Consider the following 56,710-nt stretch of genomic DNA (forward strand, 5'->3'; position numbering starts at 1 on the left):
ACGGCGGAATCAACACGGCCACCAAGGCGCGCTCCGGGCCGGGATGGCTGTCGAAGATCCGAACCGGTGGCTGGTCACCCTCGACCTGCCAATGGCTGACCCGCAGCAGCGACAACTGCGCAGTCTGGTGCTCGGCGGCGATCCGGTTGGCCACCCCGAACAAGTCCGTCAAGCCATGTACCGCCGCCATCTGCGCGCCGGGATAGATCAGCACACCGAGTTCGGCGATCGCCCTTTCTGTGTCCATTGTCAGTTTTCCCCCTCTTATTGTCGGTGCGGCCAATCCCCTGGCCGCCTGCCAGCGCCAATACTGCATTCCACACCCAACACACACTTCGAGGAAACAGTCATGGCCAAGCAAGCGCTCATCGTAGTCGATATCCAGAACGACTACTTCCCCCAAGGCAAGTGGCCGCTGGTCGGTGCCGATGCCGCCGCAGACAACGCCGCCCACCTGATCAAGGCCTTCCGCGACGCCGGTGATCCAGTGGTGCATATCCGCCACGAATTCACCTCCGAAGAGGCACCGTTTTTCACCCCGAACTCCGAAGGCGCGAAGCTGCACCCGAAAGTGCTCAACCGCGCCGACGAACCAGTGGTACTCAAGCACTTCGTCAACTCGTTCCGCGAAACCGGGCTGAAGTCGATCCTCGACGAGCAAGACATCAAGGAACTGGTGGTCGTGGGCAGCATGAGCCACATGTGTGTGGACGGCATCACCCGTGCGGCGGCGGACTTTGGCTATAAGGTGACCGTGATCCACGACGCCTGCGCCACCCTCGACCTGGAGTTCAATGGCGTGACGGTTCCGGCGGCGCAGGTTCATGCGGCGTTCATGGCGGCCCTGGCGTTTGCGTATGCCAGCGTGGTGTCGACCAACGATTTTCTCGCGGCCTGAGTCTGCGATTAAAATCCACCGCCCATAAAAAACCCGCACTTCCAGGGAAGTGCGGGTTTTGTATTTCAGCTTGCCGCTTGTAGCTTGAGACTTGCAGCTGCTTTAGAACGGTTATGAATACCAGAAAACCAACATTAAGAACGGGTGAGTGAGTGAACCCATTTATTTTATTAGGCGAAAGATAACTGCTAGTCACAAAAACATGAAATCGTCGTAAGGTTTTTCGTAAATTTATGGCTCATGCTGCCCTAAAAACTTTACAAAACCCAATCGGCCGTACTGTCGAAGGAGGATCGTCTAAGCCACGTAAAAATCCAGACGAACGGTACCCACCGCTGAAGTACAGAACGCAAATCAAATAGGGTCGACGACCTAGCAGTAGCGCCCTCCAATGCCTCAAGAACGCCCAACGAGGTCGAATTGCAGAAGTCGGCCTTGACCGGTATTCATCCAACCCCAGCAACAACCGCTCAAAAAATGATCAGGCAATGAAATTATTGGCTGGCCATAATTATTCCCCAGCCATAATTTCGAATAATTTAACTCGCACCCAACGATTAAGACGTGAAAGCCAAGCCCCTCCTGGTTCTCGCTCCTCGCTAGTGTCCCGATCGCTTAATTCATTAGCTTATTTTTCATCGCGCTCAGCTTTGCCATATGTACCGAGCTGATGATGGCCTCTGCCGTCTTGTTCCATTTGAACGGCTTGGCCGAATGCTCGTTGTGAGCCGTTATGAATTGGCGGATCGCAGCTTTCAGGTCAGTAACGCTGGAGAAGACACCTCGATACAACGCCCGTCTCTCCAACTGCGAAAACCAGCCTTCCACTGCGTTCAGCCAAGACGCGCTGGTCGGTGTGAAGTGCAACTTGAAGCGCGGATGTTTTTCCAGCCAGGCCTTGATCGCAGCGGTTTTATGGGTCGAACTGTTGTCCAGAATCACATGGAGATCCAGCTCGGCAGGCGTGTTGCTGTCAATCTGTCGCAGAAAATCCAAGAACTCTTTGGCCCGGTGCCGCTGGGTGATCCGGCCCATAACTTCACCCGTCATGATGTCAAACGCGGCGTACAGGCTTGCCGTGCCATGGCGCTTGTAATCATGGGTTCGCCGCTCGATCTGCCCGGGCCGAAGTTGCAGCATCGGCTGAGTACGGTCCAGCGCCTGGATCTGGGTTTTCTCGTCAACCGAGAGCACCATGGCGTTGTCCGGAGGGCTCAGATAGAGCCCGACCACATCAATGACCTTTTCGGCGAAGTGCGGATCATTGCTGATCTTGAATGTCTTCAGCCGGTGCGGTTTGAGATCGGACGCAGCCCAGATTTGTCGAACTTGCCAGGTGGTAACGCGCGCGTATTTGGCCATCAACCGAACGCTCCAATGCGTTGCTTCCTTGGGAACCCGCTGAGTTGTCAGGGTCAGGATTTCTTTGACTTTCTCAGCACCCAGCTTCAGGGGCTGACCGCTACGCGGCAGGTCGCTCAGGCCCTCGATGCCGGACTCAAGGTAGCGCTTTCGCCACTTGAACACCGTCGGTGAAGTGATCTGTAACTGCCCACAGATGGCCATGGGCGTCACCCCTTCAGCGAGTAAAGGAGTATCCGCGCCCGCTGGCCGAGGCTTTGCTCCAGCGTACTCATGCGCAACCAACCTTGAAGCGTAATGACGTCGGCGGCTTGCAGTGCAAAAGGAGCAATTGGTCGAGGCATGCGTGGAACCATCTCGGGGCGAGGGGGCACACAGTATATCTTTACACGTTAGTAAATGAACTAGCCGCTCGAGACACTAGTAAGATTTCCAAGAAAAAAACCACCGAAAGAGGTGGTTTGGTCTTCCTTCTGCAGTATTTGCCCGCGACCATCACGAGGTGATGGCACTGCACAACTCTATAAACGCCTAAGCAAGGTGTTTTCAACGCTTATCGCAAGCGATCTCCCTGCCGCTTGGACGGCATGGGGGACTGATTTAAGCCGGGCCGCAACGCCCGGTGGCATCTTTAAAACACCGACGTCAGAAAGCTCACCACATGGCGACTGAAATCCAGCATCGCAACCTCTGCAGGTTTGCTGAGACGTAACTCAACACCCCTCAATCTCCCATGAACCCGGTTGGGAAGTCATGGTTCGAGGGAACAAGGCCAATCTGTCAAGCCAGTGAGGATTACGCTGCTGAATCCTTATCTACCGCCAGGAACGGGCTATTGTCGAGAGCAGCGAACGAAGCCTCGTTATTGAGCAAGCGGATGAAACTCCGTTTTTGCTCTTTAGTAGTTAGATTCACCAAGCCACCAGTGAGATCGATCGTACGGGAAAAAATCGGAAAGTTCGCCATCACGCCTTGGATTTGAGTAACGTTCAATCCAGATTTCACGATATTGCCTTTCGAGACCATCGCCAACCGGCGCATGAATGCTCGATCGTGATGCATATCCTTAAAAATGTCGCCTGGAGATGCAACCCCCTGGATATTTATTACATTTAAGGCTAGAACAAGCGGTGTTGCGGCATGCGCAAGATTATTGATAACTTGCTCAAGGCCATAGAACCGCTCCAGCAGAGCAACATTCAGCGTATAGAACTTACCAGCAAAATAAAATACGTCGACCGTGTCATTGATATCAATGGCATCGTAATCAACTTTCCCTAAAGTGCGGCCGTTGAAACTGCAAAATGAGCTTTTGGTTTTTTTATGCAGTGACACGGGGTATTTGTGCTGGTAAATAACCACACTGTTACCTTGCCCATCGGACAGATGATATATCACACCCTTAACCGCCGACAGACCTTGCTGCTTGAAGTCGAAGGCTGGAGCGCTAGCGTTCACCCCAAAGGTCAGTACACGCTGAATTTCGGCAAATTCACTAGGTACGTGGCCGATTGCAGCTTGGTCGTACTCCATCACTTGTCGATCCCGCTCTAGGATAGTAGAAACCATAGGAACACCGGCTTTACCCACGTTAGGCTCGACGGCGACCTTTCTAAGTTTATCGGCGAACGCCTTTGTTAGTTCTTTCTCAACTGTAGGCTCCAATAAAACTGACCAGATCACTGGGCCAGATGCCGTACTTGTTAAAAAGAACGCCTCTCCAGAGAGATGCTTTGAGCTTATGATAGCGTCGATGCCAGTAAACATAATTACTTATCCAATTTAGCCAAACAGGTATTGTTATCAATCCGGATATAGCGGATTACGCTCTGCTCTGTGAGCTGCCCCCGACAAATGACTACAAACTGCTTTTCGCCTCTGTCGTGTATTTTTGCCTTGTAAATCTTAAACCCCAAAATAGCCAATGATGGATTTGAGTAAAACTTATTAGTTTTTACGTAAATCGCTCCAATAGCAATAATCATCAGCACCAAGTTCAGCACAGTTCTCTTGCTATTTACATCGGTAAAGACAAGCGGCATTACATAGGTCGCGAGAAATTCCAAGTGCTCATGATTTTCATCGGTAACGTCTGATATTTTGCAGTTGATTGACCAGCCACCTCGATAGCTGTTCGCAAGAAGCCAAAGTATGAGCATGCCCAAAATTATGAAGAATATGCTCACAATAAAAACCAAGTTTCTGACTTTCAACTCCGAAGTCAGCTTCGCAACGTCATGCTCGGTTAAGGCGGCCCAAAAATTGGACAGCAGTGCTTGGTCGAAGGACATGATCAACAGCGAAACGAACAGCAACCATAGTGAAAGGACGTAAAGCATGACCTTTATCAGCCAATGATCCTTCATAAGTGCTCTCCATTTGCTGTGCTTGAGGGGATGTAGGGTGTAAGGAGGGATGCTCATGCTAACTGCCCCTTACCATTCCCCCTATTTTTGCCAGTTCTCGGCTAGGGCCGCCGGTTACATCGCGACTTCTTGATCCATTAGGCGCTTGGCGCCGTGCTAGACAATAGCATTTAGCCATAACAGTGTGTACGAAGCGAAGCCAGAGGATGCGGAATGAGGCGACTAGGGCCTTGCCACGTAACCGCTGAGGCTACGAAAGGGGACTTGCAATGCCTTCTATCCGCGATCGATTCATCCGAAGTCCCGAAACCGGGGCTTCAGCTTTTGAAGCGCATCCAGGTAAGCCGCAATAGCATTACCAATCTGGCTCTCGCTCTGAACCCAAATGAATCGACATGATCAGCGCACGCCGGTAATGCAACGGGGTGGCATTCAACTCTAAGGACAGAAGTCGGTCGGCCACGCCAGCTAAGGCATCCATCCGCTCGCGGGGGACAGCTATGTACGCAACCAGTCGTGTCCCGCTTGCTGTCATTGATCCTATTCCTTTGGGAGGGTCAGTGTCTTGCGTCAGTCGCGGATCTGCGTAGAGCTGGCACTCGACATCTGGGTATTTGAATTTCTCTGGATAGAGCATTTCGCCCTTCAGCGTGAGGATCATGTGTTCATTATAATGGCCTTCGTTCGCCCTCGAATTGTTCGGCAACGCTAGACTGAACGACCATGTGAAATCCCACCCGGACAGCTTAATTTGATAAAGGGCCCGTTGCGTTTCGAGCCGGGGCCGGCCTCGTCGGGCTTTAGGTTTGTGCTTGGCTGTAAGAGGCATAGCGACCTCCATCAGAGACTGCCAGACGGTGGATAGGATTAGTCAACCCGGCGGCTGACCTCAAAGACGCAGTCGCACTGAATTTGGCCTGCCGCTCTTATCTCTAGATGGAGGTATACAACTGGGGCATCGCGATATCCCCTAAACCTGCTCAACTCGTCCTGTAAAAAGCTGGCCGAGGTCGCACCGGACTGCTAGTCGCGCTTTTCGAGCAAACGTCAGGCGGCGCTTCGCTGGAACAACTGCGCGTTGATGAATTCGGTGACGCGGCAGCAAAATCCATGATCGCTGTACCACTCCGTATCTGGCAATTGTCCTCCAGCCCAAACCCTTCCAATAGAAATACCCAATTTCAGGCATGGCCACCTGCTTACGTTGCAGCATAATGCCGCCTAGCTTTGTTCATAATCGTGCTTCGCACCGCGTCAGCAACCGCTAAGCACCGCAGGGAATTTCTAATAATGTCGCAAGCTTCCAATAACCTGGCCGCCTACATCTGGTCTTTAGCCGACTTACTACGTGGTGACTTTAGGCAAAGCCAGTACGGTCGTATCATTCTGCCATTCACCTTGTTGCGTCGCCTCGAGTGCGTGTTAGAGGCAAGCAAGGCAGCTGTGCTGGCAGAGCATGCACGCGTCCAGCAACTCAAAATCTCAGAAGAAGCACAGGAAAAACTGCTCCTGCGTGCCAGCGGTGGGCTTTCGTTTTTCAATACCTCGAAAATGGATCTGTCCAAGCTCGGTGAATCCGGCATCAAGGCAAACCTGGAGTCATACCTGCAGAGCTTTTCCAAGGATGCACGGGAGATTTTCGAGCACTTCAAATTCACCGAGTTTCTCGGACAGCTGAACGATGCCAACCTGCTTTACAAGGTTGTACAGAAGGTACGGAGCACGGACTTAAGCCCTGCGGCTGTTTCCAACCACGACATGGGCTTGGTATTTGAAGAGTTGATTCGCCGATTTGCGGAAAGTTCTAATGACACCGCAGGGGAACACTTTACCCCGCGCGATATCGTGCGGCTCACCACGTCCCTGGTGTTTATGGAAGACGATGATGCGCTGACCAGGCCCGGCATCATCCGAACCATATATGATCCAACAGCGGGTACTGGAGGTTTTCTATCTTCAGGCATGGAATACGTACATGAGCTCAACCCACATGCGGTGATGCGCGCCTATGGCCAGGAACTCAATCCTGAGAGTTACGCCATCTGCAAGGCGGACATGCTTATCAAGGGGCAGGATGTCAGCAACATCAAGCTAGGCAACACCCTCTCGAATGACCAGCTTTATGCTACTGAATTTGACTACATGCTCTCCAACCCGCCCTTTGGCGTGGACTGGAAAAAGATCGAGCAAGAGATCAGTGAAGAGCACACGCAAAAAGGTTTCAGTGGCCGTTTCGGTGCAGGCTTGCCACGGGTAGGCGATGGATCGTTGTTATTCCTAATGCACCTGCTCAGCAAGCTACGCGACGGCTCTCAAGGTGGCGGGCGGATTGGAATCATCCTCAATGGCTCGCCGTTGTTTACCGGAGGCGCCGGCTCTGGCGAATCAGAAATCCGCCGCTACATTCTCGAAGCCGATTTGCTCGAAGCCATCGTAGCCCTGCCCACAGACATGTTCTACAACACAGGTATTTCGACCTACGTGTGGGTGCTATCGAACAAAAAAGCCGAGGAACGTAAGGGCAAGGTACAGCTTATCAATGGCGCGAACCTTTGCGGAAAAATGCGCAAATCCCTCGGTTCCAAACGCAACGAAATGGACGAACGCGACATCGCCACTGTGATCCGCGCCTTCGGCAGCTTTGCCGCAGTCGACGCCTACGAACTTGACAAACAAACTGCACAAAAAAGCAATCGAGGCCGCCAGGCTGCCAACCCGAAAGCCGAGACTGCCAAGACCTTCGCCAGCAAGATTTTCAACAGCTATGAGTTCGGCTATCGCCGCATCAGCATTGAGCGTCCGTTGCGCCTGTCCTACCAGTTCAGTAACGAGCGAGTGTCTATCTGTCGCTTCGCTCCCGGCGCCATCAACAACGCCATGCGCTGGGTTTACCAAGAGTTCAGTGCGGTAGAGGGCGAAAACTGGAGCGACGACGACAACTGCAAGCGTTACGGCGACCTAAGCGCCCATGAGGACACCATTCGCCGTTACTGCAAGTTGCACTTCGCCGACTTGAAAGAGAAGCACATCAAAGACCTGCTAAGCAGAACAACCTGGATGGATCAAAAGCGGCTTCTGCTCAAGGCTCAACATTTACAGGCCAGCATTGGTACCGTCCAACATGACGACTTCAACTTCTTGGATGACGCCCTCAAAACTGCCTGCAAGCAACAAGGTATCACCCTGGATGCCAAAGACAAAAAACAGATCACCGATGCCGTGAGCTGGAAGAACCCAGCCGCAGCCAAGGTCATCAAGAAGATTCACAAATCCAAAGCCAACCCATTGTATGGCTTGTTTTCCGTAAATGGCGAGGTGATCGAATACCAGACTAACAGCGAGTTGCGCGACTACGAAAACGTCGCGCTCGACCCGAACCAAAGCGTCAACGCCATTAACGAGGCTTACTTCCTTAAAGAAGTGCAACCCCACGTGCCCGATGCTTGGATTGATGCTAGCAAGAAAGACACTAAGGATCAGCAAGTCGGCATTGTCGGTTACGAAATCCCATTTAACCGGCATTTCTACCAGTACCAACCACCGAGAGATTTGCTAGAGATAGATGCCGACCTGGATGCCGTGTCAGCCGAGATTATGCAGCTGCTGCAAGAGGTACATTCGTAATGGCGGGGCGATATAAGCCGTATCCTGATTATAAGGATTCTGGAGTTGAGTGGCTGGGAGAGATCCCTAAAAGCTGGGAAATTAAAAAGCTTAAATACATTTGCTCTGTAGGAACGGGAACTAAAGACACAGTAAACGCTGTGGAGGACGGACTCTATCCTTTTTTTGTTCGCTCTCAAACAATAGAGAGAATTAATTCATTCGGGGCAGATTGCGAAGCCGTATTAACAGCCGGCGATGGAGTTGGAGTCGGGAAGGTTTTTCATTACTACAATGGGAAATTCGACTATCATCAGCGTGTTTATATGTTGAACAATTTTAATTTGGCGTTAGGTAAATTTGTTTACTACTACCTATCTAATAATTTCTATAAAGTTGCATTGGAGGGAAATGCCAAGTCAACCGTAGACTCTTTACGAATGCCACAGTTTTTAAACTTCGAATTTTCATTGCCTGAACAAGAACTGCAAGAGAAAATTGTTTTATTTCTTGATCACGAAACCGGAAAAATCGATACCTTAGTCGAAAAGCAAGAACAATTAATACAGCTGCTAAAAGAAAAGCGCCAAGCCTTGATTAGCCATGCCGTCACCAAAGGTTTGAACCCGACTGCCAAAATGCGCGATTCGGGCGCTGAGTGGTTTGGGCAAGTGCCGGAGCAGTGGGATGTTTGTTTAATCAAGTATAGGTGCGAAGAAATTACTGATGGCGCGCATGTTTCACCAGTAACCGAAGGTGGAGAGCGATACTTCATATCCACAAAAGATATAAAAAACGGCGTCATAAATTTTAATCATGCATTGTTAACTACTCCGGCCAGTTTCGATTACATGGTTAAAACTGGATGCCTCCCATTTGCAGGGGATATTTTATTTAGCAAAGATGGAACTATAGGCCAAACCGCTATAGCCCCAGAGGGAGTTGAATTTGTAGTTGCTTCTTCCTTGATCATAATTCGACCTGATAGACGCCGCGTCATATCGCAGTATTTTGATTTCCTGCTTCAGAGTGATGCTGTAGCCGAACAGGTAAAGAGCTTGGTAAAAGGAGCAGGATTACCTCGATTATCCATTCAAAATTTATTGAAAATCGGCGGTGCTTTTCCCCCTATCCAAGAGCAAGTTGAAATCGTTGCATATTTAAGCAGCAAGCTTGTACGGTACGATGAGCTAGAATCTAGAGCCAGCCTCAAAGTTAAACTGCTACAAGAACGCCGAGCGGCCCTTATCTGCGCAGCCGTTACTGGTAAAATCGACGTAAGAACCTGGGTCGCGCCGCAAGTCGGTCAAATAGACAAGGAAGTAGCCGCATGAGTGCATTGGGTGGCGGTAAGGCCAACGAGCTGACATTCCAGAACGATATGCTCAAGCATCTCGTTACCAAGGGCTGGCTGCTAGGAAAAACGGAAAATTACAACCGTGAGCTGGCCTTGTACCCTGACGACTTGCTGGGTTTTGTCAAAGAAACCCAAGATGGACAGTGGCAAAAATTCTGCGCTCTCTACCCAAACAACCCAGAGCACCACTTTCTTGAACGTGTCGCCACCCAACTGAATAAAACTGATCCCCATGCCGCCAGCAAAGAAATGCGCACCTTCGGCACGCTGGGTGTGTTGCGCCATGAGCTGCGCCACCGTGGCACGCGCTTCAGCTTGTGTCAGTTCAAGCCTGAACATGATCTAAACCCAGACACTCTGGCTCGTTATGCCAAGAACCGCTGCCGTGTCGTACCTGAGGTGGCTTACTCACCATGGGCAAACAAAGAACATCTCGAACAATCCGGCAGCATGGCCAAAGCCTGGCGAATTGACTTGGTGCTGTTTGTGAATGGCTTGCCGGTCGCTACTCTGGAGCTCAAATCCGAATTCAAGCAGGCTGTGCACCAAGCTATTAAGCAGTACAAAACCACGCGCTTTGCAACAGACCCGGCCACCAAAAAACCAGAGCCGTTACTGACCTTCAAGCGCGGTGCACTGGTACATTTTGCAGTCAGCCAGTACGAGGTCTATATGGCCACACGACTGGAAGGTGCAGATACCTTCTTCCTACCATTCAATAAGGGTACTAAGGCAGGCGGCGCCGGCAATGATGTGCCGGAGGACATCAACCAGTACGCCACCGATTATTTGTGGAACGAAGTCCTACTGCCCAAGAACTTGCTGGCGATTCTCGGGCGCTTTGTGCATCTACAGATTGAAGAGAAAGAAGACTGGGAAGGCCGCAAATACAAAAAAGAAAGCCTAATTTTTCCACGTTATCACCAGTGGGATGTGGTGAATAAGCTGGTCATGGCAGCCCGTACCGAGGGCCCCGGCCATAAGTATCTGATTCAGCACAGCGCCGGTTCCGGTAAATCCAACTCGATTGCCTGGGTAGCGCATCAGCTGACGGCACTTTATGACGACGAGGGCTGCAAGCAATTCAACTCCGTAATTGTGGTGACGGATCGCACCGTACTTGATGATCAGCTGCAAGACACCATAAACCAGTTTGAACACGTCGACGGCGTAGTTGGCCGCATCAATAATCAGGAAGGCGACGGCTCAAAATCAGAGAAGCTGGCAGCCGCGCTAGAGAACTCACAGCCGATTATTATTGTAACCATCCAGACCTTCCCTTACGTGCTGCGCGCAATCGAAAATAGCGTCAGCTTGAAGGAACGCTGCTACGCGATCATTGCCGACGAAGCTCACTCCTCGCAAACCGGCTCCACAGCACGGCAGCTGAAAGAAGTACTGATGATTGAGGCCAAGACTGATGGTGAAGACGAACTCAGCTCTGAAGACATTCTCGATGCCGCCGTTGCGTCACGCAGGGCGTCAAAGAACCTGAGTTACTTTGCCTTCACCGCCACGCCGAAAACCAAGACGCTGGAGCTGTTTGGCCGATTGCCCAAACCCTCTGAGCAACCCTCTAAAACCAACAAGCCCGAGGCCTACCATGTGTACAGCATGCGTCAGGCCATTGAAGAGGGCTTTATTCTGGATGTGCTGAAGAACTATACAAACTACAAAGTGGCCTACAACCTGGCGCAAAAGATCGATAAGGCCGATCAGGAAGTTGAGAGCAAAAAAGCCAAGGTCAAGCTCAACCAGTGGGTGCGCCTGCACGAGTACAACATCGCGCAAAAGGTGCAGGTGATCGTTGAACACTTTCGCAGCAACGTCATGGGCCTACTGGGTGGGCAAGCCAAAGCCATGGTGGTCACCAGCTCGCGCAAAGAAGCTGTGCGCTACAAACTGTGCTTTGACAAATACATCATCGATAAGGGCTACCAAAAAATCCATGCCATGGTGGCGTTCTCCGGTGAAGTGGAATTCACCGAGAAAGACCCTAACGCCGTCGCGCTTCTCGGCAACAAATATACCGAGAGCAACACGAACCCCAACCTCAAAGGCCGCGACATGCGCAAAGCCTTTGATAGCGATGATTATCAGGTGATGATTGTTGCCAACAAATTTCAGACCGGTTTTGACCAACCCAAGCTCTGCGCTATGTACGTGGACAAAAAGCTCGGTGGCGTCGAGTGCGTGCAAACCCTGTCGCGCTTGAATCGCACTTATCCTGGAAAAGCTGACGTCGGCACGTTTATCTTGGACTTCTTCAACGAGCCGCAGGACATACTGGACTCATTCCAACCGTATTTTCAGACGGCGGAGCTGGCAGATGTTTCCAATCCAGACCTGATCTTCGATTTATTTGAGAAGCTGAATGCTGCAGGCATTTACAAGTCGAGTGAAGTTGAGCAGTTCTGTGTAGCATTTTTCGTCAAAAACAAAAGCAATGCGGCAATTGCGAACATTTGCAAACCGGCAGTCGAACGCTGGACGAAGCGCTACAAATTGGCAGTTGACGCTTACGCTCACTCGAAAGAAATATTTGAGCGGATCAAAAAAACTAAAGATGCAGTGTTGATCGCTAATGCTGAAAACGACCTGAAGGAATGCAAGCAAGCCAAGGACGCCTTGGATATCTTCAAAAAGGATCTGGGTACCTATGTACGCTTCTATGAATTCATGTCGCAGATCGTCGATTATGATGACAAGCAGCTCGAAAAGCTTAGCCTGTACGCGCGCAATTTAGGCCCAATGCTGCGTGAAACCGCTGTAAATGAGGATGATATCGATCTGGAGGGTATCGTGCTCAGCCATTACCGGGTTTCAAAAATACGCCAGCAGGATCTGAAGCTAATAGAAGACTCACCTGATCATAAGCTAGTGCCTGGTGAGGGGCTTGGCTCAGCAAAAGCTAAGGACAAAAAGGAAGAACTGCTTTCACAGATCTTGGAACGGCTCAACGAAATATTTGTAGCTGATCAACTTACCGATAAAGACATGGTTAATTACGCCTATACGATCCGCGACAAAGTCAGTGAAAACAAATTGGTCATGCAACAGCTGATCAACAATACCCCAGAGCAAGCACTGCTAGGTAACTTTGCCAGCGCGGTAGATGACGCAATTATGGAAAGTGGAGATGCTCACCAAAATCAGATGATGCAATTGTTATCTGACCCAGCTAAAGCCAGTAAATTTGCGAAAGTTGTTTTTGATCTACTTAATATGGCGACGAATGACTAGCTGAAGGGCCTAACACTCGCCCGCCTTGCCAACGTTGTGGGCGAATGCAAATACTTTGACAAAAGGCCTTCCTCTCCAGCTGAGGAAGGTTTTGTAAGAGAGCTGTGCCTAGCGCCTCAACATGGTTCTTCCAACTCCAGAATGGATTACGTCGAGCCGGGCCTTGCGGGCCCGAATGAGCGATAGCAACAATCAACGTTACCCCACACTACCGACATCCTTCAGGGTGTTGGAGTAGACGAGCTCGCCCAGCGCGTCACGCCAAACATCTGGATAATTTTCGAGTGACCGTAGCGCCACTGCCTTGGCATTCACAGGTTGGACAGGAGGGGTTAGGGCTTGTATCGCATTACCCAGTGCAACGTACGCCTTACGATGCCGCACCCCACCATTAGCCAGCAGAACGCCAAAAACCGAGGGTGCGCCAAATTTCAGATGCTCGACGAATGCCAGTACACCCTCGTTCACCGCAATGCCACGTTCGAGCAAAAGTCGAGCAAGAAGGGAGACACCCTGCTCGACCAGTGTTTGCAATGAATACGTGACGGCACGCGCGTGAACCCCCAGGATCTCGTCGACTTCCATCCGCGCTGATTGGGCGATCTCGGCGAACGTTGCACCACTTATCCACTGCCGGATAATCCCGAAGAACGTGGGTCTGACGGTTTCAAGATCCTGACCATTGTCCAGCCTGAATGCCACGCGCACGTCTGATTGGAGCTCTGTATCCTGCCAGGCCCAACCCAGAATCGCTGAAAGAAGGTCGTCTGATGCAGGATCGACAGGGCTCGCCCAGTCCGCCCTGCTCGCCAATAGAACCTGTTCAACGAACTCCAGAAGACGCACCTTGGCTCCAGTATCCTGAAGCCAAGCGATCTTGCCTTGGGCCCTGAGCGAAATCAGACGCTGAGCGCGCAACTCAAAGACCCTCCGCAGCGTAACGGCAGAGCCGGCAGGCAGCTGGTGGGCAGCAAACGTATGGTCGGACAGGTCGATAGCCACCCTTAGAAACTCAGCGTCCCCGATCTCTTCCGCGATCAGCTCAATGAGCGTTGCATCCACTCCATCAATAAGCGGATGACTGTAAGGCTGGCTCTCCAGGAACTGATTGTCGAGCGCGATACGGTGGGTGCTCAGGAACACCTCAAGCTCTCCAATCAAGGTACGCAGCGAGCCCCTGACAGGCTCCCCAGCCCCGGCAGTAGCGACGGGAAGCACCAACCACCACTGATCGGGATTCGCACAGATCACCAGCCCCTTGGTATTGGCGCCGGCACGACCGGCTCGACCGACCAGGTTCTTGATGTCGCGGGCGAGCATGTTCTCAGGTCGCCCGCTACCAACACGGCGCTGCACCGAATACAGCACAAGCGAGCGGATCGGCAAGTTCACTCCTTCTGCGAGCGTGCTGGTACAGATGACCAGCTGGACTCGCCGATCGCGCAGGAGCCCCTCCAAAACCTCTCGTGTCTCCTGGGGGATGTCACCGTGGTGCAGCACAGCCCCATTGCTCAGCGACCTCGCGCCTATCCAACCGGCACCAAATTCAACTTCGAGGTAGTCGACGCGCGTACGCAGCGCTTCAAGATCCGCATGATCAATGGGCTTGGGTAACGGTAATGGGCACTCCAACTGCTTGATGAGCTCTTCCGCCAAACCGATCGCACCCTGATCGCCACGCTTGTTTGCGGCGAATATCGCCGTGGTTCCCATCGGCAAAACCTTCCGGGCAGCGGCAACTGCCAGGGTCTTGGTTGACGAAAAGCCATAAGTCTTCGTGCGCCCTGTACCGGGGTTCACGTACTGGAAAGTGTTTCGATCCAGGAAGCCATGGATCGAGTATTGCCGTTGCTGAGCATGGGGATGCATGTCCAGGCGAACAGACCTACCCACTCCGCTACCAGCGGATCGAAGGACGGAAAATTCGGCGATCGCCGGTCGGTAGCTGCTACGGATGACGGTGTCCTCGCTGCCGCCAAGCCACGCATTGATTTCCTCAATGTTCGGGATGATGGCAGACATGAACACGAAGCGGATCGGATTGACCTGGCGGGCCTTCATCCGCGCGAGTAACAGCTCCAGACCAATACCCCTGCCGGAGCTGTCGAGCAAATGCCCTTCATCGCAAATGACCAGTGATATCCGTTGGGCGAACGCTGGGTCAGCACTGAGGATTCCGGACAGCGACTCAGGGGTCGCGATAAGCGCGTTGATGTGATCAAGACCATGTACCTCGTCTCCCGACGGAATTGTCCCGCCATATGCGCAGCGTGCCGCGATACCCAAGCCGTTGAGCTGACGCACCAGAGAGTGGCGGAGCTCCGAGGCCAGCGACCGGTAAGGCACGATCATGATCGCGACCTGAGTGGGATTGCGCTTCAGGTGCCAGTACAGCAACGTTTCGCAGAGCGTGGTTTTGCCAGCTCCCGTTGGCATCTGCAAGGAATAGCTCTCGGCGTTGCCGAGCAGCCCCCTACCGATAGCCTGTATCTGGGAGGGGAAAAATTCCCAGGTCGATGGTTTGCGATCAATGAAGGAATTGATTAGAGGCGTCCAGAACGCATTACCGCCCTCTGGCAGGACGGCCCGGATGTTCGATGCTTCGAAACGAGCCAACAGCCGACTAAGCAAGGCCGCCGCCACCCACGTGCCCGGCCCATCCGCCAACGCGCTTTGTGCCTCGGAGGCACTCGCCTCAACGTTGCGGCCAAGCCCGAGCAGGTCGCCGTTGCGCAGTTGCTCCCGCACCTCGATGGCAGTCTGAGACCCCAGGTTGCTCGGGCGGGCCAGAAAGTCGTAGCACGCTGCCCATGGGCTTTCAGGATCAGCGGGCCGAGCCGACTGCCGCATGGCGAGGCAGGCCGACGCTGGAAAATCGCCAAAGTAAAACGCTGCAGCGGCGAACAGCGCTGCTTCGTCTTTCGAGATACCAAGCGCTTCTACCTGCTCAGCAGGGATCTCTTTCGAAAACTGAAGGAAGGCGTTACCCAGCTGTGCCCAGTCGTCACTGGGGGTGTTCGCGGAGTTGACCCTGTCGAACAGCTCCCCTACGAGCGAGATGTAGTAGTCGGCAAGACGACTCCCGATCCGAGCAAGTTCAATGGGTAATGCGGCTACGGAAAACTGACCCAGATGCCGGGCCATGTCTGCGTCATTGATCCAAGTCTGGAGAGAGGCCCTCATGTCAAAGCACCGACGCCCTGGCAGCTTCAAAAGCTGCGTTGTAGGTGGTGTGCAGATTCGGTACTGAGATCACCACGAGCGTGTACTCGTCGCTGGCCGTGGCGGGTGCATTGCTGAGTTCAGCAGTCACAAAGTTCTCACAGATGACGGCGACGGCCCTGTACCGTAGGGCAACGGGCGGATGATCAACCGCGTTGATAAACCGGGTGAGAAGCGGAATGTCGACGTCACCGAGATCCTCAGTCATCGCGCGCTCACGCAACCACACCAGCGTACTCGCGAGCCGGCTGGTACGATCCTTTGCGCAGTCTGTGATAGCTGAGCCGATTGGGTCTGATGAGGCGGCAGTGGATTTGACCTTCACCTCAGCACAGAGCACCTGATCTTCAGCACTGGCGGCTGGACGTTGGGGCATGATGAAGTGAATGACATCCGACTTGGGCGCTGGTTTGGTTCTGTCCTGCTTGAGCCGCCACTTCTTGGGGCCAATGGCGGTACCCGGATACTCCATGGCGGACTGATAGAAGTAACCGAGCACCTCGCCGAAGTCTCCAGCCATGGTCGCGCCGGCATCCGGAAGCTTGCTCGCCAGCACGTCTGAAAGCGTAAGTCCATGGCGATCCGCCGCAGCGTGAAGCACCTCATCGGTGATGTAGCAACGACGCAATGGCTCGGCCATCGCGGCCTCTAAAAGGGCCACCTGCTGGGGTGTCATCCTGACCAGCACGTACGGCTGCTCTTGCTCCTGCGGGAACCACTGAACAGCATTACCGAAGTCGAAACCGAGATCATCCATGAGTGATGGTCATCCTAAAAGAAAGCCCGGGAGCCGGCCCCATAGTCACCCTAGCGCCGAGTTACCGAGTAGTAGTGGATGGCCATTACGGTACGCTAAAAAATGGGGCTGGTGTCAACTGGTCAGGTGATAGCGCGTTGTTTCCCGGCTCAGCGTACTCCGCAAGATGCCGCTCAAGGTAGTTAACGGCCCAAGGTCGCGGGAGCACAGATCGAGGCGTACATCAGTCCAGTGAGGCTCAGGATCGCCATGTTTGGAACGTTTCCGAACCGATCTCATTGACAGCACTGAGCATCTTGGGGAGCGGAATCGTGAAGCAGCGTGACGCCGAAAAGGCGACAGATTGATTTTCTCGCATCACTGTCTATTGGGTCGACTTCTGTCGGTCAATGACACCCAGTGTGCTGAAGTCCGATGCAAACGACTGGTCAAGTCGAATGCAAAGGGTGGTCAAGTCCATGCAATTACGCATCAGGTGCGAGAAGACCAGAAAGGCATGCGGTCTTCATCACAATCATGTGCGCTTTCCAGAATGGAAGTCGGAAATGCTCGGCCTGAAGCCGACCGACACCAGTGCTTAGTATTCAAGATAATGCCCTTACCCAACACAAGCTTTCAGCCGTCCAAAGGCGTCCAATTGCCTGAACGTCGACCTACCCATCTGACGCTTGAAGCTGGCCACGACGTACAAACTGTTCAGGGTGGTCAACACCCAGAACCTTCCTTCCTTACGCACAGATAAGATGTGCGAGGTTCGAATCATATGCCCATCCTGAAACCACTCACGCGGCCCTTTTCGTGCGTGATCAAAAACTATGGCGATGCACGTATTGCCTACGAATAGCGCGTCACTTAGGTATCCAGTAATTGGTGAATCGTAGGGCCACTGTTGGGCGCAAATAATTCTTTGTAATTGGAAGTTGGTTAAGTGGCGGACAAGGCGACCTGCGTCGTTCGTTTCGAGCATGGTTGAGTTCTCTCCGCTTTAAAGGTTAGTGCGTCAGGGGATTCAGAGGCGTTCGCCTGAGCGAAGCAACGCAAGAAAACTTCGCCGCCCGGCATCGCGCATGAAGCTGCAGATGACGTAATTGCCCTCTCGCGTTTCAAGTAACCAGAACCTCCCCTCCTTCCAAGTCCTCTGGATTTTTCCTGTTCGAAGAATCGCGCCATCTGCAGGGCGATAGACGTCGTCAAGCTCAATGTGATCGAACGAGACACCTAAGCATGTGTCCTCAGCAATCGTCGCATCACTGATAAACGCGGTGATCGGCACGCTGAATTTTCGAAGATTCGCCCTCACTAAGCGTCTCATTTGGAAGTCGCTCAGTTCTTTGCTGTGAAACTCTATTTCGATTACTTCTGGCATCCGGCTTCAACTCCGAAACGATTCAATAGGCACCCGCGATGATCATCGGAATGGGCTATTCATTCCGACTCCATCAATGCTCTCAGCTTGACCTGTAACTCCTCTTGGGTCGGCACTGAGCTAAGACCCAGGTCAGGATCAGTGCGAATCAGCCGTCGATCGTGAACTGGCCAGCTTTCAAAAGGATCATCATCCAAGGCAATCCAACTCGTCAGGCCTGCTCTAGTTACTGCCGCACGAATCTGCTGATAGCGGCTGTACATGTCATAGCCCTCAAGCGGGGCCTTGGGCATCCTTGAGTGCCATGTACTACTCACGGTGAGAGCCTGCAAATCGGGTGGCAAAGCAGCACGTGCACGGCGGTAACCGAGGATGCGCACCCAGCTTGTCGATAAGCTGATTTTGACTCGAGGAAACTCCTTCAGTATCTCTACCAGGATTTTGGCATGCATCATCAGTTGCCCTGGTGCACGCAACACCAACCCACTCCGGGTACGGTAAACGTCGTCTGGGTGTAGTACCCCATCAAAATCGAGAAATAGAACTCGATCATTCGGCGTCAGCCGGCTGCTTGTCGTGCAGTTCCAATCAAACATGGTAAAGAACTCTCAAAGCCGGCCCTCCTGGAAGTTATCTGCTCACCCTGGAGAGCACTGTCGTATGCGCTCAATCAACTCCGTCCGGAGCTCGTCAAGACTGACTAGGCCATCCACATATCGCTGCAGCTCAGCCAGTTGCGTAGAGGAAGGCCTCACACCTTCGAGTGCCTGACAGCCAAGCACCTCCGCCACTGCTTTGCGACGTCGTTCGCGCTCGAGCTCATCGATCTGCACGTGCCAACTCCCCTTCGCTTAGCCAAAGCCTCCACCAAAGGGGAAGCCTGGCTATGAAGTGCTTACTTAAACGCCTTACTGAAGCGCTGTGAAAGTGTCACAGCATCGATCACTGCCCAGCTTTCCGGTTGGCTACTTTTCCGAATAAAGTTGATCGCACATCCAACCATGAACACGCCCGCAGCGACTCCTTCCCAAGCCGCTGCCTTAAACGTCGCTGGAACGAGATAACTAGGGTTGACGCTACCCGTTACGAGGTGGATCGGATAAGGCGAAATGAAGCAACCAGCAACGGCCACCGCAATCATCAAGGGTACCGCTGCAACAATCATTAGAATCGGTACTTTGATCTGGTACTGCTTCGCCGCGACAAGCTTGCCGCTCGAGCCCTTTACTGCGTAGATGATGGCTTTGTTCTCAGTCTTGTCTTTTTTCTTTGTGAAGATGCCGTAGAGAGTTACTCGCTCCCCCGCCTCGATCTCTTCAAAAATCTTTCCTGGCAGCAAAACGCTCGGCAACACCTGCCCATCGATAACGATGCGCGCGGTCACAGTCCCCTGCTCGGTGGCAATCACTCGTGGCTTCTCGATCACTCCAGTGACCTGCCGGCAATCAAATCGAATCAAAACGTGCTCCTGCAATTTTTTAAAGGCGTAGCCAATCGCACTGCCTGAATGGCAGCGTGAGTGAAAGTGTTAAGTCAGTTACGCGCGAAACGAGAAAACGGTACTCAGTGCTGCTGGCTTTCTCACACCATCACCAAGCAATAGGTAGACGGTGCTTTTGGTTTCAAACATGCACGGGTGGTCATGCGATATTCCGAAATTGGTGCGCACCCAATGCCCTGGCGGGAATCGATGCCGGCTGTCACTGACTACTTCATGTGCATAGACAACTAGGGGCAAAATTCCCATGGATGACAGCTTTTGGTGCTCGTCCTGGGTGAGTTGCAAGTCGGCGATGATCCATTGCTTCACCAGGCAGAACGGTTTTCCGGGGAAGGCCTGCTCAGCGAGGTTTTTCAGTTCGTCCTGAGTGCCGTGCCAACCGGGAGCCTTTTCCTCTGAGGCATGAAGAAATTGGGTGACTTCATCTAGAGTTGCAGCCATGGATCCTCCAGAGCTCTATCCCTCATGAGCGTGCACTCGTGTAGATTCGTCCGGCATCAGTGACGAACTCATACACGGGGTGCGCTTCAGTACCAGGTTGCAAGCGAATCTCGGCCAACACTTCCATCACGTAGCCAGTCTGCGCATTCATCATTGGTGAGGTGATCAGATGGACTTTGTTCACATGCATGAACACCGAGCTGTCGCAGTTATAAGCTGCCTTGACGATTTCCACATCGCTGACCAGTCGTGCGATCGGGCCTATGCAGTCTTCATCAAACCCCATGCCCTCGATCAAGAAGCTGAAGTTGCAGCGACTGAGGTTGACTGTGTCCCAGAAGAGCAACGCATCGGGGCGCTTCACAAAGGTACCCCTAAGCTCGCTGCGGTTAGTTAAAAACACTTTCAGTCCTAATATCCGAAGACAGCAAAATTGGCGGCACCCTAAGACACTCCCCTATGAAGCGTTACTCAGCCTTCAGCTAGCCAATTCATGGTGATCGTTCAGCCAATATAATCGACCAGCAACGAAGACCATGCCGAGCACCGTGAAAGTGGCACCACCATTGTTTTCACATCATATTCTATATCCGATGGCGTGAAAATGACCAATGTGGCTCTATCCTCGCTTTTGAGGGTTCGTCATGGTCACGAGGCAGTCGCTAGCGGCAGTCCTCCGCGCAGCCCGTTCAATTGCGGGCTCGTCGAGAGAGGACTTGGTCTCCAGAATACATCCGACCTATCTCCACGATCTCGAGAACGCAAAAAGCGGAACCACGCTGGAAAAGCTGGGAGCCCTGTCAACGGCGCTCGGGTGCGACCCGCTTGCGCTTTTAGTGATCGCATCAGCGCAAGACATGCAACTAACCAATGCGAATCGTTTGCGGATGCTCGCTGATGAACTTGATCGCCTCACTGAGCTTGGGCTTTTAAAGGGGGCGGCTGAGCAACTGGAAGGGGGATCCCTCAAATCTCTGCGAAGCGGGCGAAGCCTGCCAGAAGATAAGCACAGGGCTGTTCTGCGATGCAGAGAAGAAGGCCTATCCCAAAAAGAAACGGTTGCAGCGACAGGTGTTTCCGCTTCGACCGTCAGCAGAATATGGCGCAGGGATTTAAATCAAAACTAGCGGCTCAGGCCGTTACTCAGCCGCTGTTATTCAGCTTTCCGTTCGACGCGTTGGGATTTACGAAGTCTCGCTATCACTCGTTTGAAGTTCGGCCTCAAGAAGCGCCTTCAAACCAACCTGCCTTGAAAAGGCCTTGGGTGGCAACCTGATAGCGTCTCGCACCGCATCGATGTCGCCCACCAGGATGACCTGCACCTGAGCTCTGGTGACTGCGGTGTAGACGAATGTTCTGTCTAGGATGCGTGATTTGCGGACAGGGATGATAACCCTCTTGAATTGTGACCCCTGTGCCTTGTGCACCGTGATGGAGTAAGCGAGCTCTATTGAATCGACGTCGGTGTCCAGAATGTAATGTTGAACACCATCAAAGGTCGCCATTCCCAGCGCTATGGCGATACGAGGTTTGTTCTCATCCCCTAGGTCTACTGATTGCGGTTTATCAAACACCTCATCAATCTGGCCAAGCGATCCGTTTTGCAGGTTCCGCACCCAGTCGTTTGCGGTGTACATAACCAGATCCCCGACACACAAGCCTGTTGCCTCGATCTCACCTGTTTCAGGGTTCTCCGCAAGTAACGGGCTGCTGTGGTCAGCGTATTTGATATGGCACGTTCGATTGATCGTCTCGCCCCAGCAAAGGCACAGGATCTGGTGGCTGAAAGAATCTGTGTATTTACCGAATCTTGCTCATAGAGCCGGATAACAGTCGAAATGATTTGATCATCGGAGCAAGGCAAAAACACGACGTCATCTGCCTCGTTAGAGCTGAATGTCGGCTGTATTCCATCGCGAATCTGGCGGGATGCCAAAGGTATGGCGGACTCTTTCGACTGACGCTTAACCTCGGTTAGTTCAGTGGTCGGCACTCCGGGCATGCTGCACAGCACGTGCAGGATAAGTCCGGCTCCAATGGGTGGTAGTTGGTAAGGGTCGCCAACCAGGATCACCTGACTTTCGGGTGGTAGTTTCTGAACCAGACGGTAGAACGTGACAAGATCAAGCATCGACGCTTCATCAATGACGATGATTGGCGCTGGCCCCATTTCTTTATCGGTCACCTTCGTCAGAAAGCCTGCAATAGTCCGCGCTTCCTCACCCGTAGCTTCAATCATACGAGCGGTGGCTCGGCCAGATAGCGCCATTTGGAATCGAGGTCGACCTGTCGTATCGAGGGCTTTGTACAGAGCCTTGAGTACAGTGGTTTTTCCTACTCCGGCACCGCCAGTGATGATGCTGAAGCGTTTGGCAAACGAGGTAGCTACTGCGAGCTTCTGAGCTTGGTTCAAACCAAATGCAGGAAGCCCCAGATGCACCCTCTCCCCCGCCTCAAACTGCGTGATGACCTCGCTTACATCCACAGCGAACAGCTGTGGCTGCAACGACGGGGTAACGATCAGGTCTCGGATGAACTGAGCACAACGTCGCTCCATCAACCATGAACCAGGTGCAAATAGCATCACACCCAGGTGATCGAGCTCCTTGCATACAAACTGACCGGCTGACGAGCCCGCCAACAAGGCCTTTGCCAGCGCCGCGCTTGGAGCTGAATGGGGTTTGATCAGTTGCCCGACGGTGGCCTGAAGATCTCTAAGTGAGCTGCATGTGTGGCCTTTCTCAGAAACTCGATACAGAGCCTCCTCCAATGCCGCAGCAATCCTTCGATGATCATCAATGCTCACGCCAAAGCTATCTCTGGCGATGCCATCCACCAGCCCCCATACCCCTTCGAAACTGAGAAGCCGATACGGATCACTGGTCAGCGCGGAGATCGTGTTCTTCTTGTGGAACCGAATTGCTTTCCTGGCTAGGCCTAGTGGAATTTGCTTGTCCTGAACGAAGCGGAGTGTTTTAGCATCTCCGTCTTCAGCCCAACGCTTGAACATGCCCTCTCGAACATCTTCAGTCGGGATGATCAGCATTATGGCATCGTGATCAGCATGATCGAGCACTTCATAAAGCCGCTCTCCCAGAGTATCCCAAAGCCGAGTAGCCTTAACCTCACCAACCCCTTTGATGTTGTCACCTAACCACTGGATTACTTGAGAGCCGCTCGGGCGAACAAGACGAATATCCTGGGCATCAACAGTCATTTCATTGATCGCAAACGCGCCATGAGTCCTCAGGATAGTGGTGACTTCGCCATAGACCTCAAAGATAGCGCCTACAGCGATGTCGGAGAGCTTGGCGATAGCGTCCGCCACCTTGATGACCACAGGTCTCGACCGGTCATTGATGCCCCGAACAACATCCATGCGATGACCGAATGCGATGCACCCCTTGCGGTTAGCAGAACGGATGCTGGTGATGCGTACACTGATGTTGATCAGCGTAGGGGCAATGGCATTCATCTGGGCATCCTTCCGGTTTCTTCGAGAAACTCGCTCATGAGCGTGTGGCGATCTAGCATTTGCTTGGCGGCTTGGAGCTCAGCGCGCAACGCGGCGTTCTCTTGCTCCAGCGAGTTCAGTCGCTGACCGTCCTGCCTCCGCTGCTTCGCATCAGTGTCTCTCAGCGCAGGCTCCACTTTCTGTCCCGATGGCAGAGAAGCCACCAAGGGAGGCAATACCCCTGCCACCCTGAGTTCAGCCTCAAGACTCTCCAGCGCCGAACGGATGGCCGGATTCTGCACGAGAGCACTCTTCCCGAACCCGCACTCAGTTGCGATTTCGGAACGCTTCAGCTTGCCCCGGTGAACGTATTCTCTGAAGTCACCGTCAGACTTCGAGGTTGCCCAGGCAAGAAAAGCAGCGTGGTTTTGTTCAGCAATCTGCTGCCCGTTAGCCATCAGGATTTCGCCTCTGAGGAGTCACGGTCAACAAACGGCAGCGGAGCATCAAGCTTGTCCGCCGACACGTTGAATTTATGGGCGTTGTACTGCCAACGCATGAACCGCTCCAACAACCGTTCGTTCTCACGCTCTAGTCGGTGATTTTCAGCCTCCAGCCGACGAATTCTCTGCTCAGCGATACTGAGGCTTGCAGGTCGTTTGGTTGAAACAAAACCGGACTTCAGCCTGGCTTTTTTGTGAGTAAAAGCGCTCTTAATCTTCTCGTGTGAATTCAGGGTTTGCCGAGTAGGCCGTGATCCTATCAACGGCTCAATGGCATCGCAAAGCGCCTCCCAGGAGAGCTTTCCTTCCCAACCGTCAACCAAGCCGACAATCATATCCAGGTCTTTCGGACTCAAGTGCTTTGCCATACCTTACATCCCCATCAGTGCACGGAGCTCGTCCATGTCCGGCTCGTCGTTTTCGGGTGCAGGTAGGCTCGGGGTAGTTGATCGGGCAGCAATAGCACGCTTCAGCGGACTGAATTCCTGATCATTGCTCAAACGAATGATCGTGCCGTCGGGAGTATCCTTCGACTCCAGAATTTCGATCAGTTGATCAGCTCGTTCGAGGGTTTTGATCTGATGCTGACTCCACCGATCTGCACCGTAGATACCGTCCTCGTTGGCAGCCTGCGCCTTTGCAAGCTGAACACGAATTCCATCACGGTGGTTCTTGAGTCGTTCGAGCTTGCCGTCATCCCCTTTCACGCAGACCTGCTCAGTGCAATTCAGACAGTCACGGTGCTTCTGGCACGGCAGCATCGAATAGTCATGCACGCAGAAGCCGAAGATTGTGATGTGAGCAATCCCCTCACCCAAGGCATCGAGGTCAGCCAATGTTACTGGCGTGTTCTCTTTGATCTTGGTTAGAGCGACGCCAATTCCCGCCTCCCTGGCCATCTCGACATGCTCATCAGCTGTCATGTGGTTATAGGTAGCGTTCTGGTGGATGTTGGCTCGCCCTGACCATTTGGCGATGTCCAACTGGCCCAGGCTGCCGCGTTGAGCCAGCGTATTCAGGTAGTGGCGAACTTGGTGAGATGTCATGGAGATGGGAGTACCGTCAGGGTTCTTGTAGCCATTCCGTTCCCAAATGCTGCGCTCTTGGCCATCGATGTAGTTGATGTCAGTGGTGAACGTACTCTTCCCTGGAGCCCAGACAATGATAGGTCGAGGCGGCATATCCACCCTCAGTTCATTCTGACGAAAGCAGCAAAGGGCTTCGGAATACTTGATGTGCCGTTCTTTATTGAGCCATGGCCACCCCTTTGGCAGCTTGCTGTGCATAAAGTCATTGAGAAATGACAGCGTCACAAACCCTTTACGGGCATATATTTCGCCGTATGGCTCGTACCCCGAAACGCGGTTTTGAGGGCGTCTCTAGCATTTCCGCTCGCCGAGACACCTAAAGCTTTGCATGCTTGCTCATTCGTTAGCTGCTGATTCTCCCCTACATTCGGGCAATCTTCGTGGCGGTAAAACTTGTCTGGATGGCTTTCAAGCCACTTCGCTAGCTTGCGGCCTGGCTCAGACATTTCGTTGAGACGACGGACTGCTTCCTCGGCGATTTGCACCATCGGTGTGGGTATCCACTTGATGTCGGATTCATATCCCTTGCCGGCGTAGAACCTCAGCCCCGTGCGCTCGATGCCCTTTGCGTCTATCTCCCGATACAAGCAGTTCACTGGAAGATCCTGAACTTCTGTAATCCTGGACGGTGCACACATGCACAGCGCAAAGATCGACGTAGTGAAGCGATCACGCGCGCCTTGCAGGTCGTTGTTGAACATCTCAGCCATGGCTTCAAGCATGTAGTCGTGAGGCATTTTTTCCTCGCGCCGCAGCTTGGCAACATCATCCGTACGATGAATCTCTTTTGGCTTTTTGATGGGATTTTTCCAAGCGATTGGCGCTGGAATGATTCGGCTTTCATTCAAAAATTCGACTAGCTTCACCAGGCTGATGCCAGCTTGATATGACGAGGCATCATAAGTGCGCGCTACTTTCGCGGCCTCATCCAAGACACTAATGTCGGTTAGCGTTATGTCAGCGGAGCCTTTGATTTCAAGCAAAGCAGCTTCAATGCAACGGATCGCCTTGAACTCGTTTTTGAGTTTGTTCGGGTTATGCCCCTGCTGGTAACGAACGTAGGCTTTAGCGAAAGGAATGATGCCAGCGTTGAGGATCTGATCCTCGGTATATCCACGGGATGATGCCCCTTTCTTTGTGAAGTTACCCACACCTGGCCACGAATTACTGTACCAGTCGAGATCGGAGCCAAAAACTGTGAGCCTGTCCCGGCACATGAGGATGAACTCTTCCAGGTTTTGCTGGCTGGTCAGCTGAGGCTTGGGAACGAACTGAAAAATATTACTCATCGGCGGAGTCGCCCTTCATGGCATTGCAACGGGTAACTACATCACTGACGGCGAGGATGAGCCGGTCATTCACGGACGCTATCTTCAGATCACCTGTGTTCGCTAGGACACCGTCACGCTCAGCAATCAGCTCCTCCAGGACAAATTCATGAGGCCCATCCAGCCAGGGCTGGAAGTGAGAACAGGTGTAGCAAGCGATAGGAGCCAGAGCACCACAAAAACCGTAGCTGCCACAGGTACCAACATTTCCTCCGGCGCTGCAGATCCGGCTGCTACGGTCATCACCCCGCCGAGCTTTCGACTCATTCACCACAAGGACACCTTGGAACGCCTGAGCCAGTGGGGCCAGCTGCAGAGCCACAGCCTTGTCAATCCGCTCAACTATGTCAGGAATGTTCTTTACATAAACGCCAGCATTCTGAAGATCCGAATGATCGAGAGCCTCCGCAATGACGTATTCACCCTTCCCCTCCCTGGCCAAGTTAGTGCCAAGGGTATACCTGAAGCGGTATGCATTAAGATGAGTAACGGCCCCGGTTCGCTCGCTAACTACACCAATGATTTCTTTGACACTCCGCATGACCTCAGCAACTTCCTGCGACCGCGCGTGGAGGAAGTCACCGTCCAATTGGTCTTTCAAACTCCCCTTGGGGTCGTAATTGCCCAAGGCAGGGAATAGAGGCAATTCTAGAATGAGATCACGCTCGAGCGCCTTACCGTAAGCGTCCTCGAAGGCCAATCGTACTGCTTCCGCTTGAGACTGCAGCAGAACCCACAGATCCTCCACAATTTCAAACTTGGAAAAAGAACTCCGCCAGTCCGCATGCCGCTGTTTGGCGCGAGGGAAATTTACATAATATTTTTGACCTCGCTTAATCAGATCCTTAATTTTCAGCGCAGTAATCTGAATTGGCCTACGCCCTGTCAGGGACAGGATCATCGCATAGCATGTATCCCGGAGCTTTATCCTACCCTCCGCAAATCCTTCGATCACACTTGAAACAATCCCATCCATTTCAATATCAGTAAGCGGGCCGCTCTCAGGACACATTGACTGAACTGCGTATCCTTTTTCGTTTCCTTTGATCTTCCACTTTTCGATCATGCTCAACGCTTGGGGAGGAACACCGGGATAGCCAAGCGCAGTCCATGTACGCATGAAAACTCGAATCGAACTCAGCATCCAGTCGTTCTTGCCTAAGCTAGCCCGATATGAAATCAGAGAATCCGAACTAAAAGGTTCGAAACCTACACAGAACTCCAAATAAGGTTTCAACCATGTAAAAAGATTTTTCGCGTAGTTAGGAGAGCAAGTTTCGGCATACACTGCCAATACTTGGCGAAAGCTCACGCCCAATTCGCTACCGATCAACTCATCAATGTCACTTGGATAAAAAGCGATATCTTTACTCAAGCGCCAATGATCAGACAAAATGATAACTTCATACCCGTCCCTTGACAGAAAATCAGTACGCAGATAGCGAGACGACAGAGCACCATTATTAACGATCACTAGAAGACTTCCTCAAATACTTCTCTTGCAAACCAATCACTGCCTTACCGGCTTGTTCTTTGATATGACGCTTATTGTATGTGCGAGCAGTACCTGAGGTTTCGTTCCATCCCATCAGGTATGAGCGGAGTTTTTCTTCGCGCTCAGGGCTCGTCCCCCTCTCATCGCAACTCTGAGAGAAAATGTAATTCCAATGATGACGAAGAGAGTGGGCGTGAAGTCCAGAAAATTCGTTAGCGAGACTAGACAAAGTTTCAATGAAGCGCCCAAATCCGGAGTTAGATAATGGCCATCCCAAAGTATCACCGGGTTTATGAGTTACGAATAGGTAACCATGCTTTCGTGCACCTGGAACCTTGTTGCGATAACGAGAAATGTAATCACGGATTTTGTCCATGAACTCTTGAATCAGGGGAAAGGTGCGTTCACGGGTCTTGGCCAAGGGTTGATAAGTCCTTGGATCATCTGGTGAGTCCGCACGTCGGACAACTTTGACGGTGTTTTTAGCAAAGTCGAAATCCGCTATCTTGAGATTCAATACCTCTCCTCGCCGCATCCCAGTGATACGGAGGAGCCCGAACAACAGCGCATTCCTGAATTGAATGCCGATGTCTATGACAGGGTTGGCTTCATGGCCAGGAGTGAGGATCTCTTCAAGCTTGTCTAGCAGAGTGTCATCGAGATGGGTCTCCGACCGGTCTGACTCGGTCTTACCGGGAGTCTTAGGACGGTTCGCTTTGATCTGCGCGACCATGGCCGCAATTGAACTCGCACTGCTCTCCGTCATGGGGTGCAATCTGCCTGCCAGAAAACCCACGAAGCATGCAATGTCAGTCATGCGGTTGTACTGGCTGTCTCTGCTAACTCGCTTACGACGCCCTTTGATGGACACCACCTTGCCGTCCTTCGGTCGCGTGTCCGCCAGCCGTTTCTGAGCGAAGTCTCGAAGGGAATGGATCTCATGAGGCAGGAGCAGCTCGCTTCGCCTAAACCGCGACTCCAACTCCAGGTTGTAGTAGTCCTGCCAGGCGAACAGCAACTTGAGCGATGACAACACACTGTTGATCGTGTTGATCGAGAGGGAGGCACCGCGCAGCTCGGCTGTCACATAGAGCGCCGGGTAGTAGAGGGGCATCCCAGTATCGTCGACAAGGATCGAAAACCTCTCCCCCGACTCACCCTGAAATCTTCTGATCGATTGCATACACACCTCGAATTCCTTACGTAAACTCAAGGTAGGAGCGTGGAAATAAATCGTCAACCTATTTTTTACACCCCGAAAACGAGAAAGCCCCCGCAGTGCGGGGGCTTTCTTATGAAACTTTACAAAAAAGTCTCAGGTGGACTCTAGAACGGAATATCGTCATCAAAGCTGTCGAAATCCGGAGCCGGTTGCGGCGCAGCCTGTTGAGGGGCCGGACGCTGTGGCTGTTGTTGCGGCGCAGGGCGCTGGGCCTGCTGGCGCGGAGCGGATTGCTGGTAGTTGTTACCGCCGCCCTGACCTTGCTGGTCGCCCTGTGGACGGCCGCCCAGCAGTTGCATGGTGCCTTGCATGTCGACCACGATTTCGGTGGTGTAACGCTTGATACCGTCTTTTTCCCACTCGCGGGTCTGCAGCTTGCCTTCGATGTACACCTGCGAACCTTTACGCAGGTATTCACCGGCGATTTCCGCAACCTTGCCGAACATCGAAACACGGTGCCACTCGGTCTTTTCGACTTTCTGACCGGTTTGCTTGTCGGTCCACTGTTCGCTGGTCGCCAGACTCAGGTTGGTCACGGCATTACCGTTAGGCAAGTAGCGAACTTCGGGATCCTGGCCGCAAGTGCCGACCAATATGACTTTGTTAACCCCACGGGCCATAACGTTCTCCTAGGCTACGCACGCTGCCCCGGCCGGGTTGTTCACCAGGCGCTCAAGGGTGGTGCGATCCAATAGTTCGGTGTCCAGTTTGATGTAAATCGCCGCCTCATCTGCGACGATGACTGCATCTGTTACCCCTACGACCGCCTTCAGGCGCTCGACCAGACCCGCTTCGCGGATCGCCTCGGGCGACAACGGCAAGCGCAGGCTTGTGACGTAGGGAGGTTCACGCATGGTAACAGCAAAGGCCAGCCAGAGGGCAGCCAGACCGGCGCATCCGAGGAACACAACCGACAGACCGCCATGCTGGAACAGCCAGCCACCGAGGATTCCCCCCAGTGCCGAGCCCAGGAACTGACTGGTGGAATAAACCCCCATCGCCGTGCCCTTGCCGCCTGCCGGTGAAACCTTGCTGATCAGCGACGGCAACGAAGCCTCCAGCAGATTGAACGCGGTGAAGAACACCACCGTACCGATCACCAGAGCCCGCAAGCTGTCGCCGAACTGCCAGAAGAATAGCTCAGTGAGCATCAGCGTCAGCACTGCGCCCAATAAAACTCGTTTCATTTTGCGTTTCTTCTCGCCGTAGATAATGAACGGGATCATGGCGAAGAAGGAAATCAGCAACGCGGTCAGGTACACCCACCAGTGCTGCTCCTTGGGCAGCCCGGCCTTCTCGACCAGTGCCAGCGGCAAGGCGACGAAGCTGGACATCAACATCGCGTGCAACACAGAAATGCCCAGGTCCAGACGCAGCAGGTCCGGATGCTTGAGCGTCGGGATCAGCGCCTGGCGCGCGACACCGGACTCTCGATGCTGCAACGGGCCGGTGGAGCGCGGCACCATGAACATCACGATCACAATGCCGAACAGCGCCATGCCACCAGTGGCAAGGAACAGCCCGGACAGCCCGAAGGCGCGGGTCAGCAGCGGGCCGACCACCATGGCCACGGCAAACGACAGGCCGATGGTCATGCCGATCATGGCCATGGCCTTGGTCCGGTGCTGCTCGCGGGTCAGGTCGGACAGCAAGGCCATGACCGCCGCGGAAATCGCCCCGGCGCCCTGCAGGATTCGCCCGGCGATCACGCCCCAGATCGAATCGGCATTGGCCGCCAGCAGACTGCCGAGGGCAAAGACGATCAACCCCAGGTAAATCACCGGGCGTCGACCGATGCGGTCGGAAATGAAACCGAACGGAATCTGGAAAATGGCCTGGGTCAGGCCATAAGCGCCAATCGCCAGACCGATCAGGGCCGGCGTGGCCCCGGCCAGATCCATTCCATAGGTCGCCAGTACCGGCAACACCATGAACATGCCAAGCATACGGAAGGCGAACACCAGGGCCAGACCGCTCGCTGCGCGGGTCTCGCCGCCACTCATGCGCTCGCTGTGGGGATCGTGCATGGAAAAACCTCATGTGAACCGGCGGCGATTCTACCAGTCCCATCGATTGGCAGGGTATATCGCGACGCTTTGACGCGCATTGCTGACACAGTCTTCATGTAAGACAGTAGCCCACTCGTTTGATAGTGTGCATCCATCCAGTATTTGGCCGTATACTCCTACGTTTTCGACGCCCGCCGAGCGAGGCCACCTTGGACAAGATCCTGATTCGTGGGGCTCGAACCCACAACCTGAAGAACATCGACCTGACCCTGCCACGGGACAAGCTGATCGTCATCACCGGCCTGTCCGGCTCCGGCAAGTCGTCCCTGGCTTTCGACACCCTGTACGCCGAAGGTCAGCGCCGCTACGTCGAATCGCTGTCGGCCTACGCCCGGCAGTTCCTGTCGATGATGGAAAAGCCCGATGTCGACACCATCGAAGGCCTGTCGCCGGCGATCTCCATCGAACAGAAATCCACCTCGCACAACCCGCGTTCGACGGTCGGCACCATTACCGAAATCTACGACTACCTGCGCCTGCTGTATGCACGCGTGGGTATTCCCCGTTGCCCGGATCACGACATCCCGTTGGAAGCACAGACCGTCAGCCAGATGGTCGACCTGGTCCTCGCCGAACCGGAGGGCAGCAAGCTGATGCTGTTGGCGCCGGTCATCCGCGAGCGCAAGGGCGAGCACCTGTCGGTTTTCGAAGAACTGCGCGCCCAGGGCTTCGTCCGCGCCCGGATCAACGGCAAGCTCTATGAGCTGGACGAAGCGCCCAAGCTCGACAAGCAGAAAAAACACACCATCGATGTCGTGGTCGACCGTTTCAAGGTTCGCGCCGACCTGCAACAACGCCTGGCCGAATCCTTCGAGACCGCGCTGAAGCTGGCGGACGGCATCGCCCTGGTGGCGCCGATGGATGACGAGCCGGGTGAAGAGATGATCTTCTCCGCACGCTTCGCCTGCCCGATCTGCGGCCATGCGATCAGCGAACTGGAACCCAAGCTGTTCTCCTTCAACAACCCGGCCGGTGCTTGCCCGACCTGTGATGGTTTGGGAGTAAAGCAGTTCTTCGACATCAAGCGCCTGGTCAATGGTGAACTGACCCTGGCCGAAGGGGCGATTCGAGGCTGGGATCGACGTAACGTCTATTACTTCCAGATGCTTGGCTCGCTGGCTTCTCACTACAAATTCAGTCTTGAGGTTCCATTCAACGAACTCCCTGCCGATCAGCAGAAATTCATCCTGCACGGCAGCGGTTCGCAAAACGTCGATTTCAAATACCTGAACGACCGTGGGGATATCGTCAAACGCTCGCATCCGTTCGAAGGCATCGTGCCGAACCTGGAGCGACGCTACCGCGAGACCGAGTCGGCGTCGGTACGTGAAGAGCTGGCCAAGTTCCTCAGCACCCAAGCCTGCCCGGACTGCCGCGGTACCCGCCTGCGGCGTGAGGCGCGGCACGTATGGGTCGGCGAGAAAACCCTGCCGGCAGTGACCAACCTGCCGATCGGTGATGCGTCCGATTATTTTGGCGGACTCACGCTCACCGGCCGGCGTGGCGAAATTGCCGACAAGATCCTCAAGGAAATCCGTGAGCGCCTGCAGTTCCTGGTCAACGTCGGCCTCGATTATCTGTCGCTGGATCGCAGCGCAGACACCCTGTCCGGTGGCGAGGCCCAGCGTATCCGTCTGGCCAGCCAGATTGGCGCCGGCCTGGTGGGCGTTCTGTACATCCTCGACGAACCCTCCATCGGCCTGCATCAGCGCGATAACGACCGGCTGCTGGGCACACTCAAGCACCTGCGCGATATCGGAAACACGGTGATCGTGGTCGAGCACGACGAAGACGCGATTCGCCTGGCCGACTACGTGGTGGACATCGGCCCGGGTGCTGGTGTGCACGGCGGGCATATCGTTGCCGAAGGCACACCGGCCGAGGTCATGGCCCATCCGGACTCGCTGACGGGCAAATACCTGTCGGGCCGGGTGAAGATCGAAGTCCCAGCCAAACGCACGCCGCGCAACAAGAAGCTGACGCTATCGCTCAAGGGCGCGCGCGGCAACAACCTGCGCAATGTCGATCTGGAGATTCCGATTGGCCTGCTGACCTGTGTGACCGGTGTATCCGGCTCAGGCAAGTCGACGCTGATCAACAACACGCTGTTCCCTTTGAGCGCTACAGCGCTGAATGGCGCCACTACCCTTGAAGCGGCCGTCCACGACAGCATCAAGGGCCTTGAGCACCTGGACAAGGTCGTCGACATCGACCAGAGCCCGATCGGTCGCACACCACGCTCCAACCCGGCGACCTACACCGGGCTGTTTACACCCATCCGCGAGTTGTTCGCCGGCGTGCCGGAATCCCGCTCCCGCGGCTACGGGCCGGGACGCTTCTCCTTCAACGTCAAGGGCGGGCGTTGCGAAGCCTGCCAGGGCGACGGCCTGATCAAGGTGGAGATGCACTTCCTGCCGGACATCTACGTGCCGTGCGACGTGTGCAAGAGCAAGCGCTACAACCGCGAAACCCTGGAGATCAAGTACAAGGGCAAGAGCATCCACGAAACCCTCGAGATGACCATCGAGGAAGCGCGGGAGTTCTTCGATGCCGTACCGGCCCTGGCGCGCAAGCTGCAAACCTTGATGGACGTGGGCCTGTCGTACATCAAGCTGGGGCAATCGGCGACCACGCTCTCCGGTGGTGAAGCCCAGCGGGTGAAACTCTCCCGCGAACTGTCCAAGCGTGACACCGGCAAGACCCTGTACATCCTCGATGAACCGACCACCGGGCTGCACTTCGCGGACATCCAGCAACTGCTGGACGTGTTGCATCGCCTGCGCGACCACGGCAACACCGTGGTGGTGATCGAACACAACCTGGACGTGATCAAGACCGCTGACTGGCTGGTGGACCTGGGACCGGAGGGCGGTTCCAAGGGCGGGCAGATCATTGCCGTCGGCACGCCGGAGGAAGTGTCAGAGATGAAGCAGTCTCACACCGGCTACTACCTCAAGCCGCTGCTGGAGCGTGATCGGGCTTGACCGGGCTTTTTTGTTTCTGTAGGAGCGAGCTTGCTCGCGATGGTCGTAAACGATAACGCAGGTATTTTGGATAACTGCGGTGGCTTCAGGTTCATCGCGAGCAAGCTCGCTCCTACGCAAGCCGCTGCTGGAGCGTGATCGGGCTTAACCGGGAGCAATGAAAAAGCCCCTGTCACTTCATCAGTGACAGGGGCTTTTTTGTTTCTGCTGGATCAGGCGTGGGACTGCAGGTAGTTCTCAAGCCCGATCAACTTGATCAGACCCAACTGCTTCTCGAGCCAGTAAGTATGATCTTCTTCGGTGTCATGCAATTGAACCCGCAGCATTTCGCGGCTGACATAATCCTTGTGCTGCTCGCAGAGCTTGATGCCCTTGCACAGTGCGGCGCGGACTTTGTATTCCAGGCGCAAATCCGCTTCGAGCATCTCGGTCACCGTGGTGCCGACATCGAGATCGTCCGGACGCATGCGCGGCGTGCCTTCGAGCATCAGAATCCGGCGCATGAGCGCATCGGCGTGCCCTGCCTCTTCTTCCATCTCGTGGTTGATTCGTTCGTAGAGCTTGGTGAAACCCCAGTCCTCATACATCCGCGAGTGGACGAAATATTGATCACGCGCCGCCAGTTCGCCGGTCAGCAACGTGTTGAGGTAATCGATCACATCTGGGTGGCCTTGCATCGCCCTACATCTCCCTGCTTGAAAGTTGTAGTTTGAACCAACATGCCCCTATCGTCACTCGCAAGACGCAATAAAAGCGAAGATATTCTGAGAAAACCGGCTGAAATAACGCAAAAACCGCCCAAACAAGGGCGGTTCTGCTTCTCATTTAGACTTCGTTAAGCTGTACGTTGAGCAGCTTTGCGATTGCTTCTCCATACGCAGGGTCAGCCTTGTAGAAATGCTGCAGCTGACGGTCAACCACATCACTCGACACACCCGCCATCGCACCGGCGATGTTGCTGACCAGCAGTGATTTTTGCTCTTCAGACATCAAGCGGAACAACGCACCAGCGTGACTGTAGTAATCAGTATCTTCACGGTGGTCATAACGATCGGCGGCACCACTAAGGGCCAACGCGGGCTCTGCGTAACGAGGCGCCTGCTTCGGCGACTCGACGTAGCTGTTTGGCTCGTAGTTCGGCGCTGCACCACCGTTGCTTCCAAAGGCCATCGAGCCGTCGCGCTGGTACGTATTGACCGGACTGCGAGGCGCGTTCACCGGCAGTTGCTGATGGTTGGTGCCTACGCGGTAGCGGTGAGCATCCGCGTAGGCGAACACCCGACCTTGCAGCATGCGATCCGGCGAGAGACCAACCCCTGGAACCATATTGCTAGGGCCGAACGCCGCTTGCTCGACTTCCGCGAAGTAGTTCAGCGGATTGCGATTGAGCTCCAGTTCTCCGACTTCAATCAGTGGAAATTCCTTCTGCGACCAGGTCTTGGTGACATCAAACGGATTCTCATAGTGCGCCGCCGCCTGAGCCTCACTCATGATCTGAATGCACACGCGCCATTTTGGAAAGTCACCGCGTTCGATGGCATTGAACAAGTCGCGCTGGGCGTAATCCGGATCAGTACCCGCCAGGCGTGCCGCCTCGCCAGGCGCCAGGTTCTTGATCCCCTGTTTGGTCTTGTAGTGCCACTTAACCCAGTGACGCTCACCTTGAGCGTTGATAAGGCTGTAAGTGTGGCTACCAAAGCCGTGCATGTGACGATACCCGTCAGGAATACCCCGGTCGGAGAACAGGATGGTGACCTGGTGCAGCGCCTCAGGCGAATGCGACCAGAAGTCCCACATCATCTGGGCACTTTTCAGGTTGCTTTGCGGCAAGCGCTTCTGGGTGTGGATAAAGTCTGGAAACTTCAGTGGATCGCGAATGAAGAACACTGGTGTGTGGTTACCGACAATGTCCCAGTTGCCTTCCTCGGTGTAAAACTTCAAGGCAAACCCGCGCGGGTCACGCTCGGTATCGGCCGAACCACGCTCACCACCCACGGTGGAAAACCGCAGGAATGTCGGGGTTTGCTTGCCGACTGCATCAAACAGCCTGGCACTGGTGTATTGAGTGATATCGCGCGTCACGGTGAACGTACCGTAAGCACCCGAGCCTTTGGCGTGCACGCGGCGCTCAGGAATGTTTTCACGGTTGAAGTGGGCAAGCTTCTCGATCAGGTGGAAGTCGTCGAGCAGCAGCGGGCCACGAGGGCCGGCGGAGCGGGAATTCTGGTTATCGGCAACAGGAGCGCCGCTGGCGGTGGTAAGCGTTGTGTTCTGGCTCATGCGATCTTCCTTTCTCTGTCGGTCTTGAACTGCCGGCTAATCGGCTGAGAAGGAGTATTGATCATCAATATGACAGCTACAAATTCATTAACTTGCAGACATCGATAGAAAAATACTAATGACCATCCCCGTCACATCATGACGACACAGAGGAAGGAGACGCTTGTACAAACGGCGCGTTTCTTACAGGCACAAAAAACCGGGCACTAGGCCCGGTTCCTTGTTTCAGACTGACGTCTTACTCGGCAGATACAGCTTCGCCAGCAGTAGCACGATCAACCAACTCGACGTACGCCATTGGCGCGTTGTCGCCAGCGCGGAAACCGCACTTGAGGATGCGCAGGTAGCCACCCTCACGGGTAGCGTAACGCTTGCCCAGGTCGTTGAAGAGCTTACCAACGATAGCTTTCGAACGAGTACGGTCGAAAGCCAGACGACGGTTAGCAACGCTGTCTGTCTTGGCCAGAGTGATCAGCGGCTCGGCAACGCGGCGCAGTTCTTTGGCTTTTGGCAGAGTAGTTTTGATCAGCTCGTGCTCGAACAGCGACACCGCCATGTTTTGGAACATGGCCTTGCGGTGCGAGCTGGTGCGGCTCAGGTGACGACCACTTTTACGATGACGCATGGTTCATTCCTTACCAAACACTACGTTCGGTGATTACGACGATCAGGCAGTCGCCTTGTCGTCCTTCTTAAGACTTGCAGGCGGCCAGTTGTCGAGGCGCATGCCGAGGGACAGACCGCGGGAGGCCAGAACGTCCTTGATTTCAGTCAAGGATTTCTTGCCCAGGTTCGGAGTCTTCAACAATTCCACTTCGGTACGCTGAATCAGGTCACCGATGTAGTAAATGTTTTCCGCCTTAAGGCAGTTAGCCGAACGTACAGTCAGTTCCAGATCGTCAACCGGGCGAAGCAGGATCGGATCGATCTCGTCTTCCTGCTCGACAACCACTGGCTCACTGTCACCTTTGAGGTCGACGAACGCAGCCAACTGCTGTTGCAGGATGGTTGCAGCACGGCGAATCGCCTCTTCAGGATCCAGGGTACCGTTGGTTTCCAGATCAATAACCAGCTTGTCCAGGTTAGTACGCTGCTCGACACGGGCGTTTTCCACCACGTATGCGATACGGCGAACCGGGCTGAACGAAGAGTCAAGCTGCAAGCGACCGATGCTGCGGCTTTCGTCTTCATCGCTCTGACGCGAGTCTGCCGGTTCATAACCACGACCACGAGCTACTACGAGCTTCATGTTCAGGGCGCCGTTAGACGCCAGGTTAGCGATTACGTGATCGGGGTTAACGATCTCGACATCATGATCCAGCTGAATATCGGCAGCGGTAACCACCCCCGAACCCTTCTTCGACAAGGTCAGCGTAACTTCGTCACGGCCGTGCAGCTTGATAGCCAGACCTTTAAGGTTCAACAGGATTTCAATTACGTCTTCCTGTACACCTTCGATGGCGCTGTACTCGTGGAGCACACCGTCAATCTCGGCCTCGACTACTGCACAGCCGGGCATTGAGGACAACAGGATGCGGCGCAGCGCGTTGCCCAGGGTGTGGCCAAAGCCACGCTCGAGAGGCTCGAGAGTGATCTTGGCGCGGGTTGGACTGACAACCTGCACATCAATGTGGCGGGGTGTCAGGAACTCATTTACCGAAATCTGCATGGATGCACCTATTTTCTAGCCCTTACTTGGAGTAGAGCTCGACAATCAGGCTTTCGTTGATGTCGGCGGACAGATCACTGCGAGCTGGAACGTTCTTGAAAACGCCCGACTTCTTCTCAGTGTCTACTTCTACCCATTCTACGCGGCCACGTTGGGCACACAGATCGAGAGCTTGGACAATGCGAAGTTGGTTTTTTGCTTTCTCGCGAACTGCAACCACGTCACCAGCACGAACCTGGTAGGACGGAACGTTAACGGTCTGACCGTTTACGCTGATCGACTTGTGCGATACCAGCTGACGGGATTCGGCACGAGTCGAACCAAAGCCCATACGGTATACAACGTTGTCCAGACGGCATTCGAGCAGTTGCAGCAGGTTCTCACCTGTTGCACCTTTCTTGCCAGCAGCTTCTTTGTAGTAGCCGCTGAATTGACGCTCGAGAACGCCGTAGATACGACGGACCTTCTGCTTTTCACGCAGTTGGGTGCCGTAGTCGGACTGGCGACCGCGGCGTTGGCCGTGGATACCAGGTGCTGCTTCAATGTTGCACTTCGATTCGATCGCGCGCACGCCGCTCTTCAGGAAGAGATCGGTGCCTTCGCGACGAGCGAGTTTGCATTTTGGACCAATGTAACGAGCCATTCTTTACAATCTCCTGGATTACACGCGGCGCTTCTTCGGCGGACGGCACCCGTTGTGCGGGATTGGCGTCACGTCGGTGATGCTGGCGATCTTGTAGCCACAGCCGTTCAAAGCGCGGACTGCGGATTCACGACCTGGACCTGGACCTTTGACGTTGACGTCGAGGTTTTTCAGGCCGTATTCCAGCGCAGCTTGACCAGCACGTTCAGCAGCTACCTGAGCAGCAAACGGGGTGGACTTGCGGGAACCGCGGAAACCCGAACCACCGGAGGTAGCCCAGGAAAGAGCGTTACCTTGACGGTCGGTGATGGTCACGATGGTGTTGTTAAAAGATGCATGGATGTGGGCGATGCCATCAACCACTGTCTTTTTAACTTTTTTACGAGGACGAGCAGCAGGTTTTGCCATGATTAAATTCCTGTCGATTCGCTGGGGCGATTACTTGCGGATCGGCTTACGCGGACCTTTACGGGTACGCGCGTTGGTCTTGGTACGCTGACCGCGTACTGGCAGACCACGACGATGACGCAGACCGCGATAGCAACCGAGGTCCATCAAGCGCTTGATTTTCATGTTGATTTCGCGACGCAGGTCACCTTCAGTGGTGAACTTCGCCACTTCGCCACGCAGCTGTTCAATTTGCTCGTCGCTCAGATCCTTGATCTTTGCCGCTGGGTTTACCCCAGTCTCTGCACAAATTTTCTGTGCAGTAGTGCGACCAACACCATAGATGTAGGTCAGCGAGATAACAGTATGCTTGTTATCTGGAATGTTAACGCCTGCAATACGGGCCATTCAGTGGGACTCCAATTGACAGCTACCTACGCCCCGGAAGCCAAGAAATAGGGCGCGAGATAATATCGCTGTAATAACAAATAATCAACCCGGCAGCGCACTAGCTGCCGGGCTTGAAGCACAATCACACTCAGCCTTGGCGCTGTTTGTGACGCGGTTCCGCGCTGCAAATTACTCGAACAACACCTTCGCGGCGAATAATCTTGCAGTTACGGCACAGCTTTTTCACCGATGCACGAACTTTCATCACCAACTCCTCGAACCTTATGGGTCAGCGCAGCATGCCGCTGCCGTAACCCTTCAGGTTGGCTTTCTTCATCAGGGATTCGTACTGGTGCGAAACGAGGTGCGATTGTACTTGGGACATGAAGTCCATCACAACCACGACCACGATCAGCAACGAGGTCCCGCCAAGGTAGAACGGTACGTTGGCTGCAACCACCAGGAACTGGGGCAACAGGCAGACGGCCGTCATGTAAAGAGCACCGAACATGGTCAAGCGAGTCAGAACGCCATCAATGTAGCGCGCAGACTGCTCACCTGGACGGATGCCCGGAATAAAGGCACCGGACTTCTTCAGGTTTTCCGCTACGTCTTTCGGATTGAACATCAACGCCGTATAGAAGAAGCAGAAGAAAATAATCCCTGCACTAAACAGCAGAATATTCAACGGCTGACCAGGAGCGATCGACTGCGAGATGTCCTGCAACCAGCCCATACCTTCAGACTGACCGAACCAGGCACCCAACGAAGCCGGGAACAGCAAAATGCTGCTCGCGAAAATAGCCGGAATAACACCGGCCATGTTCACCTTCAGCGGCAAGTGGCTAGTCTGCGCGGCAAAGACCTTGCGGCCCTGCTGACGCTTGGCGTAGTGAACAGCGATACGACGCTGACCACGCTCAATGAACACCACGAAACCGATAATCGCTACTGCCAGCAAACCGATGGCAACCAGGGCAAAGATGTTGATATCACCCTGACGCGCAGACTCGAAAGACTGCCCGATCGCTCTCGGAAGACCGGCGACGATACCCGAAAAAATCAACATCGAGATACCGTTGCCAACACCACGCTCAGTAATCTGCTCACCCAGCCACATCATGAACATCGCACCAGCCACAAATGTGGATACCGCGACGAAATGGAAGCCAAAGTCACCAGTGAACGCAACGCCCTGCCCCGCCAGACCAATGGACATGCCAATGGCCTGGACGAGAGCGAGGACGACAGTGCCGTAGCGGGTGTACTGGCTGATCTTGCGACGGCCAGCTTCACCTTCCTTCTTCAACTGCTCCAGCTGCGGGCTGACGGCGGTCATCAGTTGCATGATGATCGATGCCGAGATGTACGGCATGATCCCCAGCGCAAAGATGCTCATCCGTTCCAGCGCGCCGCCGGAAAACATGTTGAACAAGCTAAGAATGGTCCCCTCATTCTGTCGAAACAGGTCCGCGAGTCGGTCCGGGTTGATACCTGGAACCGGGATGTGTGCGCCTATTCGGTAGACGATAATCGCCAGGAACAGAAAACGCAGACGAGCCCAGAGTTCAGACATACCGCCTTTGCCGAGCGCAGAGAGAGCACCTTGCTTAGCCATTTATTCCTCGAACTTGCCGCCAGCTGCTTCGATAGCCGCACGCGCACCTTTGGTGGCGCCGATTCCCTTGCCGATAGTGACAGCGCGAGTCACTTCACCGGACAGCATGATTTTCACACGCTGTACGTTGACGTTGATCACGTTGGCATCTTTCAGGGACTGCACGGTGACGATGTCGCCTTCCACTTTAGCCAGCTCGGACAGACGCACTTCTGCGCGGTCCATGGCTTTCAGGGAAACGAAACCGAACTTCGGCAGGCGACGATGCAGCGGCTGTTGACCGCCTTCAAAGCCTGGAGCAATGGTGCCACCGGAGCGAGAGGTCTGACCTTTGTGACCACGGCCACCAGTCTTACCCAAACCGCTACCGATACCACGGCCCGGACGATGCTTTTCGCGACGGGAACCCGGCGCTGGACTCAGATCATTGAGTTTCATCGATTAACCCTCGACACGCAGCATGTAGTAAGCCTTGTTGATCATCCCGCGATTCTCGGGAGTATCCTGGACTTCTACAGTGTGACCGATGCGACGCAGACCCAGACCCTTAACGCACAGTTTGTGGTTAGGGATGCGGCCGGTCATGCTTTTGATCAGCGTAACTTTTACGGTAGCCATGATCAGAAGATCTCCTTGACGCTTTTGCCACGCTTGGCGGCAATGGATTCAGGAGACTGCATTGCTTTCAAACCCTTGAAAGTGGCGTGAACCACGTTTACCGGGTTAGTCGAGCCGTAGCACTTGGCCAGAACGTTCTGAACGCCAGCAACTTCGAGGACAGCACGCATAGCGCCGCCAGCGATGATACCGGTACCTTCAGAAGCAGGCTGCATGTACACCTTCGAAGCGCCGTGAGCGGACTTCATTGCGTACTGCAGAGTGGTGCCGTTCAGATCAACCTGGATCATGTTGCGGCGAGCAGCTTCCATTGCCTTCTGGATCGCAGCAGGCACTTCACGCGACTTGCCACGGCCGAAGCCAACACGCCCTTTACCATCACCAACCACGGTCAACGCGGTGAAAGTGAAGATACGGCCGCCTTTAACGGTTTTGGCTACGCGGTTAACTTGAACCAGCTTCTCGATGTAGCCTTCGTCGCGCTTTTGGTCGTTATTTGACATAACTTAGAACTCCAGCCCAGCTTCACGAGCAGCATCAGCCAGCGCCTTGACGCGGCCGTGGTACTTGAAGCCAGAGCGGTCGAAAGCCACCTGCGAGACGCCAGCGGCTTTAGCACGCGTAGCGACCAGCTGGCCAACCTTAGTGGCCGCGTCGATGTTGCCGGTGGCACCATCACGCAGTTCTTTATCCAAAGTCGAGGCGCTTGCCAGGACTTTGTTGCCGTCGGCCGAAATGACCTGGGCGTAGATGTGCTGCGAAGAGCGGAACACGCAGAGACGCACGACTTCGAGTTCGTGCATTTTCAGGCGTGCTTTGCGAGCGCGACGCAGTCGAGTAACTTTTTTGTCGGTCATTTGCTATGCCCTACTTCTTCTTGGCTTCTTTACGACGGACGACTTCGTCCGCGTAGCGCACACCTTTGCCTTTGTACGGCTCTGGTGGACGGAAGTCGCGGATCTCGGCGGCCACTTGACCTACCAGCTGCTTGTCGATGCCCTTGATCAGGATATCGGTCTGGCTAGGAGTCTCAGCGGTGATGCCTTCCGGCAGTTCGTAATCCACTGGGTGCGAGAAGCCAAGAGCCAGGTTCAGCACTGTGCCTTTTGCTTGCGCTTTGTAACCAACACCGACCAGCTGGAGCTTGCGCTCGAAGCCTTGGCTTACGCCCTGGACCATGTTGTTTACCAACGCACGAGTGGTACCAGCCATCGCGCGAGTCTGTTGATCGCCATTGCGAGCAGCGAAACGCAGCTCACCAGCTTCTTCAACGATCTCAACGGACGAGTGGATGTTCAGTTCGAGAGTGCCCTTGGCACCCTTCACCGAAAGCTGTTGGCCTGCGAATTTTACTTCGACACCGGCTGGCAGCTTAACGGGGTTCTTAGCGACGCGAGACATGCTTATCCCCCCTTAGAACACAGTGCAAAGAACTTCGCCGCCGACACCGGCAGCGCGCGCAGCACGATCAGTCATCACACCCTTGTTGGTGGAGACGATAGACACACCGAGACCGCCACGAACTTTTGGCAGATCATCGACGGACTTGTACTGACGCAGGCCTGGACGGCTAACGCGCTTCACTTCTTCGATAACCGGACGGCCTTCGAAGTACTTCAGCTCGATGGACAGCAGAGGTTTGATTTCGCTGCTGATCTGATAACCCGCAATGTAACCTTCGTCCTTCAGGACTTTGGCAACAGCTACCTTCAACGTGGAAGATGGCATGCTTACGACGGACTTTTCAGCCATCTGGGCATTACGGATACGAGTTAGCATGTCCGCTAACGGGTCCTGCATACTCATGGGCTAGACGCTCCTAATACAAAAAAATTAGCCTTGCGGCTATTACGTGTCGCCGAGAATCTCCGGGCATGAAAAACACGGGCTCAGGCGAGCCGGGTATTCTAGACACACCCCAGAAATGAATCAAGCCCCAAAAGGGGCTTGATCCAGATTCAAGGCCACCGGTGGTCAGGATCTTGCGACCCTGGACACCGAGACTTTGACAGTACTTACCAGCTGGCTTTAACCAGACCCGGTACGTCACCACGCATGGCAGCTTCACGCAGTTTGTTACGGCCGAGGCCGAACTTGCGGTAAACGCCGTGTGGACGACCGGTCAGGCGGCAGCGGTTACGCATGCGCGAAGCGCTTGCGTCACGTGGCTGCTTCTGCAGAGCTACTGTAGCTTCCCAACGCGCTTCTGGACTTGCGTTCAGATCAACGATGATTGCTTTCAGTGCTGCACGCTTCTTGGCGTACTTGGCAACCGTGAGCTGACGCTTCAGCTCGCGGTTTTTCATGCTCATCTTGGCCATGGTCCTACTCCAATCAGTTGCGGAACGGGAATTTGAACGCACGCAGCAGAGCGCGGCCTTCATCATCGTTCTTGGCAGTGGTGGTCAGGGTGATGTCCAGACCGCGGAGAGCATCGATCTTGTCGTAGTCGATTTCCGGGAAGATGATCTGCTCTTTCACGCCCATGCTGTAGTTGCCACGACCATCGAAGGACTTGGCATTCAGGCCGCGGAAGTCGCGAACCCGAGGCAGGGAGATCGACAGCAGACGATCCAGGAACTCGTACATACGCTCACGGCGCAGGGTCACTTTGACGCCGATCGGCCAACCTTCACGGACTTTAAAGCCTGCGATGGATTTGCGAGCGTAGGTCACAACGACTTTCTGGCCGGTGATCTTTTCCAGGTCGGCAACAGCGTGCTCGATGACTTTTTTGTCGCCGATCGCTTCGCCCAGACCCATGTTCAGGGTGATTTTGGTAACGTGCGGAACTTCCATCACGTTCTAAAGCTTAAGTTCTTCCTTAAGTTTCGGTGCGATTTCCTTCCGGTAAATCTCTTTTAGTCGTGCCATGGTCTTCTACCTAGCAGTGTTCAAGCATCAACCGCTTTTTGGGTCGACTTGAAGACACGAATTTTCTTACCGTCTTCTACTTTGAAACCAACGCGGTCAGCCTTGTTGGTTTCGCCGTTGAAGATGGCGACGTTGGAAGCGTGCAGTGGCGCTTCTTTCTCGACGATACCGCCCTGTACGCCCGACATCGGGTTAGGCTTGGTATGACGCTTGACCAGGTTCAGACCACCAACAACCAGACGGTTGTCAGCAAGAACCTTCAGCACCTTACCGCGCTTACCTTTGTCTTTGCCGGCGATCACGATGATCTCGTCGTCACGACGAATCTTTTGCATGTCGGATCTCCTTACAGCACTTCTGGGGCGAGCGAGACGATCTTCATGAACTTCTCAGTACGAAGTTCACGGGTCACTGGCCCAAAGATACGGGTGCCGATCGGCTCTTGCTTGTTGTTCAACAGAACAGCAGCGTTGCCATCAAAGCGGATAATGGAGCCATCAGCACGACGTACGCCGTGACGAGTGCGGACTACAACAGCAGTCATCACTTGGCCTTTTTCACTTTACCGCGAGGAATTGCTTCCTTGACGGTAACTTTGATGATGTCACCGATACCAGCGTAACGACGATGGGAGCCACCCAGCACCTTGATGCACATAACACGGCGAGCGCCGCTGTTATCGGCCACATCGAGCATGGATTGAGTCTGAATCATATAATTTCTCCGACCCCTAGTCCTTAGACTTCCACAGCGCGTTCGAGAACATCAACCAGCGCCCAAGACTTGGTCTTGGCCAAAGGACGAGTTTCACGAATAGTGACTTTGTCGCCGATGTGGCACTGATTGGTTTCGTCGTGCGCGTGCAGCTTAGTCGAACGCTTAACGTATTTACCGTAGATCGGGTGCTTAACGCGACGCTCGATCAGAACGGTGATGGTTTTGTCCATCTTGTCGCTGACAACACGGCCAGTCAGCGTACGGACAGTTTTTTCGGCTTCAGCCATGATTACTTACCTGCCTGCTGGTTGAGCACAGTCTTCACGCGAGCGATGTCACGCTTAACTTGCGAGAGCAGATGAGACTGCCCCAACTGGCCAGTTGCTTTCTGCATACGCAGATTGAACTGGTCGCGCAGCAGGCCGAGCAGTTGCTCGTTCAGCTGCTGTGCGGATTTTTCACGAAGTTCATTCGCTTTCATCACATCACCGTCCGTTTAACAAAGGAGGTGGCGAGCGGCAGCTTTGCAGCAGCCAGGGCGAAAGCCTCACGCGCCAGCTCTTCAGAAACACCCTCGATTTCATACAGGACTTTGCCTGGCTGAATCTGGGCAACCCAGTATTCCACGTTACCCTTACCTTTACCCATCCGAACCTCGAGAGGTTTTTTGGAGATCGGCTTGTCCGGGAATACACGGATCCAGATCTTGCCGCCACGTTTTACGTGACGGGTCAGAGCACGACGCGCTGACTCGATCTGACGAGCGGTGAGACGACCACGAGCAACAGACTTCAGCGCGAACTCGCCGAAGCTGACTTTGCTACCGCGCAATGCCAGGCCACGGTTGTGACCAGTCATTTGCTTGCGGAACTTCGTACGCTTTGGTTGCAACATTTGGCGTACCCCTTACTTAGCAGCTTTTTTACGAGGCGCTGGTGCTTGTGGTTTCAGTTCTTCTTGGCGACCACCAATTACTTCGCCTTTGAAGATCCAAACCTTTACACCGATCACACCGTAAGTGGTGTGAGCTTCGTAGTTGGCATAGTCGATGTCGGCACGCAGGGTGTGCAATGGCACACGACCTTCGCGATACCATTCAGTACGTGCGATTTCAGCACCGCCGAGACGACCGCTCACTTGGATTTTGATGCCTTTGGCACCAATGCGCATGGCGTTCTGTACAGCGCGCTTCATAGCGCGACGGAACATTACGCGACGCTCCAGCTGCTGAGCTACGCTCTGCGCAACCAGCATACCGTCGAGCTCCGGCTTGCGGATCTCTTCGATATTGATGTGCACAGGCACACCCATTTGCTTGGTCAGGTCCTGACGCAGTTTCTCAACATCTTCACCTTTCTTCCCGATAACGATACCTGGACGAGCGGTGTGGATGGTGATGCGTGCAGTTTGGGCCGGACGATGGATATCGATACGGCTTACGGACGCGCTTTTTAGTTTGTCTTGGAGGTACTCACGCACATTCAGATCTGCGAGCAAATAGTCCGCATAAGTCCGACCGTCTGCGTACCAGACGGAGGTGTGCTCCTTGACGATTCCCAGGCGAATGCCAATGGGATGTACTTTCTGACCCATCTCTTCGACTCCGTTACTTGTCAGCAACCTTGACAGTGATATGGCAAGACCGCTTGACGATGCGATCAGCACGGCCTTTGGCACGTGGCATGATGCGCTTCAGCGAACGCCCTTCGTTGACGAAAACAGTGCTGACCTTCAGGTCATCAACGTCTGCGCCTTCGTTATGCTCGGCGTTGGCTACGGCCGACTCCAGCACTTTCTTCATGATCTCGGCGGCTTTCTTACTGCTGAAAGCCAACAGGTTGAGCGCTTCGCCCACCTTCTTCCCGCGGATCTGGTCGGCGACCAAGCGGGCTTTCTGGGCGGAGATTCGAGCGCCCGACAACTTAGCGGCTACTTCCATTTCCTAACCCCTTAACGCTTGGCTTTCTTGTCAGCCACGTGCCCGCGATAAGTGCGGGTACCGGCGAACTCGCCCAGTTTGTGGCCGACCATGTCTTCGTTCACGAGAACTGGGACGTGCTGACGACCGTTGTGTACTGCGATGGTCAGACCGACCATTTGTGGCAGGATCATCGAACGACGCGACCAGGTTTTCACCGGTTTGCGATCGTTCTTTTCCGCCGCCACTTCGATCTTCTTCAGTAGGTGAAGATCGATAAAAGGACCTTTTTTCAGAGAACGTGGCACTGTCGTATCCCTCTATTTACTTGCGACGACGGACGATCATTTTGTCGGTACGCTTATTACCACGAGTCTTCGCGCCCTTAGTCGGGAAGCCCCATGGCGATACCGGATGACGACCACCAGAGGTACGACCTTCACCACCACCATGTGGGTGGTCAACCGGGTTCATGGCAACACCACGAACGGTTGGGCGAACGCCACGCCAGCGTTTGGCACCAGCTTTACCCAGCGAACGCAGGCTGTGCTCGGAGTTCGAGACTTCGCCCAGGGTCGCACGGCATTCAGCCAGGACTTTACGCATTTCACCGGAACGCAGACGCAGGGTAACGTACACGCCTTCACGAGCGATCAGCTGAGCCGAAGCACCAGCGGAACGAGCGATCTGTGCACCTTTACCTGGCTTCAGTTCGATGCCGTGTACGGTAGAACCGACTGGAATGTTGCGCAGTTGCAGAGCGTTGCCTGGCTTGATTGGAGCCAGGGCACCTGCGATCAGCGTGTCGCCAGCACTCACGCCTTTAGGGGCGATGATGTAGGCGGCGCGCCGTCTGCGTAGCAGAGCAGTGCGATGTGAGCAGTACGGTTTGATCGTATTCGATACGCTCGACAGTGGCGACGATGCCATCTTTGTCGTTGCGACGGAAATCGACCATACGGTAATGCTGCTTATGACCACCACCGATGTGACGAGTGGTAATACGGCCATTGTTGTTACGACCACCAGTCTTCGATTTCTTCTCGAGCAGCGGTGCGTGAGGAGCGCCTTTATGCAGCTCCTGGTTGACCACCTTGACCACAAAACGGCGGCCAGGGGAAGTCGGTTTGCATTTAACGATTGCCATGATGCACCCCTTCCTTACTCAGCACTGCTGCTGAAATCGAGATCTTGGCCTGGCTGAAGGGAGATAACTGCCTTCTTCCAGTCATTACGCTTGCCCAGACCGCGAGCAGTGCGCTTGCTCTTACCCAGAACGTTCAGGGTAGTAACACGCTCTACTTTCACGCTGAACAGGCTTTCGACGGCCTTCTTGATTTCCAGCTTGGTTGCGTCAGTAGCAACCTTGAAAACGAACTGGCCTTTCTTGTCTGCCAGAACCGTAGCCTTCTCGGAAACGTGCGGGCCAAGCAGAACTTTAAATACGCGTTCCTGGTTCATCCCAGCAGCTCCTCGAATTTCTTCACGGCCGACACGGTGATCAACACCTTGTCGTATGCGATCAGACTAACTGGATCGGAACCTTGCACGTCACGTACATCTACGTGTGGCAGGTTACGAGCAGCCAGGTACAGGTTCTGATCAACAGCGTCCGACACGATCAGAACGTCGGTCAGGCTCATGTTGTTCAGCTTGCCCAGCAGGTCTTTGGTTTTCGGCGTTTCAACGGCGAAATCCTGAACCACAACCAGACGATCAGTACGCACCAGCTCAGCAAGGATGGAACGCATTGCTGCGCGGTACATCTTCTTGTTCAGCTTCTGGGAGTGATCCTGAGGACGAGCTGCGAAAGTGGTACCGCCGCCACGCCAGATTGGGCTACGGATAGTACCGGCACGAGCGCGGCCAGTACCTTTCTGACGCCATGGGCGCTTGCCGCCACCACGAACGTCGGAACGGGTCTTTTGCTGCTTGCTACCTTGACGGCCGCCGGCCATGTAGGCCACGACTGCTTGGTGAACCAGCGTCTCGTTGAATTCGCCGCCAAATGTCAGTTCGGAAACTTCGATCGCTTGAGCGTCATTTACATTTAATTGCATGTCAGCTTCCCCTTAACCGCGAGCCTTGGCTGCTGGACGTACAACCAAGTTGCCGCCAGTAGCGCCAGGAACAGCGCCCTTGACCAACAACAGATTGCGTTCAGCGTCCACGCGCACTACTTCGAGGGACTGCACGGTCACGCGCTCAGCGCCCATATGACCGGACATTTTTTTGCCCTTGAATACACGACCAGGAGTCTGGCACTGGCCGATAGAGCCTGGAACGCGGTGGGATACGGAGTTACCGTGGGTGTTATCTTGCCCGCGGAAATTCCAACGCTTGATCGTACCCTGGAAGCCTTTACCCTTGGACTGACCGGTTACATCAACCAGTTGGCCAGCGGCGAAGATTTCAGCGTTGATCAGATCGCCGGCCTGGTACTCGCCTTCTTCAAGGCGGAATTCCATTACGGTACGACCGGCGGCAACGTTCGCTTTAGCGAAGTGGCCAGCCTGAGCTGCTGTTACACGCGAAGCACGACGCTCGCCGACAGTGACTTGCACTGCACGATAGCCATCGGTTTCTTCAGTTTTGAACTGGGTGACGCGATTCGGCTCGATCTCAATGACCGTGACCGGAATGGAGACACCTTCTTCGGTGAAAATACGGGTCATACCCGCTTTACGACCGACTACACCAATAGTCATGTTGTAAACCTCATGAGTGTACGGGGCTTTCACCCGCTATGGCCGCCCATTTCAGAGCGTTACACGACTAAGACCGAGTCTTAGCCGAGGCTGATCTGCACTTCCACACCGGCCGCAAGATCAAGCTTCATAAGAGCATCAACGGTTTTATCCGTTGGCTGGACGATGTCCAGAACGCGCTTATGAGTACGGATCTCGTACTGGTCACGCGCGTCTTTGTTGACGTGCGGGGAGACCAGAACGGTGAACCGCTCTTTACGGGTAGGCAGTGGAATTGGACCACGCACTTGAGCACCAGTACGTTTCGCGGTTTCCACGATTTCCTGGGTGGATTGGTCGATCAGGCGATGGTCGAAAGCCTTCAACCTGATACGGATTTGCTGATTTTGCATTGGATTTCAGACTCCGGCTGCTATTCCCACCGGGCGCAATACGCCCGTTAAAAGGAGGCGCAATTCTATAGACGCCCCAGATGGGTGTCAACCCAATAAAAAAGCCCCCGCTGAGCGGGGGCTTTTCAAAGCATCGAAGCTATCTCAAAAGAGAAGCTTACTCGATGATTTTGGCTACGACGCCAGCGCCGACGGTACGACCGCCTTCACGGATAGCGAAACGCAGACCGTCTTCCATCGCGATGGTTTTGATCAGGGTAACAGTCATCTGAATGTTGTCACCTGGCATTACCATTTCAACACCTTCTGGCAGCTCGCAGTTACCAGTCACGTCAGTAGTACGGAAGTAGAACTGTGGACGGTAGCCTTTGAAGAACGGAGTGTGACGACCGCCTTCTTCCTTGCTCAGAACGTAAACTTCTGCGGTGAACTTGGTGTGCGGCTTAACCGAACCTGGCTTAACCAGAACCTGGCCACGCTCAACGTCGTCACGCTTGGTACCACGCAGCAGAACGCCGCAGTTCTCGCCGGCACGACCTTCGTCGAGCAGTTTGCGGAACATTTCAACACCGGTGCAGGTGGTGGTGGTGGTGTCACGCAGACCAACGATTTCCAGTGCATCTTGAACGCGAACGATACCGCGCTCGATACGACCAGTTACAACAGTACCGCGACCGGAGATCGAGAATACGTCTTCGATTGGCATCAGGAATGGCTTGTCGATAGCACGCTCTGGCTCTGGGATGTAGGTATCCAGAGTTTCAACCAGCTTGCGAACAGCGCTGGTGCCCATTTCGTTATCGTCTTTGCCTTCCAGAGCCATACGAGCCGAACCGATGATGATCGGAGTGTCGTCGCCCGGGAAGTCGTAGGTGGACAGCAAGTCGCGAACTTCCATCTCAACCAGTTCCAGCAGCTCAGCGTCGTCTACCAGGTCAGCCTTGTTCAGGAAGACCACGATGTACGGAACGCCTACCTGACGGGACAGCAGGATGTGCTCACGGGTTTGTGGCATCGGACCATCAGCGGCCGAGCAAACCAGGATCGCGCCGTCCATCTGGGCAGCACCGGTGATCATGTTCTTCACGTAGTCAGCGTGACCTGGGCAGTCAACGTGAGCGTAGTGACGAATGTTCGAGTTGTACTCGACGTGCGCGGTGTTGATGGTGATACCGCGAGCTTTTTCTTCTGGCGCGCTGTCGATTTTATCGAATTCAACTACGGCCGAACCGAAAACTTCGGAGCAGACGCGAGTCAGAGCTGCGGTCAGAGTGGTTTTACCGTGGTCAACGTGACCGATGGTGCCAACGTTGACGTGCGGTAGGGAACGATCAAATTTTTCTTTAGCCACGACAATTAACTCCTTGCCTAAAGGACTGAATCAGCCTTGTTTTTTGGTAACGGTTTCGACGATGTGCGACGGAGCCGTATTGTATTTTTTGAATTCCATAGAGTAGCTTGCGCGACCCTGGGACATGGAACGAACGTCGGTCGCATAACCGAACATCTCGCCCAGCGGAACTTCGGCACGAATTACTTTACCGGAGACCGTGTCTTCCATACCCAAGATCATGCCGCGACGACGGTTAAGGTCGCCCATCACGTCACCCATATAGTCTTCAGGCGTAACAACCTCTACCGCCATGATCGGCTCAAGCAACTCACCGCCGCCCTTCTGGGCCAGTTGCTTGGTCGCCATGGAAGCAGCCACCTTAAACGCCATCTCGTTCGAGTCGACGTCGTGGTAAGAACCATCAAACACGGTAGCCTTCAGGCCGATCAGCGGATAGCCGGCAACAACGCCGTTCTTCATCTGCTCTTCGATACCCTTCTGGATAGCCGGGATGTATTCCTTAGGAACCACACCACCCACTACTTCGTTCAGGAATTGCAGACCTTCCTGACCTTCGTCAGCAGGAGCAAAGCGAATCCAGCAATGACCGAACTGGCCACGACCGCCGGACTGACGAACGAACTTGCCTTCGATTTCGCAGTTCTTCGTGATGCGCTCACGATACGAAACCTGAGGCTTACCGATGTTGGCTTCGACGTTGAACTCACGGCGCATCCGGTCAACCAGGATGTCCAGGTGCAGCTCGCCCATGCCGGAGATGATCGTTTGACCAGTCTCTTCATCAGTCTTGACGCGGAAAGACGGGTCTTCCTGAGCAAGCTTGCCCAGAGCGATACCCATTTTTTCCTGGTCATCCTTGGTCTTAGGCTCAACGGCAACCGAAATTACCGGCTCCGGGAAGTCCATGCGAACCAGGATGATTGGCTTGTCAGCGTTGCACAAGGTTTCACCAGTGGTGACGTCCTTCATGCCGATCAGGGCCGCGATGTCACCAGCGCGTACTTCCTTGATCTCTTCACGGGCGTTTGCGTGCATTTGCACCATACGACCCACGCGCTCTTTCTTGCCTTTGACCGAGTTGATCACGCCGTCGCCGGAGGCCAACACGCCCGAGTAAACGCGGACGAAGGTCAAGGTACCCACGAATGGGTCGGTAGCGATCTTGAACGCCAGAGCCGAGAACGGCTCGTTGTCGTCTGCATGACGCTCCATTTGCTTTTCCTCGTCATCCGGGTCAGTACCCTTGATGGCAGGAATGTCGGTCGGAGCCGGCAGGTAGTCGATAACGGCGTCGAGAACCAGGGGAACACCCTTGTTCTTGAAGGAAGAACCGCAAACAGCCAGAACGATCTCACCAGCGATGGTACGCTGACGCAGAGCCGCCTTGATTTCCTCGATGGAGAGTTCTTCCCCTTCGAGGTACTTGTTCATCAGCTCTTCGCTGGCTTCGGCCGCAGCCTCTACCATGTTGTTGCGCCACTCTTCAGCCAGTTCCTGCAGTTCAGCAGGGATAGCTTCGCGACGTGGAGTCATGCCCTTGTCAGCGTCGTTCCAGTAAACCGCTTCCATGGTCATCAGATCGATTTGACCCTGGAAGTTGTCTTCGGAACCGATAGCCAACTGGATCGGCACCGGAGTGTGACCCAGACGCTGCTTGATCTGAGCGATCACACGCAGGAAGTTCGCACCGGCACGGTCCATCTTGTTCACGTAAACGATACGCGGAACGCCGTACTTGTTGGCTTGACGCCATACGGTTTCGGACTGAGGCTCAACGCCGGAAGTGCCGCAGAACACAACGACCGCGCCGTCGAGTACACGCAGGGAACGTTCAACTTCAATAGTGAAGTCTACGTGACCCGGGGTATCGATGACGTTGAAGCGGTACTGGTCCTTGTGCTGCTTGGCGGAACCCTGCCAGAAGGCGGTAATGGCAGCAGAAGTAATGGTAATACCACGCTCCTGCTCCTGAACCATCCAGTCAGTGGTCGCAGCGCCGTCATGCACTTCGCCCATCTTGTGGCTTTTGCCAGTGTAAAAAAGGACGCGCTCGGTGGTGGTGGTTTTACCAGCATCCACGTGAGCAACGATACCGATGTTACGGTAGCGATTAATCGGTGTAGTACGAGCCATAAAGCCCTCGCAAAATGAGTGACGCTAGAATTAGAAGCGGTAGTGCGAGAAAGCCTTGTTGGCTTCAGCCATACGGTGCACGTCTTCACGCTTCTTAACTGCAGCACCTTTACCTTCGGCGGCGTCCAACAGTTCGCCAGCCAAACGCAGAGCCATGGACTTCTCGCCACGCTTACGGGCGAAGTCTACCAGCCAGCGCATTGCCAGAGCGTTACGACGGGAAGGACGAACCTCGACCGGAACCTGGTAAGTAGCACCACCAACGCGGCGCGACTTCACTTCGACCAGCGGAGCGATGGCGTCGAGTGCTTTTTCGAAGAGTTCCAGGGGATCGGTGCCGGCCTTACGAGCCTTCACGGTATCCAGGGCACCATAAACGATACGCTCGGCAACGGCTTTCTTGCCGCTTTCCATTACGTGGTTCATGAATTTGGCGAGGATTTGGCTTCCGTATTTCGGATCGTCCAGAATCTCACGCTTGGCTGCTACGCGACGTCTTGGCATTGATAAGCCCTCAAACGGTCTTCAGGTTAGCCCGGGACAGATCCTGTGGATACGTGCCCGACCTTACTCTTATCGACTCAATAAAATGAAAAACTGCAAAACGACCGATTACTTCGGACGCTTGGTACCGTACTTCGAACGACCCTGGTTACGACCTTTAACACCGGAAGTATCCAACGAACCGCGAACGGTGTGGTAACGAACACCTGGCAAGTCTTTTACACGACCGCCGCGGATCAGTACCACGCTGTGCTCTTGCAGGTTGTGGCCTTCACCACCGATGTACGAGGAAACCTCGAAACCGTTGGTCAGACGCACACGGCATACTTTACGCAGTGCCGAGTTAGGTTTTTTCGGCGTGGTGGTGTACACACGGGTGCACACGCCACGGCGTTGCGGGCAGTTCTGCAGCGCAGGCACGTCGGATTTCTCGACGATACGCTTACGCGGCTGACGTACCAGCTGGTTGATAGTTGCCATCTACTAGCTCCACTGTTGTCTTGCGACGCTATTGTCTTGCAAGAAAAGCAAAATGGCAGGAACGAGTTCCCGCCAAATTTAGGGGTACAAGAGTCTAAAGAGGATCTTGCCCCCAGTCAAGGCAAGGCCGCCCTCCCTCGCTCATCCAATCTCGACAAATTGTCTCGATTCGATGAACGGAGCGACCAGGGCCTCACACTCATTTACCGCAGAACTCAGTTACCGCTCAAGTTCAGCGCTTCGGTCAGTGCAGCTTCCACTTCACTGGCGCTTACGCGCAACGGCTTGTCTGCATCACGGCGGCGCTTACGCTCGCTGTGATAAGCCAGGCCGGTACCCGCCGGGATCAGACGACCCACGACAACGTTTTCTTTCAGGCCGCGCAGGTAATCGCGCTTGCCGGTTACCGCCGCTTCGGTCAGTACGCGAGTGGTTTCCTGGAAGGAAGCCGCCGAGATGAACGATTCGGTGGACAACGACGCCTTGGTGATACCCAGCAGAACGCGAGTGAACTTGGAGACAAATTTGTCTTCGTTGCTCAAACGCTCGTTCTCTACCAGAACGTGAGTCAATTCCATCTGGTCGCCCTTGATGAAACTGGAATCGCCGGATTCAGCGATCTCAACTTTACGCAGCATCTGACGCAGGATGGTCTCGATGTGCTTGTCGTTGATCTTCACGCCTTGCAGACGGTAAACGTCCTGGATCTCGTTAACAATGTACTTGGCCAGCGCACTCACACCCAGCAGACGCAGGATGTCGTGTGGATCGCTCGGACCGTCGGAGATAACTTCGCCGCGGTTTACCTGTTCGCCTTCGAACACGTTCAGGTGACGCCACTTCGGAATCAGCTCTTCGTACGGATCGCTACCGTCGTTCGGGGTAATGACCAGACGGCGCTTGCCCTTGGTCTCTTTACCGAACGCGATGGTGCCGCTGACTTCTGCCAGAATCGACGCTTCTTTCGGACGACGGGCTTCGAACAGGTCGGCAACACGCGGCAGACCACCGGTGATGTCACGGGTCTTCGAAGTTTCTTGCGGGATACGAGCGATAACATCACCGATCGCGATCTTCGCACCGTCCGCTACACCGACCAGGGCGTTGGCTGGCAGGAAGTACTGAGCGATAACGTCAGTGCCTGGCAGCAACAGATCCTTGCCGTTGTCGTCGACCATCTTCACGGCAGGACGGATATCCTTACCGGCAGCTGGACGATCTTTGGCGTCGAGTACTTCAATGTTGGTCATACCGGTCAATTCGTCAGTCTGACGCTTGATCGTGATGCCTTCTTCCATGCCCACGTAGGTCACGGTACCTTTCATTTCGGTAACGATCGGGTGAGTGTGCGGATCCCACTTGGCCACGATTGCGCCAGCGTCGACCTTGTCACCTTCCTTGACCGAAATCACAGCACCGTACGGCAGCTTGTAACGCTCACGCTCACGACCGAAGTCATCAGCGATGGCCAGCTCACCGGAACGGGACACAGCAACCAGGTGACCATCCACTCGCTCAACGTGCTTCAGGTTATGCAGACGGACGGTACCGCCATTCTTCACCTGAACGCTGTCGGCTGCGGACGTCCGGCTTGCCGCACCACCGATGTGGAACGTACGCATCGTCAGCTGGGTACCCGGCTCACCGATGGACTGGGCAGCGATAACGCCAACCGCTTCACCGATGTTCACCTGGTGACCACGAGCCAGATCACGGCCGTAGCACTTGGCGCAAATGCCGTAGCGGGTTTCGCAGCTGATCGGCGA

Annotated in this window: 60 protein-coding genes and 4 pseudogenes (2 of these 64 cut by a window edge); 6 read left to right on the forward strand and 58 right to left on the reverse strand. The window is 54.3% G+C overall.

Annotation, left to right across the window (positions count from 1 at the left end; translation table 11 throughout):
* A protein-coding gene (locus tag RS887_RS08340; protein WP_322615022.1) for a GlxA family transcriptional regulator crosses the window boundary here: on the reverse strand, positions 1-247 show its 5' portion. 746 nt of this gene lie to the left of the window's left edge; 247 of the gene's 993 nt are visible here — the first part of the coding sequence; its start codon is at positions 245-247; its stop codon lies off the left edge, out of view.
* Positions 248-349: 102 nt separating this feature from the next.
* Between RS887_RS08340 and RS887_RS08345 the strand changes: the two genes are divergently transcribed.
* Positions 350-898, forward strand: coding sequence for a cysteine hydrolase family protein (locus RS887_RS08345; RefSeq protein WP_322615023.1), 549 nt, complete (start codon positions 350-352; stop codon positions 896-898).
* 615 nt (positions 899-1,513) lie between these two features.
* On the opposite strand, the pseudogene RS887_RS08350 reads toward RS887_RS08345, so the two are convergent.
* From RS887_RS08350 to RS887_RS08365, 4 genes and pseudogenes are all read right to left on the reverse strand, one after another.
* Positions 1,514-2,604: pseudogene (locus RS887_RS08350) on the reverse strand (IS630 family transposase).
* 451 nt (positions 2,605-3,055) lie between these two features.
* A complete protein-coding gene (locus RS887_RS08355; protein ID WP_207848966.1) occupies positions 3,056-4,027 on the reverse strand; it encodes a Kiwa anti-phage protein KwaB-like domain-containing protein in 972 nt (323 codons plus the stop codon).
* Between the two features lie 2 nt (positions 4,028-4,029).
* On the reverse strand, positions 4,030-4,683 hold the full coding sequence (gene kwaA / locus RS887_RS08360) for an anti-phage protein KwaA (protein ID WP_322615024.1): 654 nt from the start codon (positions 4,681-4,683) through the stop codon (positions 4,030-4,032).
* A 298-nt stretch (positions 4,684-4,981) separates the two neighbouring features.
* The gene (locus RS887_RS08365) at positions 4,982-5,455 is read right to left on the reverse strand and encodes a hypothetical protein (RefSeq protein ID WP_322615025.1); all 474 of its coding nucleotides are present in this window, start codon (positions 5,453-5,455) and stop codon (positions 4,982-4,984) included.
* A gap of 458 nt (positions 5,456-5,913) precedes the next feature.
* Here RS887_RS08365 and RS887_RS08370 point away from each other — a divergent pair, with 458 nt between their 5' ends.
* Genes RS887_RS08370 through RS887_RS08380 form a run of 3 tightly spaced genes read left to right on the forward strand, consistent with a single transcriptional unit; the run spans position 5,914 to position 12,829 of the window.
* On the forward strand, positions 5,914-8,250 hold the full coding sequence (locus tag RS887_RS08370) for a type I restriction-modification system subunit M (protein WP_416339953.1): 2,337 nt from the start codon (positions 5,914-5,916) through the stop codon (positions 8,248-8,250).
* Positions 8,250-9,563 (forward strand): restriction endonuclease subunit S, encoded by a 1,314-nt coding sequence (locus tag RS887_RS08375; RefSeq protein ID WP_322615027.1) that lies wholly within the window; start codon positions 8,250-8,252, stop codon positions 9,561-9,563. Before RS887_RS08370 ends, RS887_RS08375 begins: the two co-directional genes overlap by 1 nt.
* The gene (locus tag RS887_RS08380) at positions 9,560-12,829 is read left to right on the forward strand and encodes a type I restriction endonuclease subunit R (RefSeq protein ID WP_322615028.1); all 3,270 of its coding nucleotides are present in this window, start codon (positions 9,560-9,562) and stop codon (positions 12,827-12,829) included. Before RS887_RS08375 ends, RS887_RS08380 begins: the two co-directional genes overlap by 4 nt.
* A 198-nt stretch (positions 12,830-13,027) precedes the next feature.
* On the opposite strand, the gene RS887_RS08385 is transcribed toward RS887_RS08380, so the two are convergent.
* The 8 genes from RS887_RS08385 to RS887_RS08415 all read right to left on the reverse strand — a co-directional run bounded on the left by RS887_RS08385 (position 13,028) and on the right by RS887_RS08415 (position 20,480).
* On the reverse strand, positions 13,028-15,973 hold the full coding sequence (locus RS887_RS08385; RefSeq protein ID WP_322615029.1) for a DEAD/DEAH box helicase: 2,946 nt from the start codon (positions 15,971-15,973) through the stop codon (positions 13,028-13,030).
* A gap of 40 nt (positions 15,974-16,013) precedes the next feature.
* A complete protein-coding gene (locus RS887_RS08390; protein ID WP_207848959.1) occupies positions 16,014-16,808 on the reverse strand; it encodes a Hachiman antiphage defense system protein HamA in 795 nt (264 codons plus the stop codon).
* Positions 16,809-17,817: 1,009 nt separating this feature from the next.
* The gene (locus tag RS887_RS08395; protein WP_322615030.1) at positions 17,818-18,174 is read right to left on the reverse strand and encodes a hypothetical protein; all 357 of its coding nucleotides are present in this window, start codon (positions 18,172-18,174) and stop codon (positions 17,818-17,820) included.
* Between the two features lie 59 nt (positions 18,175-18,233).
* Positions 18,234-18,770 carry an HAD domain-containing protein gene (locus tag RS887_RS08400; protein ID WP_322615031.1) on the reverse strand — a complete coding sequence of 179 codons (537 nt, stop codon included), beginning with the start codon at positions 18,768-18,770 and terminating at the stop codon, positions 18,234-18,236.
* Between the two features lie 42 nt (positions 18,771-18,812).
* Positions 18,813-19,007, reverse strand: a complete 195-nt coding sequence (locus tag RS887_RS30530) for an antitoxin VbhA family protein (RefSeq protein ID WP_416339941.1) — start codon at positions 19,005-19,007, stop codon at positions 18,813-18,815.
* Positions 19,008-19,069: 62 nt separating this feature from the next.
* The gene (locus RS887_RS08405) at positions 19,070-19,633 is read right to left on the reverse strand and encodes a hypothetical protein (protein WP_322615032.1); all 564 of its coding nucleotides are present in this window, start codon (positions 19,631-19,633) and stop codon (positions 19,070-19,072) included.
* 78 nt (positions 19,634-19,711) lie between these two features.
* A complete protein-coding gene (locus RS887_RS08410; protein ID WP_322615033.1) occupies positions 19,712-20,116 on the reverse strand; it encodes a DUF6957 family protein in 405 nt (134 codons plus the stop codon).
* Positions 20,117-20,138: 22 nt separating this feature from the next.
* Entirely contained in the window at positions 20,139-20,480 is a 342-nt protein-coding gene (locus RS887_RS08415) for a hypothetical protein (protein WP_322615034.1), read from the reverse strand.
* A gap of 523 nt (positions 20,481-21,003) precedes the next feature.
* Here RS887_RS08415 and RS887_RS30535 point away from each other — a divergent pair.
* Complete coding sequence (locus RS887_RS30535; RefSeq protein WP_416339954.1) at positions 21,004-21,243, forward strand: helix-turn-helix domain-containing protein; 240 nt, start codon at positions 21,004-21,006, stop codon at positions 21,241-21,243.
* A 57-nt stretch (positions 21,244-21,300) separates the two neighbouring features.
* On the opposite strand, the gene RS887_RS08420 is transcribed toward RS887_RS30535, so the two are convergent.
* The 10 genes from RS887_RS08420 to RS887_RS08465 all read right to left on the reverse strand — a co-directional run bounded on the left by RS887_RS08420 (position 21,301) and on the right by RS887_RS08465 (position 31,233).
* Positions 21,301-21,753: an ATP-dependent RecD-like DNA helicase gene (locus RS887_RS08420; protein ID WP_322615035.1), complete on the reverse strand. Its 453-nt coding sequence runs from the start codon at positions 21,751-21,753 to the stop codon at positions 21,301-21,303.
* Positions 21,666-23,591, reverse strand: a complete 1,926-nt coding sequence (locus RS887_RS08425) for an AAA family ATPase (protein WP_322615036.1) — start codon at positions 23,589-23,591, stop codon at positions 21,666-21,668. Before RS887_RS08425 ends, RS887_RS08420 begins: the two co-directional genes overlap by 88 nt.
* Positions 23,588-24,028, reverse strand: coding sequence for a VPA1267 family protein (locus RS887_RS08430; protein ID WP_169880800.1), 441 nt, complete (start codon positions 24,026-24,028; stop codon positions 23,588-23,590). The genes RS887_RS08425 and RS887_RS08430 overlap by 4 nt, the downstream gene beginning before the upstream one ends.
* Complete coding sequence (locus tag RS887_RS08435; protein WP_322615037.1) at positions 24,028-24,441, reverse strand: hypothetical protein; 414 nt, start codon at positions 24,439-24,441, stop codon at positions 24,028-24,030. Before RS887_RS08435 ends, RS887_RS08430 begins: the two co-directional genes overlap by 1 nt.
* 3 nt (positions 24,442-24,444) lie before the next feature.
* The gene (locus RS887_RS08440) at positions 24,445-25,359 is read right to left on the reverse strand and encodes a hypothetical protein (RefSeq protein WP_322615038.1); all 915 of its coding nucleotides are present in this window, start codon (positions 25,357-25,359) and stop codon (positions 24,445-24,447) included.
* Positions 25,360-25,382: 23 nt separating this feature from the next.
* Positions 25,383-26,450, reverse strand: a complete 1,068-nt coding sequence (locus RS887_RS08445) for a hypothetical protein (protein ID WP_322615039.1) — start codon at positions 26,448-26,450, stop codon at positions 25,383-25,385.
* Positions 26,443-27,963, reverse strand: coding sequence for a site-specific integrase (locus RS887_RS08450; RefSeq protein WP_322615040.1), 1,521 nt, complete (start codon positions 27,961-27,963; stop codon positions 26,443-26,445). Before RS887_RS08450 ends, RS887_RS08445 begins: the two co-directional genes overlap by 8 nt.
* Positions 27,953-29,167: a site-specific integrase gene (locus RS887_RS08455; RefSeq protein WP_322615041.1), complete on the reverse strand. Its 1,215-nt coding sequence runs from the start codon at positions 29,165-29,167 to the stop codon at positions 27,953-27,955. Before RS887_RS08455 ends, RS887_RS08450 begins: the two co-directional genes overlap by 11 nt.
* A gap of 143 nt (positions 29,168-29,310) precedes the next feature.
* The gene (locus RS887_RS08460) at positions 29,311-29,826 is read right to left on the reverse strand and encodes a single-stranded DNA-binding protein (protein ID WP_057400623.1); all 516 of its coding nucleotides are present in this window, start codon (positions 29,824-29,826) and stop codon (positions 29,311-29,313) included.
* Positions 29,827-29,835: 9 nt separating this feature from the next.
* Positions 29,836-31,233 (reverse strand): MFS transporter, encoded by a 1,398-nt coding sequence (locus tag RS887_RS08465; RefSeq protein WP_322615042.1) that lies wholly within the window; start codon positions 31,231-31,233, stop codon positions 29,836-29,838.
* A gap of 191 nt (positions 31,234-31,424) precedes the next feature.
* Between RS887_RS08465 and uvrA the strand changes: the two genes are divergently transcribed.
* The gene (gene uvrA / locus RS887_RS08470) at positions 31,425-34,259 is read left to right on the forward strand and encodes an excinuclease ABC subunit UvrA (RefSeq protein WP_322615043.1); all 2,835 of its coding nucleotides are present in this window, start codon (positions 31,425-31,427) and stop codon (positions 34,257-34,259) included.
* A 212-nt stretch (positions 34,260-34,471) separates the two neighbouring features.
* Here uvrA and bfr read toward each other — a convergent pair whose 3' ends face one another.
* The 35 genes and pseudogenes from bfr to rpoC form a co-directional block, all read right to left on the reverse strand.
* Positions 34,472-34,936, reverse strand: coding sequence for a bacterioferritin (gene bfr / locus RS887_RS08475; protein WP_007970123.1), 465 nt, complete (start codon positions 34,934-34,936; stop codon positions 34,472-34,474).
* Between the two features lie 148 nt (positions 34,937-35,084).
* Positions 35,085-36,539, reverse strand: a complete 1,455-nt coding sequence (locus RS887_RS08480) for a catalase (protein ID WP_322615044.1) — start codon at positions 36,537-36,539, stop codon at positions 35,085-35,087.
* A 238-nt stretch (positions 36,540-36,777) separates the two neighbouring features.
* Positions 36,778-37,164: a 50S ribosomal protein L17 gene (gene rplQ / locus RS887_RS08485; protein WP_007970429.1), complete on the reverse strand. Its 387-nt coding sequence runs from the start codon at positions 37,162-37,164 to the stop codon at positions 36,778-36,780.
* Positions 37,165-37,206: 42 nt separating this feature from the next.
* Positions 37,207-38,208 carry a DNA-directed RNA polymerase subunit alpha gene (locus RS887_RS08490; RefSeq protein ID WP_007970428.1) on the reverse strand — a complete coding sequence of 334 codons (1,002 nt, stop codon included), beginning with the start codon at positions 38,206-38,208 and terminating at the stop codon, positions 37,207-37,209.
* A gap of 22 nt (positions 38,209-38,230) precedes the next feature.
* Complete coding sequence (rpsD, locus tag RS887_RS08495; RefSeq protein ID WP_003176404.1) at positions 38,231-38,851, reverse strand: 30S ribosomal protein S4; 621 nt, start codon at positions 38,849-38,851, stop codon at positions 38,231-38,233.
* An 18-nt stretch (positions 38,852-38,869) separates the two neighbouring features.
* The gene (gene rpsK, locus RS887_RS08500; RefSeq protein WP_002555466.1) at positions 38,870-39,259 is read right to left on the reverse strand and encodes a 30S ribosomal protein S11; all 390 of its coding nucleotides are present in this window, start codon (positions 39,257-39,259) and stop codon (positions 38,870-38,872) included.
* Positions 39,260-39,289: 30 nt separating this feature from the next.
* On the reverse strand, positions 39,290-39,646 hold the full coding sequence (rpsM, locus tag RS887_RS08505; protein ID WP_009045849.1) for a 30S ribosomal protein S13: 357 nt from the start codon (positions 39,644-39,646) through the stop codon (positions 39,290-39,292).
* Positions 39,647-39,776: 130 nt separating this feature from the next.
* Positions 39,777-39,893 (reverse strand): 50S ribosomal protein L36, encoded by a 117-nt coding sequence (rpmJ, locus tag RS887_RS08510; RefSeq protein WP_002555468.1) that lies wholly within the window; start codon positions 39,891-39,893, stop codon positions 39,777-39,779.
* A gap of 24 nt (positions 39,894-39,917) precedes the next feature.
* Entirely contained in the window at positions 39,918-41,246 is a 1,329-nt protein-coding gene (gene secY, locus RS887_RS08515) for a preprotein translocase subunit SecY (RefSeq protein WP_003228718.1), read from the reverse strand.
* Positions 41,247-41,684, reverse strand: a complete 438-nt coding sequence (rplO, locus tag RS887_RS08520) for a 50S ribosomal protein L15 (RefSeq protein ID WP_003228720.1) — start codon at positions 41,682-41,684, stop codon at positions 41,247-41,249.
* A 3-nt stretch (positions 41,685-41,687) separates the two neighbouring features.
* Positions 41,688-41,864 (reverse strand): 50S ribosomal protein L30, encoded by a 177-nt coding sequence (gene rpmD, locus RS887_RS08525; protein WP_003176408.1) that lies wholly within the window; start codon positions 41,862-41,864, stop codon positions 41,688-41,690.
* 2 nt (positions 41,865-41,866) lie between these two features.
* Complete coding sequence (gene rpsE, locus RS887_RS08530; RefSeq protein WP_003186035.1) at positions 41,867-42,367, reverse strand: 30S ribosomal protein S5; 501 nt, start codon at positions 42,365-42,367, stop codon at positions 41,867-41,869.
* Between the two features lie 3 nt (positions 42,368-42,370).
* A complete protein-coding gene (gene rplR, locus RS887_RS08535; protein WP_003186037.1) occupies positions 42,371-42,721 on the reverse strand; it encodes a 50S ribosomal protein L18 in 351 nt (116 codons plus the stop codon).
* 10 nt (positions 42,722-42,731) lie between these two features.
* Entirely contained in the window at positions 42,732-43,265 is a 534-nt protein-coding gene (rplF, locus tag RS887_RS08540; RefSeq protein WP_003176412.1) for a 50S ribosomal protein L6, read from the reverse strand.
* Between the two features lie 12 nt (positions 43,266-43,277).
* A complete protein-coding gene (gene rpsH / locus RS887_RS08545) occupies positions 43,278-43,670 on the reverse strand; it encodes a 30S ribosomal protein S8 (RefSeq protein ID WP_003186040.1) in 393 nt (130 codons plus the stop codon).
* Positions 43,671-43,879: 209 nt separating this feature from the next.
* Complete coding sequence (gene rpsN / locus RS887_RS08550) at positions 43,880-44,185, reverse strand: 30S ribosomal protein S14 (protein WP_003176414.1); 306 nt, start codon at positions 44,183-44,185, stop codon at positions 43,880-43,882.
* A gap of 13 nt (positions 44,186-44,198) precedes the next feature.
* Positions 44,199-44,738, reverse strand: a pseudogene (gene rplE / locus RS887_RS08555) (50S ribosomal protein L5).
* Positions 44,739-44,758: 20 nt separating this feature from the next.
* The gene (rplX, locus tag RS887_RS08560) at positions 44,759-45,073 is read right to left on the reverse strand and encodes a 50S ribosomal protein L24 (protein WP_003186046.1); all 315 of its coding nucleotides are present in this window, start codon (positions 45,071-45,073) and stop codon (positions 44,759-44,761) included.
* A gap of 11 nt (positions 45,074-45,084) precedes the next feature.
* A pseudogene (gene rplN / locus RS887_RS08565) lies at positions 45,085-45,452 on the reverse strand (50S ribosomal protein L14).
* Positions 45,453-45,475: 23 nt separating this feature from the next.
* Entirely contained in the window at positions 45,476-45,742 is a 267-nt protein-coding gene (rpsQ, locus tag RS887_RS08570; RefSeq protein ID WP_003176419.1) for a 30S ribosomal protein S17, read from the reverse strand.
* A 2-nt stretch (positions 45,743-45,744) separates the two neighbouring features.
* Positions 45,745-45,936 carry a 50S ribosomal protein L29 gene (gene rpmC, locus RS887_RS08575; RefSeq protein ID WP_002555481.1) on the reverse strand — a complete coding sequence of 64 codons (192 nt, stop codon included), beginning with the start codon at positions 45,934-45,936 and terminating at the stop codon, positions 45,745-45,747.
* Positions 45,936-46,349 (reverse strand): 50S ribosomal protein L16, encoded by a 414-nt coding sequence (rplP, locus tag RS887_RS08580; protein WP_003228729.1) that lies wholly within the window; start codon positions 46,347-46,349, stop codon positions 45,936-45,938. The genes rpmC and rplP overlap by 1 nt, the downstream gene beginning before the upstream one ends.
* 12 nt (positions 46,350-46,361) lie before the next feature.
* Positions 46,362-47,048, reverse strand: a complete 687-nt coding sequence (gene rpsC, locus RS887_RS08585) for a 30S ribosomal protein S3 (RefSeq protein WP_007970424.1) — start codon at positions 47,046-47,048, stop codon at positions 46,362-46,364.
* A gap of 13 nt (positions 47,049-47,061) precedes the next feature.
* A complete protein-coding gene (rplV, locus tag RS887_RS08590; RefSeq protein ID WP_003103908.1) occupies positions 47,062-47,394 on the reverse strand; it encodes a 50S ribosomal protein L22 in 333 nt (110 codons plus the stop codon).
* 11 nt (positions 47,395-47,405) lie between these two features.
* A complete protein-coding gene (gene rpsS / locus RS887_RS08595; protein WP_002555486.1) occupies positions 47,406-47,681 on the reverse strand; it encodes a 30S ribosomal protein S19 in 276 nt (91 codons plus the stop codon).
* Positions 47,682-47,697: 16 nt separating this feature from the next.
* A pseudogene (gene rplB / locus RS887_RS08600) lies at positions 47,698-48,520 on the reverse strand (50S ribosomal protein L2).
* Between the two features lie 14 nt (positions 48,521-48,534).
* Positions 48,535-48,834, reverse strand: coding sequence for a 50S ribosomal protein L23 (gene rplW / locus RS887_RS08605; RefSeq protein WP_002555488.1), 300 nt, complete (start codon positions 48,832-48,834; stop codon positions 48,535-48,537).
* Positions 48,831-49,433 carry a 50S ribosomal protein L4 gene (rplD, locus tag RS887_RS08610; protein ID WP_003228735.1) on the reverse strand — a complete coding sequence of 201 codons (603 nt, stop codon included), beginning with the start codon at positions 49,431-49,433 and terminating at the stop codon, positions 48,831-48,833. The genes rplW and rplD overlap by 4 nt, the downstream gene beginning before the upstream one ends.
* Positions 49,434-49,445: 12 nt before the next feature.
* Entirely contained in the window at positions 49,446-50,081 is a 636-nt protein-coding gene (gene rplC, locus RS887_RS08615; protein WP_007955641.1) for a 50S ribosomal protein L3, read from the reverse strand.
* A gap of 80 nt (positions 50,082-50,161) precedes the next feature.
* Positions 50,162-50,473, reverse strand: a complete 312-nt coding sequence (gene rpsJ / locus RS887_RS08620) for a 30S ribosomal protein S10 (protein WP_003186070.1) — start codon at positions 50,471-50,473, stop codon at positions 50,162-50,164.
* Positions 50,474-50,630: 157 nt separating this feature from the next.
* A complete protein-coding gene (gene tuf, locus RS887_RS08625) occupies positions 50,631-51,824 on the reverse strand; it encodes an elongation factor Tu (RefSeq protein ID WP_008018195.1) in 1,194 nt (397 codons plus the stop codon).
* Between the two features lie 30 nt (positions 51,825-51,854).
* Positions 51,855-53,960: an elongation factor G gene (fusA, locus tag RS887_RS08630; RefSeq protein ID WP_008018196.1), complete on the reverse strand. Its 2,106-nt coding sequence runs from the start codon at positions 53,958-53,960 to the stop codon at positions 51,855-51,857.
* Between the two features lie 30 nt (positions 53,961-53,990).
* Complete coding sequence (gene rpsG / locus RS887_RS08635; RefSeq protein WP_007970418.1) at positions 53,991-54,464, reverse strand: 30S ribosomal protein S7; 474 nt, start codon at positions 54,462-54,464, stop codon at positions 53,991-53,993.
* A gap of 108 nt (positions 54,465-54,572) precedes the next feature.
* A complete protein-coding gene (rpsL, locus tag RS887_RS08640; protein ID WP_003186084.1) occupies positions 54,573-54,944 on the reverse strand; it encodes a 30S ribosomal protein S12 in 372 nt (123 codons plus the stop codon).
* 215 nt (positions 54,945-55,159) lie between these two features.
* Positions 55,160-56,710 carry the 3' end of a DNA-directed RNA polymerase subunit beta' gene (rpoC, locus tag RS887_RS08645; protein ID WP_008018198.1) on the reverse strand. 2,649 nt of this gene lie beyond the right edge of the window, so 1,551 of the gene's 4,200 nt are visible here — the last part of the coding sequence; its start codon lies off the right edge, out of view; its stop codon occupies positions 55,160-55,162.

Source organism: Pseudomonas sp. BIC9C, from assembly GCF_034541995.1.
GTDB classification, from domain to species: Bacteria; Pseudomonadota; Gammaproteobacteria; order Pseudomonadales; family Pseudomonadaceae; genus Aquipseudomonas; species Aquipseudomonas fluorescens_CC.

What these genes read in the sequence shown, in the direction of transcription:
- RS887_RS08425 (WP_322615036.1), bottom strand. Translation starts at nt 23,591, where the DNA reads ATGAATGCCATTGCCCCTACGCTGATCAACATCAGTGTACGCATCACC.
- secY (WP_003228718.1), bottom strand. Translation starts at nt 41,246, where the DNA reads ATGGCTAAGCAAGGTGCTCTCTCTGCGCTCGGCAAAGGCGGTATGTCT.
- rplO (WP_003228720.1), bottom strand. Translation starts at nt 41,684, where the DNA reads ATGAAACTCAATGATCTGAGTCCAGCGCCGGGTTCCCGTCGCGAAAAG.
- RS887_RS08460 (WP_057400623.1), bottom strand. Translation starts at nt 29,826, where the DNA reads ATGGCCCGTGGGGTTAACAAAGTCATATTGGTCGGCACTTGCGGCCAG.
- RS887_RS08435 (WP_322615037.1), bottom strand. Translation starts at nt 24,441, where the DNA reads ATGGCAAAGCACTTGAGTCCGAAAGACCTGGATATGATTGTCGGCTTG.
- rplD (WP_003228735.1), bottom strand. Translation starts at nt 49,433, where the DNA reads ATGCAATTAAATGTAAATGACGCTCAAGCGATCGAAGTTTCCGAACTG.
- RS887_RS08355 (WP_207848966.1), bottom strand. Translation starts at nt 4,027, where the DNA reads ATGTTTACTGGCATCGACGCTATCATAAGCTCAAAGCATCTCTCTGGA.
- fusA (WP_008018196.1), bottom strand. Translation starts at nt 53,960, where the DNA reads ATGGCTCGTACTACACCGATTAATCGCTACCGTAACATCGGTATCGTT.
- RS887_RS08465 (WP_322615042.1), bottom strand. Translation starts at nt 31,233, where the DNA reads ATGCACGATCCCCACAGCGAGCGCATGAGTGGCGGCGAGACCCGCGCA.
- rplQ (WP_007970429.1), bottom strand. Translation starts at nt 37,164, where the DNA reads ATGCGTCATCGTAAAAGTGGTCGTCACCTGAGCCGCACCAGCTCGCAC.
- RS887_RS30535 (WP_416339954.1), top strand. Translation starts at nt 21,004, where the DNA reads ATGCTCGCTGATGAACTTGATCGCCTCACTGAGCTTGGGCTTTTAAAG.
- rpsN (WP_003176414.1), bottom strand. Translation starts at nt 44,185, where the DNA reads ATGGCCAAGATGAGCATGAAAAACCGCGAGCTGAAGCGTCAGCTCACG.
- RS887_RS08490 (WP_007970428.1), bottom strand. Translation starts at nt 38,208, where the DNA reads ATGCAGATTTCGGTAAATGAGTTCCTGACACCCCGCCACATTGATGTG.
- RS887_RS08365 (WP_322615025.1), bottom strand. Translation starts at nt 5,455, where the DNA reads ATGCCTCTTACAGCCAAGCACAAACCTAAAGCCCGACGAGGCCGGCCC.
- rpsQ (WP_003176419.1), bottom strand. Translation starts at nt 45,742, where the DNA reads ATGGCTGAAGCCGAAAAAACTGTCCGTACGCTGACTGGCCGTGTTGTC.
- rpsH (WP_003186040.1), bottom strand. Translation starts at nt 43,670, where the DNA reads ATGAGTATGCAGGACCCGTTAGCGGACATGCTAACTCGTATCCGTAAT.
- rpmJ (WP_002555468.1), bottom strand. Translation starts at nt 39,893, where the DNA reads ATGAAAGTTCGTGCATCGGTGAAAAAGCTGTGCCGTAACTGCAAGATT.
- rpsE (WP_003186035.1), bottom strand. Translation starts at nt 42,367, where the DNA reads ATGTCAAATAACGACCAAAAGCGCGACGAAGGCTACATCGAGAAGCTG.
- rpmC (WP_002555481.1), bottom strand. Translation starts at nt 45,936, where the DNA reads ATGAAAGCGAATGAACTTCGTGAAAAATCCGCACAGCAGCTGAACGAG.
- rpsG (WP_007970418.1), bottom strand. Translation starts at nt 54,464, where the DNA reads ATGCCAAGACGTCGCGTAGCAGCCAAGCGTGAGATTCTGGACGATCCG.
- RS887_RS08410 (WP_322615033.1), bottom strand. Translation starts at nt 20,116, where the DNA reads ATGGCTGCAACTCTAGATGAAGTCACCCAATTTCTTCATGCCTCAGAG.
- RS887_RS08380 (WP_322615028.1), top strand. Translation starts at nt 9,560, where the DNA reads ATGAGTGCATTGGGTGGCGGTAAGGCCAACGAGCTGACATTCCAGAAC.
- bfr (WP_007970123.1), bottom strand. Translation starts at nt 34,936, where the DNA reads ATGCAAGGCCACCCAGATGTGATCGATTACCTCAACACGTTGCTGACC.
- kwaA (WP_322615024.1), bottom strand. Translation starts at nt 4,683, where the DNA reads ATGAGCATCCCTCCTTACACCCTACATCCCCTCAAGCACAGCAAATGG.
- rplX (WP_003186046.1), bottom strand. Translation starts at nt 45,073, where the DNA reads ATGCAAAAGATTCGTCGTGACGACGAGATCATCGTGATCGCCGGCAAA.
- rplV (WP_003103908.1), bottom strand. Translation starts at nt 47,394, where the DNA reads ATGGAAGTAGCCGCTAAGTTGTCGGGCGCTCGAATCTCCGCCCAGAAA.
- RS887_RS08440 (WP_322615038.1), bottom strand. Translation starts at nt 25,359, where the DNA reads ATGCACAGCAAGCTGCCAAAGGGGTGGCCATGGCTCAATAAAGAACGG.
- RS887_RS08455 (WP_322615041.1), bottom strand. Translation starts at nt 29,167, where the DNA reads ATGCAATCGATCAGAAGATTTCAGGGTGAGTCGGGGGAGAGGTTTTCG.
- rplF (WP_003176412.1), bottom strand. Translation starts at nt 43,265, where the DNA reads ATGTCTCGCGTCGCTAAGAACCCCGTTAAGCTGCCAGCCGGTGTCGAA.
- RS887_RS08400 (WP_322615031.1), bottom strand. Translation starts at nt 18,770, where the DNA reads ATGTTTGATTGGAACTGCACGACAAGCAGCCGGCTGACGCCGAATGAT.
- rpmD (WP_003176408.1), bottom strand. Translation starts at nt 41,864, where the DNA reads ATGGCTACCGTAAAAGTTACGCTGATCAAAAGCATGACCGGCCGCATC.
- rpsL (WP_003186084.1), bottom strand. Translation starts at nt 54,944, where the DNA reads ATGGCAACTATCAACCAGCTGGTACGTCAGCCGCGTAAGCGTATCGTC.
- rpsK (WP_002555466.1), bottom strand. Translation starts at nt 39,259, where the DNA reads ATGGCAAAACCTGCTGCTCGTCCTCGTAAAAAAGTTAAAAAGACAGTG.
- rplP (WP_003228729.1), bottom strand. Translation starts at nt 46,349, where the DNA reads ATGTTGCAACCAAAGCGTACGAAGTTCCGCAAGCAAATGACTGGTCAC.
- rpsJ (WP_003186070.1), bottom strand. Translation starts at nt 50,473, where the DNA reads ATGCAAAATCAGCAAATCCGTATCAGGTTGAAGGCTTTCGACCATCGC.
- RS887_RS08480 (WP_322615044.1), bottom strand. Translation starts at nt 36,539, where the DNA reads ATGAGCCAGAACACAACGCTTACCACCGCCAGCGGCGCTCCTGTTGCC.
- RS887_RS08445 (WP_322615039.1), bottom strand. Translation starts at nt 26,450, where the DNA reads ATGAGTAATATTTTTCAGTTCGTTCCCAAGCCTCAGCTGACCAGCCAG.
- rplC (WP_007955641.1), bottom strand. Translation starts at nt 50,081, where the DNA reads ATGACTATTGGTGTAGTCGGTCGTAAAGCGGGTATGACCCGTATTTTC.
- rplR (WP_003186037.1), bottom strand. Translation starts at nt 42,721, where the DNA reads ATGACCGACAAAAAAGTTACTCGACTGCGTCGCGCTCGCAAAGCACGC.
- RS887_RS08390 (WP_207848959.1), bottom strand. Translation starts at nt 16,808, where the DNA reads ATGGATGATCTCGGTTTCGACTTCGGTAATGCTGTTCAGTGGTTCCCG.
- RS887_RS08420 (WP_322615035.1), bottom strand. Translation starts at nt 21,753, where the DNA reads ATGTACACCGCAAACGACTGGGTGCGGAACCTGCAAAACGGATCGCTT.
- RS887_RS08345 (WP_322615023.1), top strand. Translation starts at nt 350, where the DNA reads ATGGCCAAGCAAGCGCTCATCGTAGTCGATATCCAGAACGACTACTTC.
- rpsC (WP_007970424.1), bottom strand. Translation starts at nt 47,048, where the DNA reads ATGGGTCAGAAAGTACATCCCATTGGCATTCGCCTGGGAATCGTCAAG.
- RS887_RS08430 (WP_169880800.1), bottom strand. Translation starts at nt 24,028, where the DNA reads ATGGCTAACGGGCAGCAGATTGCTGAACAAAACCACGCTGCTTTTCTT.
- rplW (WP_002555488.1), bottom strand. Translation starts at nt 48,834, where the DNA reads ATGAACCAGGAACGCGTATTTAAAGTTCTGCTTGGCCCGCACGTTTCC.
- RS887_RS08375 (WP_322615027.1), top strand. Translation starts at nt 8,250, where the DNA reads ATGGCGGGGCGATATAAGCCGTATCCTGATTATAAGGATTCTGGAGTT.
- rpsM (WP_009045849.1), bottom strand. Translation starts at nt 39,646, where the DNA reads ATGGCCCGTATTGCAGGCGTTAACATTCCAGATAACAAGCATACTGTT.
- RS887_RS08395 (WP_322615030.1), bottom strand. Translation starts at nt 18,174, where the DNA reads ATGCCAGAAGTAATCGAAATAGAGTTTCACAGCAAAGAACTGAGCGAC.
- RS887_RS08385 (WP_322615029.1), bottom strand. Translation starts at nt 15,973, where the DNA reads ATGGCCCGGCATCTGGGTCAGTTTTCCGTAGCCGCATTACCCATTGAA.
- rpsD (WP_003176404.1), bottom strand. Translation starts at nt 38,851, where the DNA reads ATGGCTCGTTACATTGGTCCAAAATGCAAACTCGCTCGTCGCGAAGGC.